The sequence below is a fragment of the Prevotella sp. TF12-30 genome (assembly GCF_003436715.1).
In the GTDB taxonomy this organism is placed as follows: domain Bacteria; phylum Bacteroidota; class Bacteroidia; order Bacteroidales; family Bacteroidaceae; genus Prevotella; species Prevotella copri_A.
On record NZ_QSQJ01000017.1, the window covers coordinates 1 to 57,671 of the forward strand.

At 46.6% G+C, this 57,671-nt stretch carries 48 protein-coding genes and 6 tRNA genes (1 of these 54 running past the window's edge); 17 read left to right on the forward strand and 37 right to left on the reverse strand.

The window, feature by feature from the left end:
- Nucleotides 1-210: 210 nt before the first annotated feature.
- Both DXD25_RS08070 and DXD25_RS08075 read left to right on the forward strand, forming a co-directional pair.
- On the forward strand, nt 211-474 hold the full coding sequence (locus tag DXD25_RS08070; protein WP_222847542.1) for a Bro-N domain-containing protein: 264 nt from the start codon (nt 211-213) through the stop codon (nt 472-474).
- A 119-nt stretch (nt 475-593) separates the two neighbouring features.
- Complete coding sequence (locus tag DXD25_RS08075; RefSeq protein ID WP_089545224.1) at nt 594-1,172, forward strand: GNAT family N-acetyltransferase; 579 nt, start codon at nt 594-596, stop codon at nt 1,170-1,172.
- 20 nt (nt 1,173-1,192) lie between these two features.
- Here DXD25_RS08075 and DXD25_RS08080 read toward each other — a convergent pair whose 3' ends face one another.
- From DXD25_RS08080 to DXD25_RS08100, 5 genes are all read right to left on the reverse strand, one after another.
- Nucleotides 1,193-2,569, reverse strand: a complete 1,377-nt coding sequence (locus DXD25_RS08080; RefSeq protein WP_117662792.1) for a sodium:alanine symporter family protein — start codon at nt 2,567-2,569, stop codon at nt 1,193-1,195.
- 38 nt (nt 2,570-2,607) lie between these two features.
- Nucleotides 2,608-3,189, reverse strand: coding sequence for a DUF4230 domain-containing protein (locus DXD25_RS08085; protein ID WP_117662795.1), 582 nt, complete (start codon nt 3,187-3,189; stop codon nt 2,608-2,610).
- A 41-nt stretch (nt 3,190-3,230) separates the two neighbouring features.
- On the reverse strand, nt 3,231-3,914 hold the full coding sequence (locus DXD25_RS08090; RefSeq protein WP_117662864.1) for a DUF4230 domain-containing protein: 684 nt from the start codon (nt 3,912-3,914) through the stop codon (nt 3,231-3,233).
- A gap of 119 nt (nt 3,915-4,033) precedes the next feature.
- On the reverse strand, nt 4,034-4,510 hold the full coding sequence (gene ribH, locus DXD25_RS08095) for a 6,7-dimethyl-8-ribityllumazine synthase (protein ID WP_089545220.1): 477 nt from the start codon (nt 4,508-4,510) through the stop codon (nt 4,034-4,036).
- Between the two features lie 11 nt (nt 4,511-4,521).
- Entirely contained in the window at nt 4,522-5,217 is a 696-nt protein-coding gene (locus DXD25_RS08100; protein WP_117662797.1) for a tol-pal system YbgF family protein, read from the reverse strand.
- Between the two features lie 169 nt (nt 5,218-5,386).
- Between DXD25_RS08100 and DXD25_RS08105 the strand changes: the two genes are divergently transcribed.
- Together DXD25_RS08105 and DXD25_RS08110 are read left to right on the forward strand one after the other, a co-directional pair.
- Entirely contained in the window at nt 5,387-6,487 is a 1,101-nt protein-coding gene (locus tag DXD25_RS08105) for a DNA replication/repair protein RecF (RefSeq protein ID WP_117662799.1), read from the forward strand.
- A gap of 41 nt (nt 6,488-6,528) precedes the next feature.
- The gene (locus DXD25_RS08110; RefSeq protein WP_089545217.1) at nt 6,529-6,819 is read left to right on the forward strand and encodes a DUF721 domain-containing protein; all 291 of its coding nucleotides are present in this window, start codon (nt 6,529-6,531) and stop codon (nt 6,817-6,819) included.
- 34 nt (nt 6,820-6,853) lie between these two features.
- Here the strand turns inward: DXD25_RS08110 and DXD25_RS08115 are convergent, their stop codons facing one another.
- From DXD25_RS08115 to DXD25_RS08215, 21 genes are all read right to left on the reverse strand, one after another.
- Entirely contained in the window at nt 6,854-7,459 is a 606-nt protein-coding gene (locus DXD25_RS08115; RefSeq protein WP_367379916.1) for a DUF4738 domain-containing protein, read from the reverse strand.
- A 404-nt stretch (nt 7,460-7,863) separates the two neighbouring features.
- The gene (locus tag DXD25_RS08120; RefSeq protein ID WP_117662801.1) at nt 7,864-8,403 is read right to left on the reverse strand and encodes a 5-formyltetrahydrofolate cyclo-ligase; all 540 of its coding nucleotides are present in this window, start codon (nt 8,401-8,403) and stop codon (nt 7,864-7,866) included.
- Between the two features lie 2 nt (nt 8,404-8,405).
- Nucleotides 8,406-10,088: a S41 family peptidase gene (locus DXD25_RS08125; protein ID WP_233522235.1), complete on the reverse strand. Its 1,683-nt coding sequence runs from the start codon at nt 10,086-10,088 to the stop codon at nt 8,406-8,408.
- 54 nt (nt 10,089-10,142) lie between these two features.
- Nucleotides 10,143-10,592, reverse strand: coding sequence for a dCMP deaminase family protein (locus DXD25_RS08130; RefSeq protein ID WP_117662805.1), 450 nt, complete (start codon nt 10,590-10,592; stop codon nt 10,143-10,145).
- Nucleotides 10,593-10,657: 65 nt separating this feature from the next.
- Entirely contained in the window at nt 10,658-12,766 is a 2,109-nt protein-coding gene (locus tag DXD25_RS08135) for a M3 family metallopeptidase (RefSeq protein WP_117662807.1), read from the reverse strand.
- Between the two features lie 41 nt (nt 12,767-12,807).
- On the reverse strand, nt 12,808-13,482 hold the full coding sequence (locus DXD25_RS08140) for a Crp/Fnr family transcriptional regulator (protein ID WP_117662809.1): 675 nt from the start codon (nt 13,480-13,482) through the stop codon (nt 12,808-12,810).
- Nucleotides 13,483-13,514: 32 nt separating this feature from the next.
- Nucleotides 13,515-14,531, reverse strand: coding sequence for an FAD:protein FMN transferase (locus DXD25_RS08145; RefSeq protein ID WP_117662811.1), 1,017 nt, complete (start codon nt 14,529-14,531; stop codon nt 13,515-13,517).
- 63 nt (nt 14,532-14,594) lie between these two features.
- On the reverse strand, nt 14,595-15,308 hold the full coding sequence (locus tag DXD25_RS08150; protein ID WP_233522236.1) for a DUF6048 family protein: 714 nt from the start codon (nt 15,306-15,308) through the stop codon (nt 14,595-14,597).
- 10 nt (nt 15,309-15,318) lie between these two features.
- Nucleotides 15,319-15,801, reverse strand: coding sequence for a DUF6452 family protein (locus DXD25_RS08155; RefSeq protein WP_089545211.1), 483 nt, complete (start codon nt 15,799-15,801; stop codon nt 15,319-15,321).
- Nucleotides 15,789-16,760 carry a glycosyltransferase family 2 protein gene (locus tag DXD25_RS08160; RefSeq protein ID WP_089545210.1) on the reverse strand — a complete coding sequence of 324 codons (972 nt, stop codon included), beginning with the start codon at nt 16,758-16,760 and terminating at the stop codon, nt 15,789-15,791. The genes DXD25_RS08155 and DXD25_RS08160 overlap by 13 nt, the downstream gene beginning before the upstream one ends.
- Before the next feature lie 38 nt (nt 16,761-16,798).
- Nucleotides 16,799-17,431 carry a DUF4199 domain-containing protein gene (locus DXD25_RS08165; protein ID WP_089545209.1) on the reverse strand — a complete coding sequence of 211 codons (633 nt, stop codon included), beginning with the start codon at nt 17,429-17,431 and terminating at the stop codon, nt 16,799-16,801.
- Nucleotides 17,432-17,589: 158 nt separating this feature from the next.
- A tRNA-Thr gene (locus tag DXD25_RS08170) sits at nt 17,590-17,663 on the reverse strand.
- 302 nt (nt 17,664-17,965) lie between these two features.
- On the reverse strand, nt 17,966-20,548 hold the full coding sequence (locus tag DXD25_RS08175; protein WP_117662813.1) for an endonuclease MutS2: 2,583 nt from the start codon (nt 20,546-20,548) through the stop codon (nt 17,966-17,968).
- 29 nt (nt 20,549-20,577) lie between these two features.
- Nucleotides 20,578-21,246 carry a thiamine phosphate synthase gene (locus DXD25_RS08180; RefSeq protein ID WP_117662815.1) on the reverse strand — a complete coding sequence of 223 codons (669 nt, stop codon included), beginning with the start codon at nt 21,244-21,246 and terminating at the stop codon, nt 20,578-20,580.
- A gap of 24 nt (nt 21,247-21,270) precedes the next feature.
- A complete protein-coding gene (locus DXD25_RS08185) occupies nt 21,271-22,233 on the reverse strand; it encodes a radical SAM/SPASM domain-containing protein (RefSeq protein WP_117662816.1) in 963 nt (320 codons plus the stop codon).
- Nucleotides 22,234-22,303: 70 nt separating this feature from the next.
- A complete protein-coding gene (gene thiD / locus DXD25_RS08190; protein WP_117662818.1) occupies nt 22,304-23,128 on the reverse strand; it encodes a bifunctional hydroxymethylpyrimidine kinase/phosphomethylpyrimidine kinase in 825 nt (274 codons plus the stop codon).
- A 281-nt stretch (nt 23,129-23,409) separates the two neighbouring features.
- A tRNA-Ser gene (locus DXD25_RS08195) sits at nt 23,410-23,494 on the reverse strand.
- Between the two features lie 776 nt (nt 23,495-24,270).
- Nucleotides 24,271-24,355 (reverse strand) — tRNA-Ser (locus DXD25_RS08200).
- 777 nt (nt 24,356-25,132) lie between these two features.
- Nucleotides 25,133-25,217: transfer RNA gene (locus tag DXD25_RS08205), tRNA-Ser, on the reverse strand.
- Nucleotides 25,218-25,993: 776 nt separating this feature from the next.
- Nucleotides 25,994-26,078 (reverse strand) — tRNA-Ser (locus DXD25_RS08210).
- Nucleotides 26,079-26,397: 319 nt separating this feature from the next.
- Nucleotides 26,398-27,276 carry an FAD-dependent thymidylate synthase gene (locus DXD25_RS08215; RefSeq protein ID WP_117662820.1) on the reverse strand — a complete coding sequence of 293 codons (879 nt, stop codon included), beginning with the start codon at nt 27,274-27,276 and terminating at the stop codon, nt 26,398-26,400.
- Nucleotides 27,277-27,477: 201 nt separating this feature from the next.
- Here DXD25_RS08215 and tsaA point away from each other — a divergent pair, with 201 nt between their 5' ends.
- Nucleotides 27,478-28,158, forward strand: coding sequence for a tRNA (N6-threonylcarbamoyladenosine(37)-N6)-methyltransferase TrmO (gene tsaA, locus DXD25_RS08220; RefSeq protein WP_117662822.1), 681 nt, complete (start codon nt 27,478-27,480; stop codon nt 28,156-28,158).
- A 42-nt stretch (nt 28,159-28,200) separates the two neighbouring features.
- Here the strand turns inward: tsaA and DXD25_RS08225 are convergent, their stop codons facing one another.
- The 6 genes from DXD25_RS08225 to sppA all read right to left on the reverse strand — a co-directional run bounded on the left by DXD25_RS08225 (nt 28,201) and on the right by sppA (nt 34,809).
- Entirely contained in the window at nt 28,201-29,616 is a 1,416-nt protein-coding gene (locus DXD25_RS08225; protein WP_117662824.1) for a glycoside hydrolase family 28 protein, read from the reverse strand.
- Between the two features lie 146 nt (nt 29,617-29,762).
- A tRNA-Phe gene (locus DXD25_RS08230) sits at nt 29,763-29,835 on the reverse strand.
- 139 nt (nt 29,836-29,974) lie between these two features.
- Entirely contained in the window at nt 29,975-31,084 is a 1,110-nt protein-coding gene (gene thiL / locus DXD25_RS08235; protein ID WP_117662826.1) for a thiamine-phosphate kinase, read from the reverse strand.
- Between the two features lie 42 nt (nt 31,085-31,126).
- A complete protein-coding gene (locus DXD25_RS08240) occupies nt 31,127-31,936 on the reverse strand; it encodes a purine-nucleoside phosphorylase (protein ID WP_089544267.1) in 810 nt (269 codons plus the stop codon).
- Nucleotides 31,821-32,990: a tetraacyldisaccharide 4'-kinase gene (gene lpxK / locus DXD25_RS08245; RefSeq protein ID WP_117662828.1), complete on the reverse strand. Its 1,170-nt coding sequence runs from the start codon at nt 32,988-32,990 to the stop codon at nt 31,821-31,823. The genes DXD25_RS08240 and lpxK overlap by 116 nt, the downstream gene beginning before the upstream one ends.
- A gap of 34 nt (nt 32,991-33,024) precedes the next feature.
- Nucleotides 33,025-34,809 (reverse strand): signal peptide peptidase SppA, encoded by a 1,785-nt coding sequence (sppA, locus tag DXD25_RS08250; protein ID WP_117662830.1) that lies wholly within the window; start codon nt 34,807-34,809, stop codon nt 33,025-33,027.
- A 174-nt stretch (nt 34,810-34,983) separates the two neighbouring features.
- Between sppA and DXD25_RS08255 the strand changes: the two genes are divergently transcribed.
- The 7 genes from DXD25_RS08255 (at nt 34,984) to guaA (ending at nt 42,493) form a co-directional block, all read left to right on the forward strand.
- Entirely contained in the window at nt 34,984-35,796 is an 813-nt protein-coding gene (locus tag DXD25_RS08255; RefSeq protein ID WP_117662870.1) for an alpha/beta hydrolase, read from the forward strand.
- 169 nt (nt 35,797-35,965) lie between these two features.
- Nucleotides 35,966-36,238: a co-chaperone GroES gene (gene groES / locus DXD25_RS08260; RefSeq protein ID WP_117662833.1), complete on the forward strand. Its 273-nt coding sequence runs from the start codon at nt 35,966-35,968 to the stop codon at nt 36,236-36,238.
- A gap of 33 nt (nt 36,239-36,271) precedes the next feature.
- Nucleotides 36,272-37,900, forward strand: coding sequence for a chaperonin GroEL (gene groL / locus DXD25_RS08265; RefSeq protein ID WP_117662835.1), 1,629 nt, complete (start codon nt 36,272-36,274; stop codon nt 37,898-37,900).
- Nucleotides 37,901-38,254: 354 nt separating this feature from the next.
- The gene (locus DXD25_RS08270; protein WP_089544277.1) at nt 38,255-38,470 is read left to right on the forward strand and encodes a transporter; all 216 of its coding nucleotides are present in this window, start codon (nt 38,255-38,257) and stop codon (nt 38,468-38,470) included.
- A complete protein-coding gene (locus tag DXD25_RS08275) occupies nt 38,454-39,998 on the forward strand; it encodes an RNase adapter RapZ (protein ID WP_117662872.1) in 1,545 nt (514 codons plus the stop codon). The genes DXD25_RS08270 and DXD25_RS08275 overlap by 17 nt, the downstream gene beginning before the upstream one ends.
- Before the next feature lie 76 nt (nt 39,999-40,074).
- The gene (locus DXD25_RS08280; protein WP_117662837.1) at nt 40,075-40,851 is read left to right on the forward strand and encodes a nucleotidyltransferase family protein; all 777 of its coding nucleotides are present in this window, start codon (nt 40,075-40,077) and stop codon (nt 40,849-40,851) included.
- A 31-nt stretch (nt 40,852-40,882) separates the two neighbouring features.
- Nucleotides 40,883-42,493 carry a glutamine-hydrolyzing GMP synthase gene (gene guaA, locus DXD25_RS08285; protein WP_089544261.1) on the forward strand — a complete coding sequence of 537 codons (1,611 nt, stop codon included), beginning with the start codon at nt 40,883-40,885 and terminating at the stop codon, nt 42,491-42,493.
- Nucleotides 42,494-42,678: 185 nt separating this feature from the next.
- Here guaA and DXD25_RS08290 read toward each other — a convergent pair whose 3' ends face one another.
- From DXD25_RS08290 to mscL, 4 genes are all read right to left on the reverse strand, one after another.
- On the reverse strand, nt 42,679-43,584 hold the full coding sequence (locus tag DXD25_RS08290) for an Abi family protein (RefSeq protein WP_117662874.1): 906 nt from the start codon (nt 43,582-43,584) through the stop codon (nt 42,679-42,681).
- Between the two features lie 919 nt (nt 43,585-44,503).
- Nucleotides 44,504-46,165: a RagB/SusD family nutrient uptake outer membrane protein gene (locus DXD25_RS08295; protein ID WP_117662839.1), complete on the reverse strand. Its 1,662-nt coding sequence runs from the start codon at nt 46,163-46,165 to the stop codon at nt 44,504-44,506.
- Between the two features lie 21 nt (nt 46,166-46,186).
- The gene (locus DXD25_RS08300) at nt 46,187-49,291 is read right to left on the reverse strand and encodes a TonB-dependent receptor (protein ID WP_233522237.1); all 3,105 of its coding nucleotides are present in this window, start codon (nt 49,289-49,291) and stop codon (nt 46,187-46,189) included.
- Between the two features lie 407 nt (nt 49,292-49,698).
- The gene (mscL, locus tag DXD25_RS08305) at nt 49,699-50,130 is read right to left on the reverse strand and encodes a large-conductance mechanosensitive channel protein MscL (RefSeq protein WP_117662842.1); all 432 of its coding nucleotides are present in this window, start codon (nt 50,128-50,130) and stop codon (nt 49,699-49,701) included.
- Between the two features lie 416 nt (nt 50,131-50,546).
- Here mscL and gap point away from each other — a divergent pair, with 416 nt between their 5' ends.
- The 3 genes from gap (at nt 50,547) to DXD25_RS08320 (ending at nt 53,635) form a co-directional block, all read left to right on the forward strand.
- Complete coding sequence (gene gap, locus DXD25_RS08310; protein ID WP_117662844.1) at nt 50,547-51,578, forward strand: type I glyceraldehyde-3-phosphate dehydrogenase; 1,032 nt, start codon at nt 50,547-50,549, stop codon at nt 51,576-51,578.
- Nucleotides 51,579-51,722: 144 nt separating this feature from the next.
- Nucleotides 51,723-52,697, forward strand: coding sequence for a tRNA (adenosine(37)-N6)-dimethylallyltransferase MiaA (gene miaA / locus DXD25_RS08315; RefSeq protein WP_089544258.1), 975 nt, complete (start codon nt 51,723-51,725; stop codon nt 52,695-52,697).
- A gap of 5 nt (nt 52,698-52,702) precedes the next feature.
- Complete coding sequence (locus DXD25_RS08320; protein ID WP_089544257.1) at nt 52,703-53,635, forward strand: diacylglycerol kinase family protein; 933 nt, start codon at nt 52,703-52,705, stop codon at nt 53,633-53,635.
- A gap of 62 nt (nt 53,636-53,697) precedes the next feature.
- On the opposite strand, the gene DXD25_RS08325 is transcribed toward DXD25_RS08320, so the two are convergent.
- Complete coding sequence (locus DXD25_RS08325; RefSeq protein WP_089544256.1) at nt 53,698-54,402, reverse strand: Crp/Fnr family transcriptional regulator; 705 nt, start codon at nt 54,400-54,402, stop codon at nt 53,698-53,700.
- Between the two features lie 220 nt (nt 54,403-54,622).
- Between DXD25_RS08325 and DXD25_RS08330 the strand changes: the two genes are divergently transcribed.
- On the forward strand, nt 54,623-56,566 hold the full coding sequence (locus DXD25_RS08330; RefSeq protein WP_117662846.1) for a glycogen debranching enzyme N-terminal domain-containing protein: 1,944 nt from the start codon (nt 54,623-54,625) through the stop codon (nt 56,564-56,566).
- Between the two features lie 17 nt (nt 56,567-56,583).
- Nucleotides 56,584-57,671, forward strand: partial view of a glycosyltransferase family 4 protein gene (locus DXD25_RS08335; RefSeq protein WP_117662848.1) — the 5' portion only. It continues 181 nt past the right edge of the window; 1,088 of the gene's 1,269 nt are visible here — the first part of the coding sequence; it begins with the start codon at nt 56,584-56,586; the stop codon falls past the right edge of the window.

Genomic DNA, 57,671 nt, shown 5'->3' on the forward strand with positions numbered 1-57,671 from the left:
CTATCACAATAACAGTTATCACAGTTTCTCGAAACACTTTTCTTTTTCTCATTCCAGAACTAACTATATATATTATATATTTATATATATATATATAGTTAAATTACATTTAACATTTTCCTTCCCTTCAGATACCCCCTCCGTAAAAACTGTGATAACTGTTATTGTGATAGCTGTGATGGAAATTCCCCAATACGTGATTTCATGAAAATGACAGCTCTGTGTAATTTTTTTAATAAGAAGAAAGCCAACAAGAAGGAAGCTGCGCAGGTTGCTGTTTTTGAGAATCTGGCATTCGGAACGGTAAGAACCGCTGCTAATGAGAAGGGCGAGCCTTGGTTCTGTGCGAAGAATTTGTGCGATGTGCTCGAATATAGAAAAATGAATTTGCTTGTAAATCAGCATGTTAACCCTCTTGATGCACTGAAACGGTGCATCAAGGATATGGTCTGTATGAACTGTTGGGCAGGGTGAAAAATATATAAAAATTCTTTTGTCTCGATTGTTTTTGCTATCTTTGCAAGCGGATTCTGACTTGAAGAGGGGAATCGGATGACTAATTAAATAATGTAATGATATAACTCTAAACAAAAATGAAGATAAAAATTGAACCGGCTACGCCTGACAGGGCGTCGCACATTGCATCGCTCATCATGGAGGCGATGAACCCAGGATGCTGCCAGAACCTGGCTGGTGCTCATCATACACTGGCGGAATTCCACCAGGTGATGGAAAGACTCGTAAGAATGGAGGATAGCCAGTATAGTTACCGCAATACGCTCCTGGCTACCAATAGCGAGGGCATTACTGCTGGTATCATCGTGTCTTACGACGGTGCACAGCTCAAGGCGCTGCGCAAGCGATTCATCGAGGAGGCTAAGGAAACCTTCGGCATCGACTATACAGGAATGGATCCGGAAACGCAGGAGGGCGAACTCTATATCGACAGCCTCGCCGTGCCTGCTGCCTTCCGTGGCAAGGGTATCGCCAAGATGCTGCTCAAGGCGGTGATAGAAAAAGGCAGGGAAATGGGCCTTCCTGCCGTGGGACTGCTCGTGGATAAGGGCAATCCGAAGGCAGAAAGACTCTATGCCAATATGGGATTCGAATACGTGAATGATGCCGTGTGGGGTGGCCACAGCATGAAGCATCTCCAGTATCCGCTACGCTAGTTCTCAGATTTCGATATCCGCTACTCCAGTTCCTCAATCTCATCTTCGTTCATCTCCCTGTCAAGCTGGTCGCGCCAGAGATACTTGCGGGTTTCGTGAACGATGATGCCGCTGAGACAGAGCAGGGAGATGAGGTTTGGTATCGCCATCAGGGCATTCATGCAGTCGGCGATATTCCATACCAGTCCGAGGCTGATGACACTGCCCAGGAAGATACTTACAATATACAACATGCGATAGATGAGCATCCAGCGCTTTCCCTTGAGATACTCTACGCAGCGTTCGCCATAATAGCTCCATCCCAGGGTGGTGCTGAAGGCGAAGGTGGCGAGGCCGATGGTGAGCAATGGGGCTCCTATGTATGGTATCTTGCTGAAGGCTGCCTTGGTAAGCGCTGCGCCATTGTGGTAGTCGATATCAGGATAGGCGATGATGCTGGAGGTGATGACCAAGCCCGTGAGGGCACAGATGATGACGGTATCCCAAAAGGTTCCGGTAGAGGATACCAGCGCCTGGCGTACCGGATTGCGGGTCTGGGCGGCGGCAGCTACGATAGGTGCCGAACCGAGTCCCGACTCGTTGGAGAAGAGTCCGCGGGCGATACCGTAGCGGGCTGCTATCATGAGGGTGCTGCCTGCAAAACCGCCTCCGGCTGCACGGGTAGTGAAGGCGGATTCGAAGATAATCTTCAGGGCTGGCAGGAGATAGGCGTGATTGACGATCAGGATGTAGATGCAGCCCACTACATAGAAAATCGCCATGAAAGGCACAAGCATTCCACATACTTTTGAGATGCTCTGCACACCACCGATGATGACTGCGGCACCGAGGAGGGTGACGATAGCGCCGGTGATGTATGGACTGATGCCATACTGGTTTTCTACCAGTGTGGAGATGGCATTCGCCTGTACGGTGCTGCCGATGCCGAAGGAGGCGAGGGCGGCAAAGAGGGCGAAGAGGATACCGAGCCACTTCCATCCCAATCCCTTTTCGAGGGCATACATCGGACCGCCAAGCATCTCTCCACGCTTGGTCTTGACGCGGTATTTCACGGCAAGAAGACCTTCGGCATACTTGGTGGAGATGCCGAAGACACCGGTGAGCCAGCACCAGAATACGGCACCTGGTCCACCCAGGGCGATGGCAGTGGCCACACCTATGATATTACCGGTACCGATGGTAGCGGCAAGGGCTGTGGCGAGGGCTCCGAACTGGGAGACATCGCCAGTAGCATTCTTGTCCTTCTTGAAGGACAGCGATATCGCCTGGAAAATCTTACGCTGCGGAAAGCGAAGGCGAACCGTCAGGAAAATGTGGGTTCCCAGCAGCAGGATGATCATCGGCCACCCCCAAAGGAACGAACTGAAGGATGTGAAAAATTCGTTGATTGCTTCCATGTTAATCTCTCTTTAAATTACAATTATAAAATCTATATCTATTTTTCTTCAAACTCTACCCGGGCATTGGGGAATCCCATAGCCTTGAACATATCGCGGAACTGCTGCCTGGCATTGCGCTGGGCGATACGGATATTGGCTGGGGTGAGGCAGCGTTTCTTCATCTGGGCATAGGCACGGTCGTAGAGTGCCTGGCGGTCGGCTCCCGTCCACTTTCCTTCATCGAAGAAGCTGCGGGTTCGGGCTTCGTCGATGAAGTTGTTATCCAGCAGTCGGATAGGAGGGAGGGTGCAGACGATGGAATCCTTCTCGGCATTTGCCTGGATCCATCCTTCCTTTACATCTTTCATATTGATGCCCAGGCGCAGGGTGCCGTAATAGATGCGCACCAGCTGGTCGTCGCCGAAGAAGCCGCGACGAACGGTATCTACCAGTTCCTCGTTGCTGATGGCGAGAAACTCCCATTCGCCTATCGCCTCGATGCTCTCTACCTGGGTAGGCGACAGGGTGGTCTGTTCTTCTGTGGTTACGCTCACCGTATTATCCTTGTTGAGCCAATAGAGCGTGCCCGCTAGTATGAGGGCAAGGATGGTGAGCAGGATGATGCCATATTTCTTCATATCTCATTCCTCCTTAGTTTGAGGGTTTATCTTTCTTCTCACTAGTTTTTATCTTTCTTCTCCACTCCCGAGTTCTGCAGGAATCTCCTGATATCATCGAGGGTGAACTTCTTGCGGAAGCTGATCTGGATGTTCTCTTCCCGGAAACCCATCTGCTTGAGCATCGGGATGAGGGTATTGGCTGCACTGATGCGAGCCTGCTCCATCAGGTCGAGGTTGGGAATATCGCGGATGATGCTCTCTCTGCCCTGCTGTTCCAGCTGGGTGAGTTCGGCATCGGAGTAGTTGCTGCGGGTGAGTGAAACATACTGTTTCAGTTTCTTGTGATCGATTCGGGTACTGGTGAGCACCATCTTCGGGTCGGGCAGGATGATTTCTATCTTATCGCCTTTACGGGACACATTCCTGTCTGAGAATCCCTGGAAATCTACATACGCCTTGATGGTAGCATCCATGGGGATGGCTACCTTTCGGTTGGAGCCTGGCACGGGGATGTTGAATTCTTGCTTTAGGAAGGAACCCTTAAGCTTGAACTGGTCATCGTGGGTGATGATCTTATGAACGTGCGCCTCGGCGGTATAAAGGCGCGTGCATTTCTGTATCTGCATCACCATCGTGGGGATGGTATCGATGGCGCTCTTCTTCTCTTCTGCCGGCTTCTTGGGAGAGCAGGAGAGGAGGCTGAGGATAACCGCCGGGATGAGGATAAAAAATACTTTCTTCATACGAATAAGGGTATAATTATACAATCTATATATAGAATATATGATTAAATATATAATAAGGATATAATAAAAGCTCTTGAAGTCAGGTTTAGCCCAACGTCAAGAGCTTTCTTATGTGATTAGAATTTTGCCATTTTGATAGCGTCGATAGCGCACTCGTCACCCTTGTTGCCCAACTTGCCGCCGCAGCGATCCTTCGCCTGTTGGAGGTCGTTGGTGGTGAGAAGTCCGTAGATGACAGGGATTTCCTGTGTGGCATTGAGGCGCGCAATACCGTAGGTGACACCCTCGCAGATATAATCGAAGTGCGGAGTCTCGCCACGAATCACACTACCCAGGATGATGACAGCATCGTAGCCGCCATTGAGCACCATCTGATGTGCGCCGTAGATAAGCTCGAAGCTTCCCGGTACGGTCTTCACATGGATGTTCTCAGGGATGGCCCCATGCTTCTCCAGCGTCTTGACAGCTCCATCGAGCAAGGCGCCTGTAATCTCTGGGTTCCATTCTGCTACCACGATACCGAAGCACATGTTGCTGGCATCTGGAATCTTGGAAAAGTCGTATTCCGACAAATTATGAAGTGCTGTTGCCATAATGTTCTGATTTAGTTGGAAGCACGCTCGATGTACTTATCGATCTCAGAGCTCTGAACGAGCATAGAGTTTACATACTTCTTCTTGATGTCCTGATAGATGCTCAAAGCCTCTGCCTTCTTGTTCTGGCTCTCCAGGATTTCGCCAGCCTTGATGAGGAAGGCAGGAGAGAGAGAGTTGTTGGCATCATCCTCTGCCTTGCTGTCTGCCATGGAAGCAGCCTTCTTGAAAGCGGCTACGGCATCATCGAGCTTGTTGAGGTGAGCGTATGCATCGCCGAGGGCTGCCTGAGCGGCTGGGCTGATCATCTCGTCGCCCTTAGATGAGAATGCATCGAGGCTCTTCTCTGCCTCTGCCCACTTGCCGAGATTGGCATAGCAGAGACCTGCATAGAGGTTGGCGAGGTTGCCTGCATCGGTGCTGCCGTATTCGCTGGCAATCTTTGCGAATCCTACGTAGCCAGCGCCATCGCCGTTGAGTGCCTGCTCATACATCTCGTTCTGGAAATAGGTCTGACCCTTGCCGAGCAATGTGCTTGCCTTGTCCTCACGAGGACCTGCAATCTGAGACATGTAAGCGAATACACCTGCGATGATAACGATCAATGCTACCACTGCGATCATAATTGCCTTCTTGTACTTCATGAAGAAGGCCTCTTTCATGTTAAGGCTCTCGATTTCCTGAGCCTGTACGTTGTTGTTTGCCATTTCTTATTTTTTGTTTTTTATTATTCTATGTTTTTATTCTTCTTTGTTTTTTATTCTTTTAGGTTGCAAATTTACTGATTTTTATTCAGATATTGAAATTTCTAGCCTACTTTTTTCGTTTTTTGGGCTTTTTCTGCTAACTTTGCAGTCAATTAGCAGAAAAGTATCTATGATTTTAAAGAATATTTCCATTATTAATTACAAAAACATCAAGGGCGCCAACCTGGAGCTTTCGCCCAAGATCAACTGTCTTATCGGTCATAATGGTATGGGTAAGACCAACTTTCTCGATGCCATCTACTATCTCTCGTTTTGCAGAAGTGCCAACAATCCCATCGATTCGCAGATCATCACGCACGACGAGGCTTTCTTCATGCTGGAAGGCAACTACGAGAGCGATAATGGGGATATGGAGAACATCTACTGCGGCATGAAAAGGGGGACCAAGAAGCACTTCAAACGCAACAAGAAGGAGTATAAAAGGCTCTCGCAGCACATCGGACTCATCCCGCTCATCTATGTTTCACCTTCGGATGTTTCGCTCATAGAAGGCGGAAGCGAGGAGAGAAGAAAGCTGATGGATGTGGTGATTTCGCAATACGACAATACGTATATCGAGGCGCTGAACAACTACAACAAGGCGCTGCAGCAGAGAAATGCGCTGCTGAAGATGGAGGAGGAACCGGATGCCACGCTGATGGAACTCTGGGAACAGCAGATGGCGATGAACGGAGAAATGCTCTATGCCAAGAGACAGGCGTTTGTGAGCGAACTGGTGCCGCTGTTTCAGGAGATTTACCAGCATATTTCGGGCAACCAGGAGAAGGTGGGGCTGCATTATATCTCCCACTGCCAGAGGGGACCGTTGCTGGAGGTGATTCAGCGTGACCGGTTCAAAGATAGAGCCGTAGGATATTCATTGCACGGCATGCACAGGGATGACCTGGAATTTACCATCGGAGATTATCAGATGAAGCGCGAGGGAAGTCAGGGACAGAACAAGAGTTATGTGATAGCCCTGAAGCTGGCGCAGTTCAGTTTCCTGCAGCGTACATGTTCGAATACCACTCCTTTGCTGCTGCTGGATGATATCTTTGATAAGCTTGATGCTCAGAGAGTTGAAGCCATCGTTCAACTGGTATCGAGTGACAGCTTCGGTCAGATTTTCATCACGGATACGAATAGGGATCATCTGGATCAGATTCTCCATCGACTGAATGGCGATTTTCGGATTTTTGAGGTGAATAATGGAGAAATTGCGTATGTTTAGAATAGCGTATATTTAATAACGTATGTTTAGGAGGATAGCTTATGTTTAGACAGAAAGTTAAATCGATAGCAGAACTATTGCCTGAGTTTCTGAGAAACCAGGGATTGGAGACGCCTTTGCAGCAGAGACGTCTGATAGATAGTTGGGAGACTGTGGTAGGAGCACCTATCGCAGCCTATTGCGGTGAGAAATTCATCAAGAACCAGACGCTGTTTGTGAAAGTGATGAATCCGGCACTGAGAGCAGATCTTACCATGAATCGCTCCATCCTGGTTCGCAGATTGAACGAGCAGGTGGGAAGTATGGTGATTGCTGATATCAGATTCTATTAAGCGCAAACTTCTTGCGCTTAATAGAATTTCTTGTTTATACCCCTTCTTCATCATCTTCTGATTCTTCTTTAGAAGTGGAAGAGGTGGATTCGGTATCGGATTCGGTATCGAGAACCTGATCGTTGCTGATGCTGACGGCACCCATTCTTGATATTTTCAGTACCAATGGAAGATATTCATCGCTAGTGATATCCGGGGAACCGACACTGGCTGCAAAACAGAGATTGTTTCCTTCTGCCTTATCGAAAACGATGCCCAGAAGGGCTCCCGTCGATTTCGTCTTCTTATCGAGATTGTTTTCAAAGGCTGCCTTTGTAAAGGTGTGGTTGAAGAACTCGGTACCATCGCTTCTCAGAATGCGGATGGTGATCTTATTATCGTAATACTTGTTGGTCTTGTCCAGTTGGATGATGGGTAATTCGTGGTCGGCTTCTCGCTTCACTACTACCTTGTAATGGTTGCCCAGCCATTCTACATCTCTTGACTGTTCATATCCGCTCATCTCCTGGGTGGGTTTGTTGGTTACCTGTGCCACAGGTTTGGGGGCAATGATTATCTTGCTCTTTTTCTTTTCTGCGCAAGAAGCCATGAGGCCTATTGCCAGAATGGATAATAATATGTAGTTACTTCGTTTCATCATTGTTGTTTATGTTTTGATGGCAATGCCTTTTTGATTTGCATTGTTTTTTTGTTCGAAATACAAAAGTAGTAAAAAAAAACGAGAAATCATATTGTTTGCCGTTAAAAAACGAAAAAAGCATCGACTTTCACAAGCCGGTGCTTCAGATTTACCTAAATACTAACTAATAAATTTCCTATTGAATCTTACACGATATAATAAAAGTTCAGTTTATGAATTCTAATCGTTTAATTTGACCCCGAAAATCCTAAAAGGTTTAATCGGGGAGAATAAAAAATCGTCTTTTTTTCTTTTATTAACGCATTTTCCCGCATTATATTGTATTTTTCTGCGAAAAAATACTTTTTTTATGAGATGCTCTCTTTCTTACGAGACGATTTCTTTTATATGAGATGCTCTCTTTCTTACGAGACGATTTCGTTCATGGCGATATCTGTTTCCTCCGTCGGAATCTGAGACAGGAGCTGGAAGGGGAAGGCGATGCCTATTCTGTAGGCTCCAGGAATCTTCGGGAGGAAGCGGTCGTAATAGGCCTTGCCCCTGCCCAGACGATTACCCTGGATATCGAATGCCATACCCGGGATGATGGCTACATCTATCTCACTGTAGCGGTGGGGAGGAAAAAGGGCGCCTGCAGGCTCCATGATATGATAGGCACCTTCTCTTAAATCCGCTCTTCCGCAGTATTCACGGAGCACCATATTCCGGTCGTCAATTACTTCGGGCAATAATACCTTCTTACCGCAAGCCACCAGATGGTCGATGAAACGATGGGTATTCACCTCGTCGGGGAGGGAATAGTACATCATCACCGTATGGGCAGACTGCAGATGCCCATTCTCTTCGAGATGAGATAAAACGGAAAGCGACAGTTCCTCAAGAGTACTTGAGGAATACTGTCGCTTTCTATCTCTTATTATTTTTCTTAATTCTTTCTTATCCATGCTTACTTCTTCTTTACCACTTTGCCTGCAGCTTTTGTTGCCTTGGCAGCCTTTGCTGGTGCTGTAGGCTTCTTAGGGAAGGCGGCGTGATTGTTGAAGACCTCAAGAGTTTTCCTGATTACAGGATCATCCTGGTTGATGTATTCTGTCCACGCCTGCTCATCCAGCATATTGTAGATGATACGGCTGTCGAGAACACGGTCCAGCAGTTTGTGAGACTTGCGGATGAGGAGGTTACGGCGCTTCAGTCCGCGCTTGTCGGCATAAACGGCAAACTGCTCTACCAGGTTCTGCTTATCAAGATAATCGGCGAGTTCCATCATCTCCTTGAAATTGTTCAACTTAGGACGGTTGTCGTCCGTATAGGTAAACGCAAACTGGAGAATCAGTCCGCTCATACTCGCTTCCTTGAAGTAAGATGTCATACCCAGGGTATCTTCAGGAACGAAGATATCTGGAGTGATGCCACCACCACCATAAACCACTCTGCCAATGCCGGTATGGTAAGCCGGACCGGTATGCTTGATGCTATCCTGCGAGAAGAACTCGCCATGCTCATAACGGGTGAGGAGATCCTGCTCGTAATCACCGCTGTCGCCCAGAGTATATGGCTTCTGGATACATCTGCCTGATGGAGTATAGTAACGGGCGATGGTAAGACGGATGAGACTGTGGTCTGGGAACTCAATCTGCTGCTGTACCAATCCCTTACCGAACGAACGGCGGCCGATAATGGTGGCACGGTCGTTGTCCTGCATGGCTCCTGCAAAGATCTCAGCCGAAGAAGCAGAACCCTCATTGATGAGCACAACCATCGGAATCTTCTTGTAGGAACCCTTGCCATCACTCATGTAATCCTGGCGAGGCGACTTGCGGCCCTGGGTATAGAGTATGAGTTTCTTCTCTGGCAGGAACTCGTTTGCCATATTCACAGCGGCTGTGAGATAACCACCCGAGTTATCGCGCAGGTCGATACAGAGATTCTTGAATCCCTGCTGTGAGAGTTTTGCCAGCGCGATGAGCATCTCAGGATAGGTGTTCTCGCCGAAGTTCTTGATGCGGATATATCCGGTGTTGTCATCGAGCATATAGGCAGCGGTGACACTCTTGGTAGGTATCTCGCCACGGGTGACGCTGAAGGTCTGCACCTTCTTGCTGCCATAGCGGATGACGCCAATCTTCACCTTGGTATCCTTAGGACCCTTGAGGCGGTGCATCGCTTCCTGATTGGTGACAATCTTGCCTACGAAAGGCTTGCCATCTACGGCTACAATCTTATCACCTGCCAACAATCCAGCCTTTTCGGCTGGTCCGTTCTGAATCACATTCTGCACATGGATGGTGTCCTGGCGGATGACAAACTCGATGCCTACGCCCGAGAACGAACCCTTGAGGTCGTCGGTAGCGGCTGCTGCATCCTTCGCACTGATATAGACAGAGTGAGGATCCAGTTCGGCAAGAATCTGAGGAATCGCCTTATCTACCAGCGAATCGATGTTCACGGCATCTACATACTGGTCATCGATGAGGTGGAGCAGGTTGTTCAGACGGTTGCTTCCACTGTTGATGACATTGAGTCGGTTGCCGGCGAAATGATTCGAAAAGAATGTGCCGATGATGATGCCCAGCACAACGCAGATCGCCATGATGAAGGGCATATACCGATTGGTCTTATTCTTATTCATATTCATAACTAACTAATTTAATATACTAACGTTTCTTTCTCTCTTTTTCTCTCTTTAATCCTGTGAGGCTTCTTCTTCATCCGGATTCATGTATTCTACCACAACTCCTGCACGCTTCAGAAGATCCACACCGTCGGTGAGGCGGTATTTCTCGGCATAGACCACACGCTTGATGCCCGACTGGATAATGAGCTTGGAGCATTCGATGCAGGGAGAGGCAGTGACATAGAGTGTACTGCCCTCGCTGTTGTTGCTGCTGCGTGCCAGCTTGGTGATGGCGTTGGCCTCGGCATGCAGAACGTATGGCTTGGTTACATTGTTCTCCTCGCAGATATTCTCGAATCCGCTGGGAGTTCCATTGTATCCATCGCTGATGATCATCTTGTCCTTCACCACCAGCGCACCTACCTGGCGGCGCTTGCAGTAGCTGTTCTCAGCCCAGATGCGAGCCATGCGCAGATAGCGCAGGTCGAGCTTCTTCTGTTTAGAAAGTTGATTTTCCATCCTTCAACATTTTCTATTTAGATTCAACATTTTCTATATAGATTCTACTTTAGATACTACATATCTTATTTAGATACTACATTCTTCTTGATCTCGTTGCGTTCGAGCAGGGCATCGATGGTAGGTTCCTGTCCGCGGAATCGCTTGTATAGCGTCATCGGATGCTCGGTGCCTCCCTTAGAAAGGATATTGTCGCGGAAGCTCTGGGCGGTAGCCTGGTCGAAGATGCCGTTCTTCTTGAATACGCTGAAGGCATCGGCATCGAGCACCTCTGCCCACTTGTAGCTGTAGTAACCTGCTGCATATCCACCTGCCATGATATGAGAGAACTGTACGGTCATGCAGGTATCAGGCAACTGAGGGAAGATCATCGCTTTTTTCCATGCCTCCTTCTCAAATGGGATGATATCTTCGGTGAAGGCATCCTTCTTGGTATAGTATGCCATATCCAGCAATCCGAAACTTACCTGGCGCAGGCAGGCATAAGCTGCCATGAAGTTGCGGCTCTTCACGATGCGCTCGATGAGATTGTCCGGCAATGGTTCGCCTGTCTCGTAATGGAAGGCAAAGGTGCGCAGGAAATCCTTCTCCACCGCATAGTTTTCCATAAACTGGGATGGCAACTCTACGAAGTCCCACCATACATTGGTGCCCGAAAGACTCTCGAAACGGGTGTTGGCAAATATGCCGTGGAGGCTGTGACCAAACTCGTGGAGGAAGGTCTCTACCTCGCCCAGGGTCAGGAGGGCTGGCTTCTCGGCGGTAGGCTTGGTGAAGTTCATTACCACGCTGACATGAGGGCGCACATTGGTGCCCTTGTAATCTATCCACTGTCCCTGGAACTCTGTCATCCAGGCACCTCCCTGCTTGCCCTTGCGAGGGAAGAAGTCGGCATAGAAGACTGCCAGATAGCTGCCATCCTTATCGAATACCTCGTATGCCTTGACATCAGGATGATAGACCGGGATGTCCTTGTTCTCCTGGAAGGTGATGCCGTAGAGCTTGTTGGCAAGACCGAATACGCCATCAATCACCTTATCGAGCTGGAAATAAGGACGAAGCATCTCTGCATCGAGATTGTACTTCTCCATCTGGAGCTTATGAGAATAGAATCCGAAATCCCATGGCTGCATCTCGAAATCATCGCCCTCCAGTTTCTTGGCGAGTGCCTCTACCTCTGCCGTCTCGTGGATGGCGGTAGGCTTGTAGGCATTGATGAGATCGTTCAGAAGCTTATACACATTCTCTGTGGTGCTTGCCATACGATGACGGAGTACGTAATCGGCATAGGTCTCGAAGCCCAGAAGCTGTGCCAGCTCTCTGCGCAGGTTGACGAGTCGCTGACAGATCTGCAGGTTGTTCTGCTCGTTGTCGTGGGTGCAGACGGTATTTCTCGCCATGTACATCTGCTTACGGAGTTCGCGCTGGGTGGAGTAGGTCATGAAAGGAGAGTAGCTAGGGAAGTCGAGGGTGAAGATCCATCCCTCTTCATTCTTCTCCTTTGCATTATGGGCAGCGGCTGCGATGGCGGTCTCTGGGAGTCCGTCGAGCTGAGCCTTATCGGTGATATGCAGGGTGTAAGCCTTGTTTTCCTTCAGCAGATTCTGCGAGAACTGGAGGGTGAGCATGCTTGCCTCCTCGGTGAGCTTGCGCAGCTTCTCCTTGCCTTCCTCATCGAGTAGGGCACCGCTGCGCACGAATCCGTCGTAACTGGTATCGAGGAGCATCTGTTCCTCGGCATTGAGCTCACGGTTTGGATGGTCGTGAACAAACTTGATGCGTTCGAAGAGCTTCTTGTTCAGGGTGATATCGTTGGCATGCTTGGTGAGGATCGGACTCAGTTTCTGTGCCAGTTCTTCCATCTCATCGCAGGTTTCTGCACTCATCATGCAAGAGAATACATTGGAAACACGACTCAGAAGATCGTAATAATGTTCGCCCTTCTCGGTATCTACGCGGGCAATGGTATTCTCGAAGGTAGGCTCTGCCGGGTCATTGATAATCTTATCAGTGGCCTCGTCATCGCGTCGGATACCTTCCATGAAAGCCTCTTCGTAATCACCGAGCTGGATGCGGTGGAAAGGGACTGTATAATGTGGGGTGCCATAGGGCAGGAAGAAAGGATTCTCTCTCTTCTGGGTTTCGTTATTCTTTGTGGAATTATTATCTTGCATAATTTTAATTGTTATCTATTGATTAATTTCTCGAGTGAATGTTATCTATTGATTAATTTCTCGAGTGCAGGGATGCTGATTCTGCCGCGATGGAGTTCGATCAGTCCCTTGGTCTCCAGTTCGTTGAGCGCCACTGATACCTTGAGCCGCTTGACATTCAGCTCCTGTGCCAGGCGATCCATCTTGATGTGGAAGTTTTTTTCGCCTGCCGGGCGTAGGCAATGATTCTCGAAGAATCGGATGATGCTGTCGCTGAGCGTCTTCGGGGGTACCCTGAAGAGGCGGCGATTGCTTCTCTGTGCCTGGGTGGAGATGAGGTTGAGCAGATTGATGTGGAAGATTTCGTATTGTTTGGCGAGTCGCAGCACTTCTTTCTTGCTGATGCTCATCAGGCTGCAGTCATTTCTCGCCACATAGTGATGGGGCGAGTGCTGGTCGTATCCGAAGAGGCGTTCTATCATGAATACCTCCGGTGCCTTGATGGTCTCTACGATTCTATACCCACGGTCATCTGCCATAGTCTCTACAGCCACTTCTCCGGAAAGGAGAAAGAGCAACCGGTGATAGGGTTCACCTATCTCGGTTAAAGTCTCACCTCCTTCTATCTTCTGGAAATCGAACTTGGTATGTCCGGCAATCTGAAGAAGGTCGGCGCGGCTCATTCCGAGAAACAGAGGCAGATTCAAGAGCGTATCGTATAACTTATCTTCCTGCATCGTTCTATATTTTTCTTACTTTTTCAGTATCTTTATTTTCCTAACTTCTTCTGAAGGGAAGGAGAATACCAGATTTGGTTGCTGCCCTTCTGGTCTGAATAAATCAGATAGGCGCAAAGCTCGGGATGTTTCTCCAGGATCTTCTTGGCTCCATCCAATCCCAGTACCATGAACGAGGTGGCATAGGCATCGGCAGTGGCACAGTCATCTGCAAATACGGTGGCAGAGAGGATGTTGTGCTGTACCGGATAGCCTGTCTTCGGGTCGATGGTGTGGGCATACTTCTTTCCGTTCTTGTAGTAGAAGTTGCGGTAGTTGCCGCTGGTGGCCATTGCGATATTGCTTACGCTGACTACATCCTGGATAGCCTGATTGGTGTTGAGCGAATCATCCGTTGGCTTGTTGATTCCGATGCGCCAAGGCTGCAGTTTCTCGCTGTTGCCGTTTACCACGATCTCTCCACCGATCTCTACCATGAAGTTCTGTACGCCCTTCTTCTTGAGGAATCTCGCTACCACATCGGTGCCATATCCCTTGGCAATGGCAGAGCAGTCGAGCATCGTCTTCGGATTCTTCTTGATGACGTAACCGTCCTTCAGGGAAACGGTGTGGAATCCCACGATGGCACGCAGGCTGTCGATGGTCTGTCGGGTAGGAGGGTTACCGGTCTTGAAACCGAATCCCCAGGCATTCACCATAGGCGCCACGGTGATATCGAAGGCTCCGTCTGTATCTCCGGAAATCTTCTCGGCGAGTTGGAATACCTCGCTGAACATCTCATCTACCTTCACCTTTTCATTGCGGTTGATGCGGGAGATGATGGAGGTCTTGTTGAAAGGGGAGAGTGAATTATCCACCTTCTGCAACTCAGCCTCTATCTCTTTCTGATAGTTGATATCACTCTGGTAAGTGATGTGATAGATGGTGCCGAACACCATACCCTCATCTTTCTGGAATGGGGTGTTGCGCTGCTGGCGTATCACGAAGATACTGCCTATGATCAGAATGAGCAGAAAAGGTATCTGCCAAATCAGTTTCTTTTTTTTCATTGTCTTGCTTACTGAACTTCCGCTTTTGCGAAATTTGAATGAACAATCTATCTATCTCTCGGATTATATCTCAAGTGTAACGTTAAAGGTGCCGCCTAATCGGGAACCGCCTTGCTTACCGAAGCCCGGCACATAGTAGCAGTTGCCTATTTCGCCATCCTTCTTAGCCAACCGGCGCTTGTATCGGAAACTCCATCCCATGCGGACGGGACCCCAGATCTTGGCATCTACTCCGAAGACTCCTTCCAGCCAGTGGTAGTTGCTCTTCACGCCTTCGGCTCCGTAAGGTACATCGCCACCCCATACCGGATCCTGGATAGGAGGAGAGGTGACATCGTATTTGAAGAAGGTGAAACCATAGCGGAAGCCACCGAACAGACGGTAATCGTCGTGCTTGTTCTTCAGCAGATTCCAGTCTATACCGATGCGGGCATAGGGAGCGCTGGTCTTGTAATTGATCTTCGTACTCTCGTCGCTGGCATCAGCCTTGCCATATCCCAGCTCGAAGACCGGATAGTACTTGTCCTTGAGATTGATACGGAGGGATGCCTCATACTGACCGTAATCGCTGACCATCAGCTGAACCGGTCCGATGACATCTACTCCCACAGCCATTCCGCGGAAGAACGGGATGGTGTCCTTCTCCACAGTAGCCATCTTCTTCTGGTTCTGTGCATTCGCAGAAGCACCTCCCAGCATCAGAAGACAAGCCAGAAGGAAAGCTCCTTTCTCTACAGCTTTTGTCATCTCCAAAGAAACAGCTTTGGTTATCCCCATGAAAGCTGTCTTAGTGGCGATTGCCGAAATAGATATAGAAATGTGCTTTAGATGCATCATAATTTACCTCTTTATTGTTGATGACTATCGAGTCGATGTAGTTGTGAGTGGTCTTCACCTCCGTAATGGTATGGAAGAATGACGGACCGCAATCCACAGACTCGAAATGCGAATAATTCTCCTTCTTCACGGTCACCGTGTCTTTCCACACCTGATGATCGCGGTTGCGAATCTCGAAGTAGAAAACATCCTCCGGCTGATGATAACTCATCGGAAGAATGAAACTATCTACTTTCACATCCTTGTTGATGAGCACGCTGTCGGTGCCCGCTGTCTTGGTGGTCGAGATGGTCATGGTGTCCTGCAGGGTCTTGATGTTGCCCATCAACTTGTACTTGGTGTAAGTCGTGTTGTTGAGCGGGCAGTCGAGGGTGGAACACCCCACCATCGTGAGCACCATCATCAGGATGACCATTGGTATTATTTTCCGCATCTTATTTCCTTTTCTATTTGATAATCGTTACGGTTTGGATTCTGACGGCTGATCAGGTCGCCCAGGAATCCGGCAAGGAAGAACTGGCTACCCAGTACCATAGCGATGAGCGCAATGTAGAAGTATGGGGAGTCGGTAATGAGATGACCATATACGCCATGGTAGAGGTCGATGCTCTTGTCGATGCCCAAGCCGATGAGCGAGAGGAAGCCGATGAAGAATACGAGACTGCCCAGGAATCCGAATACATGCATTGGCTTCTTGCCGAAGTTGCTGAGGAACCAGAGGGTCATCAGGTCGAGATAGCCGTTTACGAAACGGTTCCAGCCCATGAACTTGGAGGTTCCGAACTTGCGTGCCTGATGGTGAACTGGTTTTTCGCCAATCTTGGCAAAGCCGGCGTTCTTGGCAAGATATGGGATGTAGCGATGCATCTCGCCATATACCTCGATGTTCTTGACTACTTCGCGGCGATAAGCCTTCAGTCCGCAGTTGAAGTCATGGAGATTATGGATTCCGCTTACCTTTCGGGCTGTAGCATTGAACAGCTTGGTAGGGATGGTCTTGCTGAGAGGGTCGCCCTGCTTGCGGTTCTGCTTGTAACCGGAAACGAGGTCGTAGCCTTCCTTGGTAATCATCTGGTAGAGTCCCGGAATCTCGTCAGGAGAATCCTGCAGGTCTGCATCCATGGTGATGACAACATCTCCCTGTGCCTCCTTGAATCCACAATAGAGTGCCGGACTCTTTCCGTAGTTGCGGCGGAACTTGATGCCCTTTACCTGCTCGAACTTCTCGGCAAGCTCTTCTATGACATTCCATGAACGGTCGGTAGAACCGTCGTTCACGAAGATAACTTCGTATGTGAAATCGTTGGTGTCCATCACTCGCTTGATCCAAGCAAAGAGTTCTGGCAATGATTCTTCCTCGTTGAAAAGAGGAACTATAACTGAAATATCCATTTTCTTATGTTATGTTTTAAGATTTTCTAATTTGCCGGTTACTGCTGGCTGATTCGTTTCTTTGAATAGATGGCTGCGAGAATCGGACTGAGTACTGCGCCTGCTACCAGGTCGGTGATCATAAACATGGATGCCCATGCGATAGGTTTCATCATCGTGATGGCATCGAAGAGGGCTTTGGTTTCCTCTGCAGTCAACTGATAAGCCTGGGCTATCATCTGGTAGTTGGTCTGGAGCTGGGTCATAAACATGCCGGTATTCATGAATCGGAACCAGAGATACTGTATGATGGTGAGCAGCAAGGTGGCATAGAAGAATGTCTGGACACAGTAATACAATCCGTGCTTGAAGGAGATATGACCTTCTCTTACCACATCACGGAAATATTTCAAACGCTTTGCCACCACAAATGGAGTGGAGAGGATGAGGAGATTGGAAAACAATCCCAAAATATGGTGTTCCGGATCGGCTGCCAGCATGGTACAAACGAAACTGGCTACCCATACGATACCAAGCAGGGTACCGTCTTGACGGGCAAAAGCCTTGGTCTGTTTGATCTTACCTGTATCAATCACAAAGATCTTGATCTTCTGATCAGAGTTGTCGAACTTTGTCTGGCTCTGTTCATCGTTCTTCTTTTCTTCTTGCTTCTCGTTATTTTCTGTATTCATTGTCTTAATGTATTTCTACGAATGTAACATATCAATTTGCAAAAATACAACTTTTTTATTATATAAGGTGTAAAGGGGGAGAATATTTATAGATAATTAAAGATAGAATGGTTTTAAAAACAAAAAAAGGAACCTTCTGAAAGAAGATTCCTTTTTTGAGCCTCTTGTCGGATTCGAACCAACGACCCCGAGATTACAAATCACGTGCTCTGGCCAACTGAGCTAAAGAGGCGGGTGGACAAGCGATTCATATCGCACCGCTACAACCAAGTACCCTTGCTATGTTCCCATCCTGGGGGATTCCGAGGGAGCTGGTCGTATGAGACTTGTCCGTCTCATATACTTGAAAGCGGTTATTGCTTTTAAGCGAGTGCAAAAGTACTGCAATTTTCTGAACCTGCCAAATTTTTCAATGAAAAAGTTGATAATGTTAACGTTTATTTAGAAAAAGGAGGCAGATAATTGCCCCCTTTTTTCTATTACACCTTATTATATTTAGAAGATGATAACTCCTTTTTCTGGCGCTTTTTTCTTCTAAAAATCAACTACCGTGATGCCGGCACCGCCGAACTGAACATGCTCATCGGCATAATGCGTCACATTTGGAACGCTGCTCAGGTACTGACGGATGAGCTGGCGGAGAATTCCATTGCCCTTGCCATGAAGAATTCTAACTCTTGGCATTCCTACCAGGATGGCATCATCAATGAAATACTGAACGGCATTCAGTGCCTCATCGCCACGCATACCTCGTACATCCAGATCCTGGTGGAAGTTGGTTTTGTGGGCATCTATCGTCTTGCGGGTCTCCTTGCTGATACCATAAGAAGCTAGGTTTTCCTTGCGCTCCTCGGTCTTATCTACGTTTTCGGCTGTGGCTGTGGCGTGCTCCAGTCTGTTGAGGCGCATCTTGGTACGCATGCCGCCAAAAACAGCAGTGGCAGTATCGCCATTGATGTTCTCTACCTTTCCTATCGTAGTCAGGCCCTTGATTCGTACGGTATCGCCCACCTGGATTTCCCGCTTGCTGTCGCTCTGTATCTTGCTCTGTGCATTTCGCAGAGCCGCAGCCGCCTTCTCCTGGTTCTCTTTCTTCTCAGCCTGGCGCTTGGCATGGCGCTCCTTGCGCTGCTGAATCTGGGCAATCTTGCGGGCAATCTTGTCGTCCGATTCCTTGGTGTCAATCTCCTGGACCTCCTGCTTGAAGGCATCGAGTTCCTGACGGATGCGACGGGTTTCCTCCTTCTCCGCCTGACTCTCTCGAATCTCTCGGATGGCATTCTCAATCTTCTTGTTGCTCTCCTTCAGAAGTTCTGCAGCTTCCTCTTTCGCTTTCTTGAGAATCGCCTTTCTGCTGCGCTCGATATCCTCGATGTCGCTTTCATATTTCGAGATGGTCTTCTCTATATCCTTCTCGCGCTGATGGATGTTCTGGCGCTTGTTCTCCCAGTATCGCTTGTCGCGGACGATATCCTGCAGGTACTTGTCGCTCTGGATGTATTCGGAACCTACGATGTCGGATGCCTCCTTGATCACTTCTTCCGGCAATCCGATCTTTCTTGCGATTTCGATGGCGAAAGATGAACCTGGACGACCGATGGCGAGCTGGAAGAGGGCCTTCATCTCGTGACGGTCGTAAAGCATGGCACCGTTTACCACTCCCTCGTGACTGTCGGCAAAATGCTTCAGGTTCTGGTAGTGGGTGGTGATGACGCCATACGCCTGCTGCTTGCAGAACTTGTCGAGCACGGCTTCGGCGATGGCACCGCCAATGCCCGGCTCGGTACCTGTACCAAACTCATCTATCAGTATGATGGTGTCGCCATTGGCTGCCTTCATCATATTCTTCATGTTCAAAAGGTGAGAAGAGTAGGTACTCAGGTCGTTCTCCAGACTCTGTTCGTCACCGATGTCTATCATGATGTTCTGGAAAATACCTGTCTTGGAACGCTCGCTCACCGGGATGCTCAATCCGCATTGCAGCATATACTGAAGTAGACCTACGGTCTTGAGACATACGGATTTACCTCCGGCGTTAGGTCCCGAGATGATGAGGATGCGCTTATCCTGTGTCAGGGTGATGTCGAGTGGTACCACCTTCTCGTTCTTCTTCTGCAGGGATTGCTGGAGGAGTGGATGGATGGCACGGATCCAATCCACGTGTGGATGGTCTTCTACCTCTGGCTCTATCGCCTTGAATACATCGGCGAGTTTCTGTTTAGCCTGAATCAGGTCGATGATGGCGAGGAAGCGGTAGCTGTCTAATATTTCCTTGGAGAATGGGCGCACCTTGTTGGTGAAATCGGTAAGGATTCGGATGATTTCCTTTCGCTCTTCTCCTTCCAGTTCGCGCACGCGGTTGTTGGCTTCCACCACTTCGGTTGGCTCGATGAAGACGGTCTTGCCGGTGGCACTTTCGTCGTGAACGATACCCTTGATTCGGCGCTTGAGGGTAGGGATGACAGGGATAACCAGTCGGCCGTCGCGCAGGGTTGGGGTAACATCTTTCTCTACGATTCCTTCGCTCTGTGCCGAGCGCAGAATACTATATAAGGTACGCGAGATGCTTCCCTCTGTCTTAGCCAGTTCTCTGCGAATCTGGAGAAGTTCAGGGGTTGCGTTGTCGCGAATCTTACCAAACTTGTCGAGAATCTGGTCGATGCGCTGAATCAACTGTGGGAAGGTCATCACATCTTGTGAAAGGCGATGGAGGGCAGGATAAGGATACTGCTTTTCTCTGCGCCAGCCATCTTCCGGTTCGCCGTGACCATCATCCTCGTCGCTGTGATTCAGAATCTTTACCATTCCTGCGATGGTGGCAAGCGAACGTCTTAGATCGAACAGTTCATCCTCTTCCAAGTGTGTGTTTTCCACACGGATACGGAGGATGCTTTCTCTTACGTCATAGAAATATTGAAGGGGGAAGTCTTCTACTTCCTCCATCAATCTACGGAACTCACGCACCTGCATGAGCCACTCGTTAACGAGTTCTGCGTCGCTGCTGAAAGACATCTTGTCCACCTGTTCCTTGCCAAGTGGAGAGAGACATCTTTCTCGCAACATTTTACGGATTTCATTGAATCCTATCTTGTTTTCAAAATTATCTGGATAAATCATGGGTGCAAAAGTACAACTATTTTGGCTAACTACCAAACATTTGAGCCATTAAGTGTGTTCTTGGCTCCTCGTGGTGTTAATCTTTGTCTGATATCTATCAGGTATTCCTTCCAGTTGTATTCGTGTCGTCGGTTCCAGATGTCACCCAGAAAAGCTGCTCCGCCAAAGTTCCAGGCGCGCAGCTGGGGAATGAATTGAGGAATGATGCCGCCAAGGGCTATTACCTTTTCGTTGATGATGCCGCTGTTGCCCGCATCTTCCAGATCTCTGTTGGAGAAGGAATGCTTGTAGCCTTTCTTCGAAATGCTGTCGAAGATCGGACTGAGGAATACGTAATCGAATGTTGTCTTCGATCCCTTTGGAAAATCGGGATTAGCGTTATCTAACGATTCGGTGACTTCCTCGAAACTGTGGCAGGAGCGGGAAATGCTTCCCTGGAAGTTCTCTGGAATCTGGTTGTTTCTCCGGTTGAGGTGAATGCCATGGAGATGGTATTTCTCGCAGAGTTCGAAGTGGTCGTGAATCACGATCTGAGGATACCATTTCGGGTCAATCTTCTGGAGCAGTTGCTCGCATTCTTCTGGTGTTGAATCGGGTTTGCGCAGATGGAGCAGATCGATTCCTGCTTCAAAAAGCTGGTCGATGTACTTTGCTTCATGCGAAATAAAGGTTGGTGTTGTGATTATAATCCATTTCATTTCTTCTTGCTTTTGGATGTTTTCTTAGTTTCTTGCTTTTCCTCGGAAGCTGTTTCTTACGAGTGCTGATTCGCAGTTCTGGCAGAGTGCTTCTGTGGCAGTATGGTGCTTGAAGCCTTCTGTCATTGCCTGGGCACGGGGGGAAGAGAGGATGTCTTCGAGTGACTGATGGAGCAGGTTGCCCAAAATGACATCGCCGTTATGGTCGAGACAGCAAGGTACGAGACTTCCGTCGGCAAGAACGCCTATCTGTTTCAGCAATGCTTTGCAGAAGACTTCCCGATTTTCGCCGTTGCCTTCGTTCTTGTCTTTTCCCTCGCTTATTTCGTCTTTGTCTTTTCCCTTGCTTATTTCGTCTTTGTTTCTGTTTTCATCTTTGTTCTTGTTATCATCCCCTTTCTTGATGTCGTTTTCGAAGTTAGGCCATTCGAATTTCCTGTCAAACTCCAGATATAGATGATCGCAAAGTCGGAACCCGTCAGGGCGTTCCTTCCATGGCTTGGGTACGTATTTCTCGATGAGTCGCATCACTTCCTCGTTCTCCTTGTCTCTTCCGCCTTGGTTCCAGAGGCGCAATACCATACAGGTGCCTTTGGCGGCGGCTTGGGTGGAGAAGGTCATCACCTCATCCATATAGCTGGAGAGCTCTCCCTTGGCATTGCTTTCGTGGGAATGGAGGGAGAGTTGTATCTTGTGGGGTAGGGTGTCGAGGAGTTCCATGGCACGGTGCAGGAGGGTTCCATTAGAGGTAAGCACCGTCTTGAATCCTTTCTCGCGTGCCGTTGTGATAAACTGTGGCAGCAGGGGATGGAGCAGGGGCTCACCCATCAGATGGAAGTAGAGGAAACAAACCTTCCCGCGGATCTTGTCGGTGAGCAGGTTGAATTCCGCTGCACTCAACTGTCGCTTTTCCCGGGTGTGCTTGGGACAGAAGTGACAGTTGAGATTACAGGTGTTTGTGATTTCTATGTAACAACGATCAATCATTCTTTCTTTGTCTTTTCTCTTCTCTGTTTTATCAGCTTTTTCATGAGCGGCTTATTGTTTTCGCTCTTTTTCAGCTTTTGGTAAATAATGATTTTGGTTCGTAGAAGTGGTTCACTGGACCGTGACCTTCTCCAATCTTAATGTCCTTACCTGCCAGAATGGCACCTGAAAGATAGGTTTTAGCCATGGCGATGGCTGTGTTCATATCCATTTCTCTTGCCAGATAAGACGTGATCGCAGAAGATAGGGTGCAACCGGTACCGTGGGTATTGCGCGTGTTGACGCTGATGCCACGATAGCTGGTTTTCTGTTTGCCGTCCTCGAAGAGGTAGTCTATCTTCTCCTCTCCATCAAAATGACCGCCCTTGATCAATACATATCTGCATCCCAGTTTGCTGATGGCAGCTGCGGCAGCTTTGATATCTTCTGCATTCTCTATTTTTCTATTGGCAAGAATTTCTGCCTCTGGGATATTTGGAGTGAGCAGGGTGGCTAAAGGCAGCAGTTCGGTGATGAATACATCGAGTGCATCCTCCTGCATCAGTCGGCAGCCACTGGTAGATACCATGACAGGGTCGATAACGAGATGCTGGAAGCTTTCCTGGTATTTCTTGAGGGTTTCTGCGATGGCACGAATGGTATCGCAGTCATTAACCATACCTATCTTTATGGCATCAGGGTGGATATCTTCCATCACGGCCTCTATCTGTCCTTTCACGATTTCCGGTTCCACATTCTGAATGCCATACACTCCCTTGGTGTTCTGTACGGTGATGGCTGTGATTGCGGAAGCGGCATATACGCCCAATGCCGACATCGTCTTGATGTCTGCCTGAATGCCAGCTCCTCCGCAACTGTCAGAACCGGCTATAGTTAATGCTGTGTAGTATCTCATATCTCCTTTTTTTTGTATGTTACTTTTGCAGAAGTATAGTCGTTTTTATATCTATATTGCAAAAGTACAATTATTTATTGAATTATCACCCTCTTTTATGGATAAATTTGATGGTTGGGCTTACTTTTTATTCATTATTGAACTTTTGTATGTGGTTCGAATATGAGCTGAAAGCTTAAAAACTCTGGAAACTGTACGCCCTGAAAGTTTAGTAATATCAAAGATCTAGGAAGGTGATATAAAAGAAAAAGCCTTCTGAAATTTCTTTCAGAAGGCTCTTGCGGAGAGAGAGGGATTCGAACCCCCGGTACCTCTCGGTACGACGGTTTTCAAGACCGTTGTAATCGACCACTCTACCATCTCTCCAAATTCGGTCGGATGACTATAGCTTGGTTTTCTTAAGCGGGTGCAAAGGTACTACTTTTTTTTGAATCCACCAAATTTTAAGGGGATAAATTTGCAGAAAATATTTAAGGTGAATCGTAAATCTCCTTTCACGGAATGTGGATTGTATTGAAAATAAGAGAGTTAAGTGTGAAAGGAGAAATCTCTTTATTTTGAGTTGGTAATTGATGGCTAAGCTTAAATATGGCGATGTTCCTTGCTCCGATAGGGAATAGTGGGCGTCTTGATAGGGAATAGTGGGTGTCTTTGTTATGAATGTAGGGATGAAGCATAGTAACCAGAAGGATGAGGGATAGATATTGGCAGGCGAAAAGGAACGATTTATAGACTGGATGACTAAGCTCGTCTATATGGTTGACTCGGGTCATCTATATGGCTCACTCCCGTCATCTATATGGATGACCCGGGTCATCCGATACAAAGAAGCCTTTTCTATTCCTTTTGTGATAGTTGCTTTCTCCTTTATACTAAGTTGCCTTCTCCTTGTATCTATAGTCTTTTCTGTTGATTATTATAGTTGTTTCAGCTCCAGGTATATGGTGCGGTGATAAGCGCAATAGGTTCTTTTACCGTTTTCCTATGATTATGTGGTTCTATTGGGTTGTAGAAATCTCCTTTCACACTTAAGTAATTGATTTTGAGCGGATTTTTGTGATTGTGAAAGGATAATGAGTTTTTTTATTGTAAAAGTGTGAAAATGAAAAAAGCCTTCTGAAATTTCTTTCAGAAGGCTCTTGCGGAGAGAGAGGGATTCGAACCCCCGGTACCTCTCGGTACGACGGTTTTCAAGACCGTTGTAATCGACCACTCTACCATCTCTCCAAATTCGGTCTGGATGACTATAGCTTGGTTTTCTTAAGCGGGTGCAAAGGTACTACTTTTTTTTGAATCCACCAAATTTTAAGGGGATAAATTTGCAGAAAATATTTAAGGTGAATCGTAAATCTCCTTTCACGGAATGTGGATTGTATTGAAAATAAGAGAGTTAAGTGTGAAAGGAGAAATCTCTTTATTTTGAGTTGGTAATTGATGGCTAAGCTTAAATATGGCGATGTTCCTTGCTCCGATAGGGAATAGTGGGCGTCTTGATAGGGAATAGTGGGTGTCTTTGTTATGAATGTAGGGATGAAGCATAGTAACCAGAAGGATGAGGGATAGATATTGGCAGGCGAAAAGGAACGATTTATAGACTGGATGACTAAGCTCGTCTATATGGTTGACTCGGGTCATCTATATGGCTCACTCCCGTCATCTATATGGATGACCCGGGTCATCCGATACAAAGAAGCCTTTTCTATTCCTTTTGTGATAGTTGCTTTCTCCTTTATACTAAGTTGCCTTCTCCTTGTATCTATAGTCTTTTCTGTTGATTATTATAGTTGTTTCAGCTCCAGGTATATGGTGCGGTGATAAGCGCAATAGGTTCTTTTACCGTTTTCCTATGATTATGTGGTTCTATTGGGTTGTAGAAATCTCCTTTCACACTTAAGTAATTGATTTTGAGCGGATTTTTGTGATTGTGAAAGGATAATGAGTTTTTTTATTGTAAAAGTGTGAAAATGAAAAAAGCCTTCTGAAATTTCTTTCAGAAGGCTCTTGCGGAGAGAGAGGGATTCGAACCCCCGGTACCTCTCGGTACGACGGTTTTCAAGACCGTTGTAATCGACCACTCTACCATCTCTCCAAATTCGGTCGGATGACTATAGCTTGGTTTTCTTAAGCGGGTGCAAAGGTACTACTTTTTTTTGAATCCACCAAATTTTAAGGGGATAAATTTGCAGAAAATATTTAAGGTGAATCGTAAATCTCCTTTCACGGAATGTGGATTGTATTGAAAATAAGAGAGTTAAGTGTGAAAGGAGAAATCTCTTTATTTTGAGTTGGTAATTGATGGCTAAGCTTAAATATGGCGATGTTCCTTGCTCCGATAGGGAATAGTGGGCGTCTTGATAGGGAATAGTGGGTGTCTTTGTTATGAATGTAGGGATGAAGCATAGTAACCAGAAGGATGAGGGATAGATATTGGCAGGCGAAAAGGAACGATTTATAGACTGGATGACTAAGCTCGTCTATATGGTTGACTCGGGTCATCTATATGGCTCACTCCCGTCATCTATATGGATGACCCGGGTCATCCGATACAAAGAAGCCTTTTCTATTCCTTTTGTGATAGTTGCTTTCTCCTTTATACTAAGTTGCCTTCTCCTTGTATCTATAGTCTTTTCTGTTGATTATTATAGTTGTTTCAGCTCCAGGTATATGGTGCGGTGATAAGCGCAATAGGTTCTTTTACCGTTTTCCTATGATTATGTGGTTCTATTGGGTTGTAGAAATCTCCTTTCACACTTAAGTAATTGATTTTGAGCGGATTTTTGTGATTGTGAAAGGATAATGAGTTTTTTTATTGTAAAAGTGTGAAAATGAAAAAAGCCTTCTGAAATTTCTTTCAGAAGGCTCTTGCGGAGAGAGAGGGATTCGAACCCCCGGTACCTCTCGGTACGACGGTTTTCAAGACCGTTGTAATCGACCACTCTACCATCTCTCCAAATTCGGTCTGGATGACTATAGCTTGGTTTTCTTAAGCGGGTGCAAAGGTACAACCTTTTTTTGATTTCACCAAATTTTTGAGGAACTTTTTGAGAAAAATATCGAAAAATATGGGAAATAGCTCTGAAAATGCCTCAGAACTGGCGAAAAAGGCATAAAAAAAGGGCTACCGCCGTAGCCCCAACCTTGATAACCTTAAATCTAATACTATGAAAAACACAGTGCAAAAATACGAAATATATCTGTTCCTTGTGTATAGAAAACAGAAAATCTATATTTTAACTGTGATTTTTTAGCTTTTTTAAGCGTTCTCCTTTCTATTTTAAATAACCTTTAGCCTTGAACTCTTCCATCAATGGCAAGGCGAGAACCTTGGCATCTGGGTGAGGAGCTCCTGTGGTACCTAAAGCGCGGAGATCGAAGAAATGCTTCCAGTCGCTGATAAATGCGGTATGTACCAACTCAGTGTTGCAATCCAATGGCAGGATGGCACGAGCCTCCTGTGGTTTGCAGCCAGCTTCTATCAATTTCATGTAGGCATATTCTGCAGCCTGATTGGCGAAGATCCAGGTGTCGAGCTTGCTCCATTCCTGTGCTCTGCCTTCAGCAATGACGGCGCACATATCTTCCAATCGGTAATCCTCTTTCTCCTGTGAACCATTATAACCTTCTTCTTCTACCCAGGTAGGAAGGTTGATCGTAATCTCATTGTCGAACTTGTTCTTGGAGTAGTTGCAGTAGCGTGTGCTCTGCTCTGCCATAGAGTTGGCACGATGGCGGTTGTACTCACGGGTGATGGCAATCTGTGTGGTAAAATGTACGGTGATGCGGAGCTCGTGCTTTCCTTCCTCATAGTCGCTGAGGTATTTCAAATCATCCATCGCCTTGTTTTCTGCCAGAACACGGAGATTGGTAGTGATGTAATCCTTGCCGTCGATGGTATGGCAGCGAGAGAACTTATTGCTTGTATAGAGTGGTAACTCCCCATGATTGCATACGAGATAGACTGTGCCGTGTTCCAACATTGCATAGTGCTCACTCTGTATCATTCTATCTACGAATGGCTTAGCCGAGTCGTTGGTGGTGTTGTTCTCACTTTTGTAGCACACTCTTCCGGCACGTTCTATCTGCTGATAGATGCCGAGTTCTCCTGGCTTTTGTAGCCAAATCTCATGTTGAGGCCTTTCTATTTTCATTGTTTTCTATTTTTATATCATTGATTGCTTATTATTATTACGGTGCAAAGGTACATTATTTTGTGGAGACAACAAAATAATCGGGCGCTTTTTTCGTACTATATATATAATGTACTATATATAATAAGGTGTAATCATTGGAATATATGGAAATATACCCCAGTATATGAAAATAGGAACTAAAATCAATAATATAAAGATATGGAAATAAAACCAATAGCAAGATTCCGTTCTCCGTTCAGCAGCAAGTTTGGTATTCCCAAGCAGGCTGGATTGGTGGCTGAACTGGAAGGACAGATTGTTTTTGAACCCGAATATCGCAATCCGGATTTCCTCAGAGGAATGGAAGGTTTCGATTTTCTCTGGCTTATCTGGGAATTCTCGGCAAATAAGCATAAGGCGAACAGTCCGGTTGTAAGGCCTCCTGTCTTGGGAGGTAACGAGAAGGTCGGGGTATTCGCTACCCGTAGTCCTTTCCGTCCGAACAACATCGGGTTGTCATCCGTGAAAATCTCCCGTATTGAATGGGAAACAAGCAAGGGACCTGTCATTCATGTAAAGGGTGGTGACCTGATGGATGGTACTCCCATCTATGATATCAAGCCTTACGTGGTGTATGCCGATTGTCATCCTGATGCACGAAGTGGATTCGTGGATGATCGGAAATGGGCGAAGCTGGATGTTGAGATTTCCGGGGAAGTAAGGGAATACCTGATTTGCCAGGGATTGAATGATGAGAAGATTGAAATCTTGAAAGAGGTTCTGGCGCAGGATCCTCGTCCGCATTACCAGAAAGACCCTCATAAGGTTTATGGAATGCCTTATGAGGGTCTGGATATTCATTTCTCTGTCAGCGAAAAGACGCTTACTGTTGTAAGGTAAGTGTTTGACGCATTTAGAGAGAATGGTTTGTGATATGTTTTCTTACTTTGCAAAAGTAGCGAAGTTCACATTCTCGAGCTTGATTTTGCAAGTCTCATCGATATCCTGTGCCTTCTGATTGTAGAAGATGTAGGTATCCTTGACGGTAATGTCGTGAACCATTCCCTCTGCGCCATGAGCTACGATGCCGTTCTTGCATCCGCGAACATATACATTGCTGATGTGGATATCCTGGAAGTTTGGAAGATATTCCTGCTTCACAGGGGCATTGCTCTTCTTGGCTCCCACATGGTTGTCGAAGTAGGTGGTCTCAAAGGTGATGGCATCTCCTGTGATATCTGTCATATAGATATGGTCGATGAAGATGTTCTCCGAGGTGCCGCCTCGTTTCACGGCGCTCTTGAATCTCAGACCGGCATCTGTGCCCTGGAAGGTGTTGTTGCGAACCACGATGTTCTTCATGCCTCCTGAGAATTCGCTGCCGATAACAAAACCGCCATGGGCATGATATACGGTATTGTCCTGGATATTGATATTCTCGCAAGGACCGGCTTTTACTCCTGTAGCTCCTGCGCCACCCTTCATGCAGATTCCGTCATCGCCGGCATCCACGATGTTGTTTACGATGAGTACATCCTTGCAGCTCGAGATGTCGATGGCATCTCCGTTCTGTGCATTCCAAGGACACTTCACGGTAATGCCGTCGATGATGACATTCTTGCATCGGGTAGGGATGAGGTGGAAGCGTGGACTGTTTAGTAGGGTAACACCCTGTACCAGTACGTTTTCACACTCGGTGAATCGGATCATGTGATTGCGTACTTTCTCCTGTGCATCGATGTTATCTACTACGTTTGGGGTATGTTTCAGATTGAGCGGATACCAGATATCACCCTTTTCGTTCAAGGTTCCACCCATCTGCTTGAAGCGGTTCCATTCTACGTCGCTCACCTTACTGCGCTTCACCGGGCGCCACCATTCTCCATTTCCGTCGATGGTTCCTTCTCCGGTGATGGAAATGTTCTTTCTCTTGCTGGCATTGATGGCTGGGGTAGCACGGTCTTCTTTCTGACCGGTTTCATCGTCTATCTTGATGAGGTCGTTCTTATCCTCTGAGAAGATGATGATGGCATTCTTTTCCAGATGCAGGTCGATGTTGTCCTTCAGGGAAATCAAACCGGTGAGATAGATGCCTGCAGGTACATTGAGGTGCCCGCCGCCCATCTTGCTCAGCTTACTGATAGCCTTGCTGAATGCCTGGGTATTCATCGCCTGACCATTGCCGTTGCCGCCAAAGTCCAGAATGCTAACCTGGTTGTCGGGGATGGTAGGCAGGGTAGGCTGCTGCATCTGCACTGGCAAGTTCTGGTAGTACTTGCTGTAGTCTTTGGCACCTGAAGCAAATGAGGCTGCCGCCCATCCGCAGATTGCCAATAATGAAATCAGAATCTTTTTCATAAGTCTTTAAGTATTGTTTTGTTAATCTTTAAATTAATAAATCAGTAATTTCTCTTTCTATGTTGTAACATTTGATATCTCCTTTTCAGAATACGTAAAAAGGCGGCTCTAACCGAAGTCAGAAACCGCCTAAATGAAAGGAGGAGTGGTACCACCAGGAATCGAACCGGGGACACAAGGATTTTCAGTCCTTTGCTCTACCAACTGAGCTATGGCACCATCTTGCTTTTTGCGGTTGCAAAGGTACAACAAAAATTTTAATTGAGCAAGAGAAAACCAAATATTTTCTCTTGCTTAATGTTTATTAACTAAAATCGCCTCTTTTGGGTTTCTTCCTTAGAGAAGGCGATTCGTAAAACTAGTCTTTTAGAGGATTCCATCCCTGCGCCTTGAGCTCGAACTCCTGACCATCGCGGGTAATGAGGAACTTGCCGAGGCTCTCCTTGGTGATGTAACCAATCTGCTTCACGCCTTCCATTTCCTCGATCTTGGCATGGTCGCCGATAGGAACGGTAAAGAGAAGCTCATAGTCTTCGCCACCATTCATGGCACAGGTAGTGAGATTCATGTTGAATTCCTCTGCCTGAACTGCTGTCTGGTAGTCGATAGGGATGTTCTTCTCATAGACACGACAGCCGCAGTTGCTCTGTTCGCAGATGTGCATCAACTCGCTGCTCAAGCCGTCGCTGATATCCATCATAGCGGTAGGTTGGATGCCTGCCTCACGGAGCTGGGCTATGATGTCGCCGCGAGCTTCTGGCTGGAGCTGGCGCTGCAGCAGGTATTCCTTGCCGGCGAAGTCTGGCTGGAAGTTACGCATTTCCTGCAAGTCTTTGTTGAGGGCTGCCAACTTCTGGTCGTCACCCTGCGCTTTTGCCTCTGCCATCTTCTTGCGGATGTCTTCTACCTGTCCGTAATATACAGCCTTTTCGCGTTCCAGGAGCTGCAGACCCATATAGGCAGCACCCAGGTCGCCGGTTACGCAGATGAGGTCTGTTTCCTTGGCACCGCTGCGATATACGATATCTTCCTTTGCAGCCTCGCCAATGCAGGTGATGCTGATGGCAAGACCGGTGAGTGAGGAAGTGGTGTCGCCACCTACGATGTCAACGCCAAACTTATCGCAAGCCATACGCAGGCCTCTGTAGAATTCATCAAGGTCTTCTACCTTGAAGCGCTTGCTCAGTGCAATGCTTACCACCATCTGGCGTGGCGTTCCGTTCATGGCGAAGATGTCGCTGATATTGACCATGGCACTCTTGTAACCCAGGTGCTGCATATCAATATAGGTCAGGTCGAAATGTACACCTTCCATCAGCATGTCGGTAGTCATCAGCACCTCCTTGTCGGGATAGTGCATCACCGCACAGTCATCGCCTACGCCATAAACAGTAGAGGCATTCTTGTTTTCATATCCTTTGGTGAGATGGTCTATCAATCCAAACTCACCCAACTTAGCTATATCCAATTTTTACTTTGAACTTTGAATGTTGAACTTTGAACTTTATGATTAGCTTCTGCGAATCATTTCTCGCATAATCTCAGTCATCTTAGGCTGAGCAGCATTGGCAGCAATCTGTACCTCCTCATGGCTAACCTCTACAGGAACGTCGAAGCCGCCGAGGTCGGTGATGATGCTGATGCCGAATACCTTGATGCCGCAATGGCGGGCCACGATCACCTCAGGAACGGTGCTCATACCTACAGCATCACCACCCAGGGTTCGGTACATACGGTACTCTGCCGGAGTCTCGAAGGTAGGACCCTGGACGCCCACATATACACCATGCTGAACAGGAATGTTCTTCTCCTTGGCAATCTCGTCGGCAAGATCACGGAGCTGCTTGTCGTATGCCTCGTGCATGTCTGGGAAGCGAGGACCGGTAGGGAAGTTCTTGCCACGCAATGGATGCTCTGGGAAGAAGTTGATGTGGTCGTCGATAACCATCAGGTCGCCGATCTGGAACTTAGGGTTCATACCTCCCGATGCATTGCTTACGAAGAGAGTCTCGATGCCCAATTCGAACATCACGCGCTCTGGGAAAGTTACTTCCTTCATATTATATCCCTCATAGAAGTGGAATCTGCCTTCCATCGCCATGATGTCCTTGCCGCCCAGCTTTCCGAAGATGAGCTTGCCTGCATGTCCTTCTACGGTAGATACCGGGAAGTTAGGAATTTCACTATATGGGAATTCGTAACTATCAGTTATTTCTGAAGCTAATTGTCCGAGACCTGTTCCCAGAATGATTGCAGTCTTCGGACTTGTGCTCATCCTTTCTCTTAGCCAGGATGCTGTTTCTTGAATTTTTTCGTACATAGCTTATTATCTTTTCGTTAAAATTATCTTCTTGGTCAAGCATGAAGCTTACCTTGATAGGCAATTCGTACATGCTTTCTTTCACACTCTCGTAGAGCCCTTCTGCCTCTCTCAGTCTCACGGCATCCTTTTCTGTTGTGATGATGATGCGTGGTTCCGGCAAGGCTTCGAATGCCTCATTGATGCGGTCAATGTCTTTGTTCTTGAAGCGGTGATGGTCGCCGAAAGAGAGAGACTTCATCTCCTTGACCATCGGTTTCAAGTCGTGCTCCATCTGTTTTGGAGACGCAATGCCGGTGAGCAGAAGCACGTGATAGTCTTTTGGATCTTTCAGTTCTTTTCCTGTGAAAACCCCCTTCAGTGTATCGTAGTCGATGCAGGTGAAGTAGAGTTTCTGGAATGGATAGAGATCCATAGCCTTGGTGAGTACACGAAACTCCATTGGTTTCAGATCCTTTGGACATTTGGTGATAATCACGATGTCGGCACGGCTCTTTCCGCTCAATGGTTCGCGCAGTCTTCCTGCAGGTAGCATCTTGTCGTAGATGATGAGACGATGGTAATCTACCAGGAGGATATTGATGCCTGGCTTGACATAGCGATGCTGGAAGGCATCATCAAGCAATACCACATCTACATCCTTGGTCTCTTCGTTGCTTTGCAGGTTGTTGATGCCTCTTACTCGTTTGGCATCTACCGCTACGTAGATATCAGAAAACTTCTGGTGCATCTGGAATGGCTCATCACCGATATCCGACATTTCTGTATTTTCATCTGCAAGTACATATCCGTGGCTCTTGCGTTTGTATCCACGTGACAGCACGGCAATTTTCACCTTGTCGTGCAAGAGGCGAATCAAGTATTCCACATGCGGGGTCTTTCCCGAACCGCCCACGGTGATATTGCCCACCGAGATGACGGGAATCGAGAAGTCGCGGCTCTTCTTCAATCCGATGTCGAAGAGCCAGTTGCGGAATCTTACGATGCTGCCGTATATCCAACTGAGCGGTAGCAGCCAATCGTTGATCTTTATCAGATCTCCTTCTGTTCTCATTTCCTCACTCCTTTTTTATACCTTATTATATATATTAATGTATATTCAGTACGAATGGCATTGCTGCCTGCACTGGTTCTTTCTCCTTGATGTTGCGAATCATCATAAATGGTTGGTAGAGGTCACCCAGTGTGAGTCGTAACTGCTCATCGAGATAGTTGCCACCGCTGCCTGACAGTCCGTCTAAAAGCTGGTCTATCCAGTCTGCAGGCATAGGATACTCTGTGGTTCCGTAATCGGAAACCTTGGCAAGTTGAGCTGCCTTGGCAACAGCGTCGTCGAGACTGCCAAAACCGTCAATCAGTTTGATGCTCTTGGCGTCGGTTCCGAGCCATACTCTTCCTTGTGCAATCTTCTCCACTTCTTCGGTCTTCATCTTTCTGCCATCAGCCACACGCTGGCGGAAGAGGCCATAGCCACGGTTAACATAAGCCTGGAGATGGCCGATTTCTTCTGCACTCCAAGGACGGGCACTGCCGGCACTGCCGTAGGCACTGTTGCGGTTGGTCTTTACCTCGTCATATTTGAATCCCAGCTTCTTGGTCATCAGGTCACTGATGTCTGGCAAGGCACCGAAGATACCGATGCTGCCCGTCAGTGTTGTTGGCTGAGCCATGATATAGCTGGCACCCATACTCATATAATATGCACCCGAAGCAGCCATGCCACCCATGGATACCACTACTGGTTTCTTCTTGTTGAGCTGACTGACAGCACGCCAAATTTGTTCTGAGGCATAGGCATCGCCACCACCTGAGTTGATGCGGAGTACCACAGCCTTGATGTTCTTGTCGTTGCCCAGATCCTGCAGATCCTGTATCACGTCGTTGCTCACAATCTGCTGCTCGCTGCCGAATGCGCCTGGAGTTGCTACTCTTACGATTTCTCCCTGGCAATAATATACGGCAATCTGGTCGCCAAGAAGGTTACTGTCATCTACGGCTGCATTTACATCACTCATAGATACCTGACAAATCTTCTCATCGGTTTTCAGACCGAGCTGTTTCTTTATTACGTCTCTGATCTCATCGTAATAGCAGAATCCGTCCACCATTTTTCTGGATTTCAGAAGCTTGGTGTCATCGAATACCATCAGTCCGTCGGCATTGCGGTTCAGGGAATCCTTGGCGATGTTTCGGCTCTTGCTTACATCTGCCAGAATCTGGTTCCAGAGTCCTCCGATATATCGGGTTACCTGCTCGCGGTTGGCATCAGTCATCTTGTCCTCGGTGTACATTTCTGTGAAGCTCTTGTATTTGCCCACCTTTACAATGGTGAAGTGAACGCCGAATTTGGCAGCCACATCTTTTATATATTGTGTCTGTGAGGCAATACCGTGCCAATCTACCGAACCTTCCGGGTTGACATAGATTTTGTTGGCAACCGAAGCCAGGTAATATCCACCTTGCGTCATGGCATCACCATAGGCAATGATCCACTTGCCGCTCTTCCTGAAGTCGGCAAGAGCGTTGCGGATTTCCTGCAATGTAGCGTAATCTGTACTCAGGATACCCGTTTCCAAATAGATACCTTTCACCTTGTCCTCCTGTTTTGCCTTCTTGATGGCTGAGAGGATATTGTTCATGCCAAGGTTGTTATATTGGTTACCGGTGAGCTGTCCCAACCAGTCGTCGTTTGCCTGATCACTGATCTGACCTTGCAGCTTCATCACCATCACAGAGTTGTCTTTCAGTGAAGGAGTCTTGCTGCTGTTGCATATCATACCAATGAGTGTGATGACGGCGAGAATCACCATGATGATTCCGAATCCGAAGATACCTACGATGGTAGCGGCTACATTCTTGAAAAATTGCTTCATAATTCTGTCTATATTACGTTGATACCGATTTATTTTTCTGCAAATATAGTAAAAAAGTAACAAATGACAAAGAGAATTGTACAAAAACACCGAAAAATGATGAAAATATAACGTTGTGTTAACGAAAAAATGCTTATCTTTGCATATGAAATACAAACTAGCACTAAGATGAAAATGAAAAAAACGATTATTTCTTTCGCATTGATGCTCTTTGCCATATCTGCATCAGCGCAATTCACAGCAAGGAAGTTCGTATTGAAGAACAGTACGGATGGACAGAGTGAACTCACTTGTTATCTACCCAAGAAACCAACGGGGCGTGCCGTGGTGGATTGTCCTGGTGGCGGCTATTCGCATTTGGCGATGGATCATGAGGGACATCAGTGGGCGGAATATTTCAATAAGCAGGGTATCGCTTACTTTGTCTTGAAGTATCGTATGCCGAAGGGCGACCGCAACATTCCATTGAGTGATGCTTACCAGGCGATGCGTACCGTGAGGGATAGTGCGGAAGTATGGCATATCAACAAGAATGATGTCGGTATTATGGGCTTCTCGGCTGGCGGCCATCTGGCTTCTTCGGTAAGTACTCATGCAGAGGAGGCTGTACGTCCGAATTTCTCAATCCTCTTCTATCCGGTGATTTCTATGGATGAGCGAATCACCCACAAGGGTTCTTGTGTGAATTTCCTCGGTGAGGAGCGCAAGACGAATGCCAAACTGGTGGAGGAATGGAGTAATGACAAGGCTGTCCGACCTCAGGTAACTCCTCGTGTCATCCTCCTGATGTCGAGTGATGACAAGGTGGTGCCTCCTGTGACCAATGGAGTGGCTTACTATACCGCAATGAATAAGGCTGGTAACGAATGCACCCTGCATATCTATCCTTCCGGTGGACATGGATGGGGATTCCGCAATACGGCTCAGGGTTTCCGTTATCATGTCCAGATGCTGGATGACCTTACAACCTGGCTTCAGCATTTTTAGGTAAAGGCTGACAGAAATGTCAGTAGATGTGTAGTTGTGAGCGTGCCAAAGTGTCAGTTTTGATGCTTTGGCACGCTTTTCGTATAGGGTGAGGGTGTCTGGCGTATGCCCGAATAGGCTGAAGTAAAGACGAAAAATAGAAGTAATAACAAATTAAAATATAAGAATCATGAATATTAAACCATTAGCAGATAGAGTGCTGGTACTTCCTGCACCAGCTGAAGAAAAAGTAGGTGGAATCATTATCCCTGATACAGCAAAGGAGAAACCACAGCGTGGTAAGGTCGTTGCTACAGGTAAGGGTACCAAGGATGAAGAGATGATTCTCAAGGAGGGCGATACTGTTCTCTATGGAAAGTATGCTGGTACTGAACTTGAGTTTGATGGTACTAAGTATATGATGATGCGCCAGAGCGACGTTCTCGCTGTGGTAGAAGAGTAATTGATAATTAACATTTTAATTAAGAATAAAGAAATGGCTAAAGATATTAAATATAATATGGATGCCCGCGACCTCTTGAAGAAGGGTGTTGATCAGTTGGCAAATGCAGTGAAGGTAACTCTCGGTCCTAAGGGACGCAACGTGGTAATCGAAAAAAAGTTTGGCGCTCCTCAGATTACTAAGGATGGTGTTACCGTAGCTAAGGAAGTAGAGTTGGAGAACAAGTTTGAGAATACCGGTGCACAGCTCGTAAAGAGCGTTGCCAGCAAGACTGGTGATGATGCCGGTGACGGTACTACAACAGCTACTATCCTGACTCAGGCTATCGTAACTGAGGGCTTGAAGAACGTAACTGCAGGTGCTAACCCAATGGATTTGAAGCGTGGTATCGACAAGGCTGTTGCTGCTGTCGTTGCCTTCATCAAGGATCATGCTGAGCAGGTAGATGACAACTATGATAAGATTGAGCAGGTGGCTACTGTTTCTGCCAACAACGATGCAGAGATTGGTAAGCTCTTGGCAGATGCTATGCGTAAGGTTTCTAAGGATGGTGTCATCACTATCGAGGAGAGCAAGAGCCGTGATACCAATATCGGTGTTGTTGAGGGTATGCAGTTCGACCGTGGCTACTTGAGCGGTTACTTCATGACTGACGCAGACAAGATGGAATGTGTAATGGATAATCCATACATCCTTCTTTACGATAAGAAGATTTCTAACCTGAAGGAGTTCTTGCCAATTCTCCAGCCAGCTGCTGAGAGCGGTCGTCCTTTGTTGGTAATCGCTGAGGATGTTGATTCTGAGGCTTTGACAACATTGGTTGTTAACCGTTTGCGTGGCGGTTTGAAGATTTGTGCTGTAAAGGCTCCAGGCTTCGGCGACCGTCGCAAGGCTATGTTGGAGGATATCGCTGTATTGACTGGCGGTGTTGTCATTTCTGAGGAGAAGGGCTTGAAGTTGGAGCAGGCAACATTGGAAATGCTGGGTTCTGCTGACAAGGTTACTGTTACCAAGGATAATACAACTATCGTAAACGGTCATGGCGAGAAGGCTAATATCCAGGATCGTGTAGCTCAGATCAAGAACGAGATTGAGAACACCAAGTCTTCTTACGATAAGGAGAAGCTTCAGGAGCGTTTGGCTAAGCTCGCTGGTGGTGTTGCTGTTCTCTACGTAGGTGCTAACTCTGAGGTAGAGATGAAGGAGAAGAAGGATCGTGTTGACGATGCTCTCTGCGCTACCCGTGCAGCTATCGAGGAAGGTATCGTTGCTGGTGGTGGTACTACTTATATCCGTGCCCTCGAGGCTTTGAAGGATATGAAGGGTGACAACGCTGATGAGACAACTGGTATCCGCATCGTAGAGCGTGCTATCGAGGAGCCTCTCCGTCAGATTGTAGCCAATGCTGGTGGCGAGGGTTCTGTAGTCGTCAACAAGGTTCGCGAGGGCGAGGGTGACTTCGGTTACAATGCCCGCAAGGATGTTTACGAGGATATGCGTCAGGCTGGTATCGTAGATCCTGCTAAGGTTGAGCGTGTTGCTTTGGAGAACGCAGCTTCTATTGCTGGTCTGTTCCTGACAACAGAATGTGTCCTGGTAGATAAACCTGAGCCAGCTCCAGCTGCACCTGCTGCAGCTCCAGGTATGGGCGGCATGATGTAATAGAGTGCGTTTTTGCAACCTAAATATAACAAATAGGGGTGATTCTCAGAGAATTATCCCTATTTTTTTGTTTTTTTAGCAATTGATATGCAAAAAATCGCAAAATTGTTTGGTGCTAATACGCTTTTTTTGTAACTTTGCAAGCGAAAAGAAAAGGTAATACCGACCGTGAGGTCGATGAAGATATTTTTTTGATTTGTTTTAGTAGATTAGTTTTTAAGTAGTTTGTTTTTGAAAATCGGTTGTCGTGAGACATCCGATTTTTTTTTGTGCTCATCTCAAAAATATGCTTAATCTTATGGCTAGCTCAGAAAAATGTTGTATCTTTGCAGAACAAATAGTTTTTTGAGTATCATGCATAATATTGATTGGAAAAAGGCATTGGTCTTCCTGGTCGTTATCGGAGGACTGATTTATATAACAAAGGCGGAGTTAGGAATGACTACTACGAATTCTTTCCTCACTACGCTAGGTATCTTATTGCTTCTCTTCATCGGTGATAACTTCGCACAGAAGATAGATGATGACAGAAAACGCAGAAAATTGAATGATGATGGAAAAGCTAATTAATCTCTACAAGCAATGGGCTGGCGAAGAACCTGCTGATGTCATCAAGCTGGCTGGGCAGGGAAGTAACCGCCAATATTTCCGTATCATCAAGCAGGATGGGGATACGGTGATAGGTGTTATCGGTACGAGCCGTGATGAGGATCACGCCTTCGTGTATCTGGCTAATCATTTCAATCTCCGTCAGTTGCCGGTGCCTAAGATTCTGGCTGTGAGTGATGATGAACTCTGCTATATCCAGACAGATCTGGGCGGAACTTCGCTCTTCGATGCCATCAAAGGCGGAAGAGAGGCTGGCGGTAGATACAATCAGAAGGAGAAAGAACTCCTGAAGAAGACAATCCGTGAGTTGCCTAACATCCAGTTGCGTGGTGCACGTGGGCTGGATTGGTCCAACTGCTATCCTCAGCCGGAGTTTGATGTGGACAGTGTGCTCTTCGATCTCAACTATTTCAAGTATTGTTTCCTGAAACCGACAGATTTGGATTTCCATGAATTGAAGTTGGAAGCCAACTTCCGTCTTTTTGCGAAGGATTTGACGTCAGAAAAGATGGATTGTTTCCTCTATCGCGATTTCCAGGCTCGCAACATAATGTTAGACGAAAATGGCAATCCGTACTTTATTGATTTCCAAGGTGGCAGAAAGGGACCTTTCTATTATGATCTGGCTTCCTTCCTTTGGCAGGCTTCAGCCAAGTATTCCTTCAAGCTCCGCCGCGAGTTGGTATGGGAGTACTATCAGTCGCTGAAAAACTATACCGAGGTACCATCTGTGCGTCATTTCGTGCATCGCCTGAGTCTCTTTGTGCTCTTCCGTACCTTGCAGGTGTTGGGTGCCTATGGATTCCGTGGCTATTTCGAGCGCAAGAAGCACTTCATCGAGAGTATTCCGCCTGCTATCCAAAATCTGCGTGATCTGCTGAAGATGGGCGAGAAGGTTTTCCCATATCCTTATATGATGGATATGCTGCGCCGACTTATGGAGTTGCCGCAGTTTAAGCGCATCGAGAGTGCGGCTATAACCCGTGCTGATGGTTATAAGATTACAGATAACAATATCTACAGTGCGCATCCGCAGGATGGACCTGCCACTTATTCCAAGTATGATGGCAAGGGACCGTTGGTAGTGCGGGTATTCAGCTTCTCCTTTAAGAAGGGAATCCCTGAAGATCCGTCTGGAAATGGCGGCGGTTATGTTTTCGACTGCAGAAGTACTCACAACCCAGGTAGATATGAACCTTACAAGAAACTTACGGGATTGGATGAGCCAGTGATCCGATTCCTGGAGGATGATGGTGAGATTCTGACGTTCCTGGAGAGTGTCTATAAGTTGGCAGACCATCACGTGAATCGCTATATCCAGCGCGGTTTTACCTCCCTGATGTTCTGTTTCGGTTGTACGGGCGGTCAGCATCGCAGTGTGTATTCAGCCCAGCATCTTGCCGAACATATCCACGAGAAGTTTGGCGTAGAAGTGCAAATATGTCATAGAGAACAGCATATTGAGCAGGTTTTGCCTGCAAAACAATAATATTTAGCGTGCAAATTTGGCTATCTCGCAAAAAGTTAGTAAATTTGCACGCACATTAATATATAGCTATTTAGCAATGATGCAAGCAATGATATTCGCAGCAGGTTTGGGCACTCGCCTGAAGCCACTTACTGATCGCATTCCGAAGGCATTGGTAAGTGTCGGAGGAGAACCTTTGCTCAAACGTGTCATCTTTCAGTTGAAGGATGCCGGTTTCACTCGTATTGTGGTGAACGTGCATCATTTCTCTAAACAAATCATCGATTATCTTCGTGATAATAAGAATTTCGGTATGGACATCCGTATCAGCGATGAGAGCGAAAAGCTCCTAGAAACGGGTGGTGGTATCAAGAAGGCATGGCCATTCTTCGATCAGACTGAGCCTATCCTGATTCATAATGTGGACATCCTGAGCAATGTGGATCTGAAGAAATTCTATCAGATGGAGTCGAAGGAACTTTCAGATGATTCTTCGGATTCCGTGAAGGAGAAGGCTCCCTTGGCTGCCCGCCTTCTGGTGAGCGAACGCAAGACCAAACGTTATCTCCTCTTCGATGATACCATGCGATTGGTTGGCTGGACGAATATAGAGACGGGCGAGGTGAAAAGTCCTTATCCTGATCTCAATCCAGGAGATTATAAGATGTATGCCTTCTCTGGCATCCACATGGTAGCCCCATCGCTTTTCCCGCTGATGGAGAATGAACCGGATAAGTTCCCCATTATGGACTTCTATCTGAAGCATTGCGACAAGGTTCGTATTGAGGGATACGTGAAGAACGACCTCAAGCTGATGGATGTGGGAAAGCAGGAGACGCTGAAAGAAGCGGAAGCATTCCTGAAAGAATTATGAATTGTAAATTATAAATTATAAATTAGACAATATGCAACAGAAGATTATTATTTTGGATTTCGGTTCACAGACCACACAGCTGATTGGCCGTCGTGTTCGTGAGCTTGATACCTTCTGCGAGATTATGCCTTACAACAAGTTTCCAAAGGATGACCCATCTGTGATTGGTGTCATCTTGAGCGGTAGCCCTTATTCCGTTCATGATCCGGAAGCTTTCAAGGTAGATCTGAGCCAGTTTATTGGTCGCATTCCTGTGCTTGGCATCTGCTACGGTGCTCAGTTCCTCTCTTACGCCCAGGGTGGTAAGGTGGAAGCTGCTGACAGCCGTGAGTATGGTCGTGCTAACTTGGAGCAGTTCGACAAGGAGAATCCTTTGTTCAAGGGATTCATCGAGAACTCTCAGGTTTGGATGAGTCATGGTGATACCATCACTGCGATTCCTGAGGACTATAAGTGCATCGCTTCTACTGCCAATGTGAAGTATGCTGCTTATGCTTCTACCAAGCAGCCTGTTTGGGCTGTACAGTTCCACCCAGAGGTGTTCCACTCTTTGCAGGGTACACAGCTCCTCAAGAACTTCGTGGTAGATATCTGCGGTAGCAAGCAGGACTGGAGTGCTGACTCTTTCGTTGAGACTACTGTAGCTGAGTTGAAGGCACAGTTGGGCGACGACAAGGTTATCTTGGGTCTTTCTGGTGGTGTTGATTCCAGCGTAGCTGCTGTTCTCCTGAACAAGGCTATCGGCAAGAACCTTACCTGTATCTTCGTAGATCACGGTATGCTCAGAAAGAATGAGTTCCGTGATGTAATGGAGGATTACAAGTGCTTGGGTCTGAACGTGATTGGTGTTGATGCTTCAGAGAAGTTCTTTGCTGACTTGGCTGGCGTTACAGATCCAGAGGAGAAGCGTAAGATTATCGGTCGCGACTTCGTGGAGGTTTTCAATGCTGAGGCTAAGAAGCAGACTGGCGCCAAGTGGTTGGCTCAGGGTACTATCTATCCTGACCGTATCGAGAGTTTGAACATCACTGGTAAGGTAATCAAGAGTCATCACAATGTAGGTGGTCTTCCTAAGGAGATGAACCTTCAGTTGTGCGAGCCTTTGAAGTGGTTGTTCAAGGATGAGGTTCGTCGAGTAGGTCGCTCTATGGGTATGCCTGAGCACCTGATTACCCGTCATCCATTCCCAGGTCCTGGTTTGGCTGTTCGTATCTTGGGTGATATCACTCCAGAGAAGGTACGCATTCTTCAGGATGCAGATGATATCTATATCCGTGGCTTGCGTGAGTACAAGGTGAAGTTGAGTGGTGAGGAAGCTCGCCGCGTCCTGGCTGCCGGTGTTCCTGCTGACATGCAGAATGGTGAGATTGAGGTATCTCTCTACGATCAGATCTGGCAGGCTGGTACCGTATTGCTTTCTACCGTCCGTTCAGTAGGTGTAATGGGTGATGAGCGTACATACGAGCACCCAGTTGCATTGCGTGCCGTAACAAGTACTGATGCGATGACTGCCGACTGGGCTCATCTTCCATACGACTTCATGGCTAAGGTAAGTAACGAGATTATCAATAAGGTAAAGGGTGTTAACCGCGTTTGCTATGACATCTCTTCAAAACCACCTTCGACAATTGAGTGGGAATAGTCGGAATACCGATAAACAGCCACTCAAATAAAGATGAATTAATTTAAACTCAATAAGTTAGGGGATTCGTTGACGTAACAGCTTGATAGTCAACAAATCCCCTTTCTAGTATAAATTCCTCAAACCCATCATCAACTTTGGAGTCTATAGCAAAAAATAGGTGTAAAGCTATATTTTTTATAAAGTTACCTCCATAGAGGTTCGGAAATCCAATTATCAGGGAATCCCATTGCAGTCGGATCGACCTGCGGATAAGAAACGAGTAAGGATTTGAATTCATTCTTGAAGTCCAATCCATATCCCATAGAATCAAGCCAATATGCAATACAACAGGCTATAGCATAAACTTTGTTTGCATCAACACCTTCGATGTTCACCCATGCGCCACGCAAAGAGGCATTCATTTGTGGAGCGTTGGAAAGGTAACGATTCCAAAGCCGGGAGTGGTGAGCACAACAGTTTCTCAGGACAGTTACACTACGCATCCAACTTTCCAACACCTCATGCTGTGGAAGATTAAACTGACGAGCTACACGCTTCTTCAACTTCTTGTCACAGAAATTGTAATAGAGCTTTGAAAGCGTACCAAAAGATGCCAGTTCAAGCGTTTTCCATGCAGGTGGAAAAATTGGCTTGTCATAGTTACGCCTATGCTCCTTGATAAAGTCCTCCTTGCTACGTTGAAGCTCTCTGTCTATTGAGTTCATATTCTCAATAAACTTGTGTTCGTCGTCAGCAAGGCTTGTATCAAAGAACCAAAGCGGCCCATGTGCCAAAGAGAACTCTTGTATAATCTTTGTGCGCAAAGCGATCTCTAATCGTTGGACTGCCTTGAACATCAAATCTCTCAATTCTATATCAAAGTTATAGAGAGCTACGGCATCTTCAAATTTACTGTTGGGCTTAAATTGATGCGTAGTTTTGTCTGCCTCCATTGGACGAAGGTATTGAACAAAACGAAAATAACTGACCTCTCCAAGAAATTTTGCAGCCTTGGATGAATCTGTAATATTCAAGCCTCTACTTTTTAGTAGTTCTATTTGTTCTAAAATAGAAAGAGCCTGTTTAGTGTATAATCTTAATGTACCCATAAAAAGCAAAAGACCCGCCCTGGTTCGCTGTTCAAATGGGAAGCGTGGCGGATTCTGTTGCTGCAAAGATACGAATAATCATTGATAATACAAACTTTTTAGCAAGAAAAATCACGCACAACTGGATTTCTTTGATATATTTATATTTAAGAATGTTAAATTGAGCCTTAAAGTCATACCCTGAGCACTTGATTACCCGTCATCCATTCCCAGGTCCTGGTTTGGCTGTTTCGTATCTTGGGTGATATCATTCCAGAGAAGGTAAGCGGCTCCGCATTTATATACGGTCTTGCGTCGACCTGTGCAGTCAGCGAACTCACTGTAGCATTAGCTTGCAGAAGCTGCTCGCTGGTGTCCCGGCTGATTTGCAATCCGCCGGAATAGTAAGCTACTTTCAAAAACACTCTTCACTCTTCACCAGAAGATCATAAATGTCTGTAGATTAAAAACTTGCACGGGTGAAGAGTTTACGCCACTCTTCACCTCTCGCAACCCCAGTGTTTATCGGGGTTTCAGCCGATTTGGTGAAGAGTGAAGAGTAAAAAGAAGAGTGGTGCTTTTTTATAAAAAACTCCCGACGTATCGTTTTGTGCCTGGCAATGGCAGATTATTGCCCTGGTAAGGGGCAATGTTGTGCCATAGTGAGGCAATAAACGCTACAAGCCGCTTTACGCATCGGCAGTACTATCATGGCGATCTCTCAGTAACGTCTTTGCGCCTTGTAAGTACTATCGCTGTTGCTTGTAAGCACTATCGCTGTTGCTTTGTTTTTACGAAAAAAGTCTTCGGAGTAACCTTTACTTGTTGAGTGATAGAAAAAAAGACCACCATTTGAGTTTGATATTCAACTCAGATGGTGGTCTTTATTTTTATTGATGAGTACTGAGTTCCTAGATGATGTACTCAGTACTTTTTGTTTTTAATAACCGTCGTTCTGCTTCAACTGCAAGTTAGCATCAAGTGCACCCTGTGGGATAGGGAGATAACGGTTGGTGGTCTTGAATACACGATCCTCAATCTTCTTGTCAGCTGCAGTAGCATTTACATTGATAGTGGCACGCATACCAGGAGCCACAGACTTATCCATGTTCACTGTACCTACCTGACGCTCCAATGTGCAGTTCAGCAAGGTCTCTGCCAACATCTTTCCACTGGCATCCTTCCAGCGTAAGATATCTGCACGGCGGATACCCTCACCTGCGAACTCAACACCACGCTCACGACGAATCAACTCGCGGAGCTTTTCCTTGGTATTGTACTTGGCTTCATCCACATTAGGCATACCTACACGGTTACGAACCATATTCAGATAGGTGTAAACCTGTGCAGAAGGACCGTTCAATTCATTCTCTGCCTCGCAGTAAGTAAGCAATACTTCTGCATAGCGGAAGACGATAGGCTGGCAAGTGGTGTTCCAGATGTCAGAATACTGGTTCATAGGTGCCAAGTACTTACCCCAGGTCAAACCTGTCTTTGAACTGTTGTCGGCTGCGGTGTAAAAATTGGCATTAGAAGCTCCATTTACAGTCTTGTCAAGCGAATTGTAGATAGCCTCTTTACCATTACCATTGATGTAGTCACAACCTGGATAGATGACAGTCATTGCCATACGTGGGTCACGGTTGTTGAATGGATGGGTAGGATCATAGCCAGAACCCGGCTCGTCCTTGGTCAAACCGTTTGCCATTTCATAGGTGTCGATCAAGCCGTAGCTAGGAACGATAGAAGACCAACCACCATCAGCATTGTTGTACATACGGCCGATCACATTGTTCTCGTAGTCGTTTTCTACAGCCTGAACGGCAAGGATGATTTCCTTGGAATCCTGACCTGCTACATTGAACAAGTTAGCATAGTCTGGATCCAACTCATACTGATTCAATGCAATGATCTTCTCTGCACGATCCTTAGCAGTAGCATAGTCTCCATAATAGAGAGCCTCTCGCATACGGAGAGCCAGAGCTGCACCCTTGGCGATGCGACCACGGGCTGCAGGAGTTACATTGATATCGTTTACCAACTCGTCGAGTTCCTTCTCGATATATTCCTTCACCTCCTGTTCGCTTTTACGTGGAACCATAGCTTCCTCTGCAGTAGCATAGCTTTCGATGATAGGTACGCCACCATAGTTCCAGTTCATCAGGAAATAGCGGTAAGCGCGAATCCAACGAGCCTGAGCCATAATGTCTTTCTTGGCAGTTTCTGGCATAGAACACTTGTCTATGTTAGCCAACAGCTCGTTGACGCGACGGATGCGTGAGAAGTCGTACCAGTCTCTACCGCTTGATGCGGTCACGGTTCCATTACCGATAGGAGTATAACCCTCCCAGGAGAACTGGTCGTAACCAAAGTCACTTGTACCATCCCAGTACAGGAGGAAACCATCCCAACCCCAACCGGAGTTGTACTGGTCTTGCCAATTGTTGTAACAGCCAACGAGGAACTTGTCTGCATCGTCCTGGGTTTGCCAGGTGCTGACAGGTGAAAGGGCATCCTTTGGGGCTGTATCGAGGAAATCGGAGCATGAGGTAGCCAAGAGGGCGGTCATGCCGATGAATATATATTTCTTAAGATTTCTCATGATAATATCCTTTTTAAGTTATTAGAATGTTACGCTCAAACCGAATGAGTGAGTGCGGAGCAATGGATAAGAGCTGAGTCGCTGGCTCGTTGCCTCTGGATCCACGTTGATGTCGAGGTCGTCGATTGTGAACAAATTCTCGCAAGAGTAGTAAACACGTACCTTGTTGACATGAAGGAATTCGAGTGCCGACTTAGGAAGTGAGTAACCCAGCTGCAAGTTCTTCAAACGGCAATAAGATACATTCTTGAGCCAGAATGTAGAAATCACCTGACGGGAAGAGCTAGGAGAGTTTGTATTGGTGAACAATCTTGGCATCTTAGGATTTGACTTGTTGTAAGTCCAGGAGTCTCTCCAGATGGTTGCTGGGTGAGAGCTGTCGCCCACAAAAGCACCTTCTACCTCGTATGCATCGAAGTAGCGGTAAGCCTTAAACTGTCCGTTGAAGAACAGAGAGAGGTCGAAGCCCTTCCAAGCTGCGTTCAGGTTCAGACCGAAGGTCCAGCGAGGAACAGAACTGCCTGCATAGAAACGGTCGTTCTCTGCATCAATCTTGCCATCACCGTTGATATCCGCATATCTCAAGTCACCAGCCTTGAAGCTGCCACCGCCGAAAGGACAAGCACCCTTTGAGCCGTCTGCTGGCCAGTATTTGTTCATATACTCCTGTGCCTCAGCATCAGTCTGGAAGAATCCGTCAGCCTTATATACATAGTAGCTGTTGAACTCCTGACCCATAGCGTTGCGCTGGTTGTAGCCAGTACCTACGTATCCCTTACCAGGCATGCTCTCAATCTTATTCTTGTTGTATGCAACATTCAAGCCTGCGCCTACTGTCACCTCACCAAACTTATCGTTGTAGTTGAGGCTCATCTCTACACCCTGGTTGCGCATCTTACCCACATTGTCAAGATAGCTACCCAAAGCGAACTCGTAAGGTGCATCTACAGAGATCAGGATACCATCTGTAAGACGGTTGTAGTAATCAACAGATGCAGTAATCTTGTTGTCGAGGAATCCCAGGTCAACACCTACGCCCCATGTGGTCGCCTTTTCCCATGTGATGGTGTTGATCTTGTATGAACTCTGGTAGTATCCAGATGTTACCTTGCCATCGAATGCATACTTGGCGTTGATATTGTATGTATTGATAGCTGGATAGTAATCGCTCAAAGCCTCCTGGTTACCCAACTGACCCCATGATCCGCGAATCTTGAAGTTAGAGAGCCAAGACTTGGTACCCTCCATGAAAGCTTCCTCGCTTACACGCCAACCTGCAGAGAATGATGGGAAGTAACCCCAACGATGACCATCTGCGAAACGGCTGGATGCATCAGCACGGAGGTTAGCCTCGAAGAGGTAACGACCTGCAAAGTCGTAGTTTACACGACCAAACCATGAAAGCATATTCAGCTCACGGGTATTTCCCTGTGCCTGCTGGGTAGATACATCACCGGCATTGATATCGGTAACACTATTGTTAGGGAAGTTTTTGCGATAAGTGTACCAGTACTTAGAGTCGAATGCCTCTGCATGCCATCCTGCCAAAGCACCAACGGTATGCTGTCCGAAGGTCTTGTTGTAGTTCAGCAATGCCTCGAAGGTCTTGCGCTCCCACTTGGAAACCTGCTCCTGGTGGAAGTTAGGGTCTGTCTTCTTATTCTCATTGTAAACAAAGAACTTCTGGAAGTAGTCGTAGTTCTGGTTGTTGTTAACATAAGATGCACTCAACTTAGCTGTCAAGCCGTCAAGAATCTTGTAATCAACACCGAAGAGACCTGTGAAGTTGGTGTTGCGGCGATATACCTTCAGATCGTTGTCGAGCCATGCAATAGGGCTACCGTCAGAAATGGTTCCCCATGTACCATCGTCATAACGAGCGGTAATCCATGGTGCAATCAAGTTGAGCTGACGGATGATCTGGTCAGAACCACCACCTGCGTATGCAGAAGAAGGGTCGGTATAATCGTTCTTGATGTAAGCGAGATTCAGGCGGGCTGTAAGGCGGCTGTTGATCTTCATCTCCAGGTTGGTACGGCCGTTTACCTGCTCACGACCAGCGTGAGGCAAGATACCCGACTGCTTCAGGTAACCAACAGATGCCAGATAGTTTACGCTCTCAGTAGCACCGTTCACGCTTACGTTGTGGTGCTGCAAAGAACCTGTTTTGTAAGCCAGGTCGTACCAGTCGGTATTAGGGAGAGCATTGATTTCCTCTTCAGTGGCGAATTTCTTAGCCTTGCCCTCGCTTTCGAGCGCATCATTCAGCATGTGGGCATACTCGTATGAATCCAGACGGTCGATCAGGCTGGTTGGATTCTGCACACTCACATAACCATTATAAGAAACTTGAGGCTTGCCGCTCTTACCACGCTTGGTAGTGATAAGGATAACGCCGTTGGCAGCCTTGGAACCATAGATGGCAGCAGAAGCAGCATCCTTCAATACAGAGATGCTCTCGATATCGTTAGGGTCGAGGCTACTCATGGTACCTGACTCTACGCCATCAATCAAAATATAAGGAGAGGAAGAGTTGAGGGTTCCCACACCACGTACGTTGATGCTACCTGAATCCATACCAGGAGCACCATTGGTACCGCTGATGGTAACACCAGGCATCATACCCTGGAGTCCACTCTGTACGTTCTGGATAGGACGGCTTTCCAAAGCTTTGCTATCTACTGATGATACAGAACCGGTGAGGTTCACCTTCTTCTGTGTACCGTAACCTACAACTACAACTTCATTGAGCTCCTTGTCTTCAGACTTCATGGTAATCTGCATGTTGCTTGCAGCTGTAAGAGTCTGTGGATTGAAGCCGATGTAGGTAATTGTAATCTTGCCATTAGGATTTTTCAGACTGAGGGAGAAATTTCCGTCTAGGTCGGTTACTGTTCCATTGGACGTGCCAACTTCCATCACGGTAACACCGATAAGAGGTTCGCCTTGATTGTCGACAACACGTCCTGTTGCTACTTTCTTCTGCTGTTGGATGCTGGTGGTAGGGCGGTTCAAGTTGTCAGCTTTTACCATAGTACCATTTGCAAACGCAGGAGACATGGAAGTCAGCGCACAAATCAGCAGCGCTGTCTTCATTTGGTCTTTAGGTTTCATGTTCTTACTCATATTGTTTATGTTAAGAGTTGATGTTTAATAAAGATTTAGTGTATCTACTTATAGTGTATCTACTTAGATCTTAATTCGAGGGCAAAGCTACAAAAAATATATGTAATAAGCAAGGAAAAATGAAAGTTTTTTCAAATAAACGTGAAAAAATGTGTGTTTTTTTCAAAAGTAGGGGAGTTATTGTGGCTCTTTTTCTTTTATACCTTATTTATATATAGTATTTTCCCCCCTTAAAGAAAAATATATTTTCCCTTAAGGAAAAAAATAAAAACCCTTAAGGAAAAAAATATTTTTCTTTAATGATGGGCAGGAAGGGCTTGGATAGAAATCTTCTCAAGTCTTGATAATGGTATTCATATCCTCTTACTCCTGTCTTCTTTTTTTATTCTAACATAAAAAAACAGTGGTTATCTCTTCTGTTCTTTCAGTAAATCGCGAATCTCTGCCAGAAGCTTCTCTTCCTGAGTAGGCTCTGGAGCCTTAGGAGTTTCAGCAGGCTTCTCTTCCTTCTTGGCGGTAACCTTGTTCACTACCTTGATGAGCATGAATACACAGAAGGCAACGATGAGGAAGTCGAGAGTGGTCTGGAGAAAATTACCGTAGTTGATGGTTGCTGCCTGAAGCTTCTCGCCACCGATCATCTCTACTGATGGAAGAGTGACTTTGAGGTCGGAGAAGTTGACGCCACCAATGAGCCATCCGATAGGAGGCATGATGATGTCATCTACTACAGAACTTACAATCTTGCCGAAAGCACCACCGATGATCACACCGACTGCCATGTCGAGCACGTTGCCACGCATGGCGAATTGCTTGAATTCATTCAAAAATTTACCCATAGTCTTTGATGTTTATAATGATTAATACTTCCCTTGGAATGATCCCTTTTTAGCTTTTCTGTGTGCGATGAAGCTTTTCTCCCTTAATATAATAAGGTGTAAGTTTCAGTCGCAACTTTCACTTTATTTTCTGGTGTCATATTCTGCTTCCTTTTAATAATTGCATTTTGCTATATGGAGTTGTCAGTATGGCATCTTAAAGTGCTAAAAATAGGTAATATTCGAGTTCTATCGCCCTTTTTTAACTTATTTAATACTCTATTCGTATGCAAAGTTAGAAAATTTTTTGTAACTTTGCGCTCGAAAAGAAGAAAAAATGCTTGATAGGGATGAAAAAAGGTGTTATCAGCTCCTTCGGATTCGCTTGATAGCTTAAAAGATATAATTTTTAAACTTTTAATTTAAATATTAGAACAATGATTAAGATTGGTATTAACGGATTTGGCCGTATCGGTCGTTTCGTATTCCGTTCTACAGTTGAGGCTGAGAACGCAAAGGAAGTACAGGTAGTAGCTATCAATGACTTGTGCCCAGTTGATTACATGGCTTACATGTTGAAGTATGATACAATGCACGGTCAGTTCGACGGTACTATCGAGGCTGACGTTGAGAAGAACGAGTTGATCGTAAACGGTAACCACATCCGTGTTACTGCTGAGCGTGATCCTGAGAACTTGAAGTGGGATGAGGTTGGTGCAGAGTACGTAGTTGAGTCTACAGGTCTCTTCCTCGCTTACGACAAGGCTGAGAAGCACTTGAAGGCTGGTGCTAAGTATGTAGTACTTTCTGCTCCTTCTAAGGCTGACGCTAACGGTAACCAGGCTGATATGTTCGTTTGCGGTGTTAACACTGACAAGTACAATGGTCAGAAGATCGTTTCTAACGCTTCTTGTACAACAAACTGCTTGGCTCCTATCGCTAAGGTATTGAACGATAACTTCGGTATCGAGACAGGTTTGATGACAACTGTTCACTCTACAACTGCTACACAGAAGACTGTTGACGGTCCATCTATGAAGGACTGGCGTGGTGGCCGTGCAGCTGCTGGCAACATCATCCCTTCTTCTACAGGTGCTGCTAAGGCTGTAGGTAAGGTTATCCCTGAGTTGAACGGTAAGTTGACAGGTATCTCTATGCGTGTTCCTACTTTGGACGTATCTGTTGTTGACTTGACAGTTAACTTGAAGAAGGCTGCTTCTAAGGAGGCTATCTGCGCTGCAATGAAGGCTGCTTCTGAGGGTGAGTTGAAGGGTGTACTCGGTTACACAGAGGATGCTGTTGTTTCTTCTGACTTCTTGGGTTGCGCTTTGACATCTATCTTCGACGCTAACGCAGGTGTTTACTTGACAGACAACTTCGTTAAGGTTGTTTCTTGGTATGACAACGAGATTGGTTACTCACACAAGGTTGTTGAGTTGATCAAGATCATGAAGAAGCACAACGGTTAATTCGTTGCCTCTTAACGATTAAGAAATATAGCCGCCCAGCATTTCTGATGCTGGGCGGCTTTTTTTCTATCTCAGATTGTCTTGATGTGAGAATTTCTTTTCGTTTTATTTTGTATTATCAATTATTTCCTTTATCTTTGCGGCATGAAACAGACGATGATTACCATATTAGGTCCTACTGCGAGCGGAAAGACGAGCCTTGCCGCAGCGCTTGCTTCCAAGATCAACAGCTTGGATGCTGCGTCGTGGGGTGGAACTACCCAGGGGGCGGAGATTATCAGCGCCGATAGTCGCCAGGTGTATCGTGGCATGGACATCGGTACGGGAAAAGACCTGGAAGATTATACCGTGGACGGCAAGTTGATACCTTATCACTTGATAGATATCTGCGAACCGGGAACCAAGTATAACCTCTTTGAATATCAGCAAGATTTCTATGATGCCTATCTCGATATCCGGAAACGGGGCGTGCTGCCTATCTTGTGCGGTGGAACAGGACTGTATATTGAGTCTGTGCTCAAGGGATATCATCTTTCGCCTGTACCACAGAATCAGGAGTTGAGAGACCGGCTGGCTGATAAGAGCCTGGATGAGCTAACGGTGATGCTGAAAGAGTTGAAGGCTAAAACGGGTTCCAATATGCACAATCGCACAGATGTGGATACAGCACAGAGAGCTATCCGAGCTATCGAAATAGAAACCTATAATCTGGAGCATCCTATGCCGGAACGGGAATTGCCTGCGGTAGATTCGCTTATTATAGGTGTCAGTATTGATCGTGATGCCCGTAGAGAAAAGATTACCCGAAGGCTGAAGCAGAGACTCCAGGAAGGAATGGTAGATGAAATCAAAGGTTTGCTAGACAGGGGAATTCCTGCAGAAAACCTCATCTATTATGGTTTGGAATATAAGTTTATCACCGAATATGTGATTGGCAAAACCACCTATGATGAAATGTTCAGAGGTCTGGAGATAGCCATCCATCAGTTTGCCAAGCGCCAGATGACCTGGTTCCGCGGTATGGAGCGAAGAGGGTTTACCATCAATTGGATAGATGCCCTGCAGCCGATGGAACAGAAAGTGGAGCAGGTGCTGGAGATAGTTAAAAGTTCTAAGTAAGAATCATGGCAGTGAATGAAAATAAGTGGGGACTCCTGTATTGTCCCCGTGGCGGTTGGCGCAGTGCCAAGCGCTGGGAAAAGATAGAAAAGGTGCTCAGGCAGCAGGGCGTGGATTACGACTTCGTGCAGAGCGAAAACCAGAAGAGCGTTGAGCGACTGGTGAAGATGTTTGTCAACAATGGCTATAAGACGATAGTGATTGTTGGCGGAGATTCTGCGCTCAATGATGCCGTCAATTGCCTGATGCAGATGGACGCTTCCGAGCGCAATGAAGTGGCGTTGGGAGTGATTCCTAATGGCTTGATGAATGATTTCGCCCGTTTCTGGGGATTCGATGACAGTAACGTGGAGCAGACGGTGGCCTGGCTTAAGAAACGCAGGGTGAGAAAGATAGACCTGGGATGTATCCGATACACCAACAAGAAAGGGGAGAAGTGCTTGCGCTACTTCCTCAACTGTGTGAACATCGGACTCATTGCTGCGATTATGAATCTGCGTCGCCAGACCCATCATGTCTTCGGTTCCAGAACGCTGTCGTTCATCTTCTCGTTTATTCTGATGATCTTCCAGCGTCTCGACTACAAGATGCATATCAAGATCAACTCTGACGTCATCAGACGCAGAGTGATGACGATGTGTGTAGGCAATGCGGCTGGTTATGGTCAGACGCCGAATGCCGTGCCGTATAATGGGTTACTGGATGTCTCGGTGGTGTATCATCCACAGATGACCCAGCTTTTCGAGGGTATTTATCTTTTTGTGAAGGGAAAGTTCCTGAATCATAAGAGTGTGCATCCTTACCGTACCCGCGAGGTGGAGGTAGAGGAGGCTTCTCATGCCTTGATAGGTATCGATGGCAGGTTGATGAATACGCCAGTGGGTCCTTATAAAATAACAGTAATTCAGGAAGTCATCAACTTTCTGATTCCTGCATAAACGCCAATGAGGGTGAGTTCTATTCGTAGAACTCACCCTCATTGGCGTTTATGCTGCGGCTTTTATCCTTTTGCAATTTTCTTGATTTCCTCTTCGTTGAGAATCTTGATCTTTCTGACATTCGTTTCTATCAGACCTTCTGATACAAAGGCCGAGAGTGTGCGGATGCAGTTGCTCGTTGTCATATTGGAAATGTTAGCGAGGTCTTCACGACTCAGGCTGCAGTCCAGTGTGACTCCGTCTTTAGCCAGTCCGTATGAATCATGCAGAAACAGGAGTGCTTCGGCGAGGCGGGCACGGATGTGCTTTTGGGTGAGGTTGACTGTGCGGTCGTCTGATTTTCCAATTTCCACGCTCAGGTACTTGATGAAGTAGTATCCGATCTTGTAGCTTTTCTGCAGCAGCTTCATCAGTACGGGCAGTGGAAAATGTACTACGGTGCAAGTATCCAGAGCCTGTGCTGCAGTCTTGTAGATTTCGTTTGCGAAATAAGCACGGAATCCGAAGAATTCGTTCGGTTTGATGACGCGGATAATCTGGCTCTTTCCGTTGATGCCATCCTTGAATATCTTCACTTTGCCTGTGAGAAGACACATTGCATCAGTGGGAGTTTCATCGCACTGGTAAATCATTTCTCCTTTCTTGTATTTGGTGATTTCAACATGTTCTTTCAATGTTGCAATCTGGTCGCTCTCGAGTCCGCCCCATATTTTCGAAATCTCCCGAGCTACCTTAGCTTTATTCGCATCTTTCTTCTTTTCAACCATTATCGTTCTTCTATTTATGCACTAGTTCGTTAAATCGGCTGCAAAATTACACATTTTTTTTGATATAACTCAATAAAAAACGCTAAAAATATGTTTTAAAACATACAAAAGCAAGATTTTCTAAAAATGTGTCACTTTTTCCTTTGTCTTCCCGCAAAAAAGCCGTACCTTTGAATGCAATAAATATAGTCAACAAATATTAAAACCTTAATATAGATCTATGAGTTATCTAAAATTCGAAAAGGCCCTGATGACCAACTTACAAGAGTCATTGCCGAAAGAGTTGTTAAGGACTAATCGTTCGGGCGCATATTCGTGCTCAACGATAGTGGACTGTAATATCCGTAAGTACCACGGACTTCTGGTTGTACCGGTTCCTGAACTGGACGACGACAATCATGTTCTCCTGAGTTCTCTGGATGTTACGGTGATTCAGCATGGTGCTGAATTCAATCTTGGTCTGCATAAGTACCAGGGCAACAACTTCAGTCCATTGGGCCACAAGTACATTCGTGAGTTTGATTGCGATAAGGTGCCTACTACACTTTACCGCGTGGGTGGTGTGATCCTCAAGAAAGAGGTAGTCTTCCAGCATTATGAAGATCGAATTCTGATCCGCTATACGCTGGTTGACGGTCATTCTGCCACAACGCTTCGTTTCCGTCCTTTCTTGGCGTTCCGCAGCGTGCGTCAGTTTACCCATGAGAATGCAACCGCATCTCGTGACTACTCTGGTGTTGACAACGGAATTAAGACATGTATGTATGCTGGTTATCCAGACCTCTACATGCAGTTCTCAAAGAAGAACGAGTTTAAATTCTGTCCAGATTGGTATCGTGGTGTGGAATATCCTAAGGAGCAGGAGAGAGGTTATGCTTCTAATGAAGACCTCTATGTGCCAGGATATTTCGAGATGGATATCAAGAAAGGCGAGTCTATTGTCTTTGCTGCAGCTACATCTGAAATCAAGACTACCGGCTTGAAGAAACTCTTTGATAAAGAGGTAGATGAACGTGCTCCTCGCGATAATTTCTTCCATTGCCTGGTGAATGCTGCACATCAGTTCCATCGCCGTGAAAAGAACGACGACCGCTACATTCAGGCTGGTTATCCATGGTTCAAGTGCCGTGCTCGTGATACATTCATTTCGCTCCCAGGTCTTACTCTCTCAATCGAGGAGAACGACTACTTTGAGCTGGTGATGCAGACAGCTATGCGCGGATACTATGAGTTTATGGAGGATAAGCCTCTTACCACTCATATTACAGAAATCGAGATGCCTGACGTGCCTCTTTGGGCTATCTGGGCTCTTCAGCAGTATGCCAAGGAGACCTCTAAGGAGGAGTGCTACAAGAAGTATGGCCAGTTTATCAAGGATGTCATCAATTTCATCAGAGACAACAAGCACCCTAACCTGGAGTTGATGGAGAACGGCTTGCTCTATACCAATGGTAAGGACAAGGCTGTGACCTGGATGAACTCTACGGCTAATGGCCGCCCTGTAGTGCCTCGTACCGGATATATCGTAGAGTTCAATGCTCTGTGGTATAACGCTTTGTGCTTCTGTGCTGCTTTGGCTGGAACAGCTGGCGAAGAGGATGCACAGCAGGAATTGCTGGCTCAGGCTGAGGTTACCAAGAAGTCGTTCGTTGATACATTCCTCAATGAGTATGGCTATCTCTACGACTATGTAGATGGCAATATGATGGATTGGAGCGTTAGACCAAATATGATCTTCCCAGTGGCATTCGATTATTCTCCATTGTCGCAAGACCAGAAGAAGAAGGTACTTGATATCTGTACCCGCGAACTCCTTACACCTAAGGGATTGCGCTCACTCTCACCTAAGAGTGGCGGTTACAACCCTATCTATGTAGGTCCTCAGACACAGCGCGACTATGCTTACCATCAGGGAACAGCATGGCCATGGCTGGGTGGTTTCTATATGGAGGCAAGCTTGAAACTCTACAAGCGTACCCGCTTGAGTTTCGTAGAGCGCCAGATGGTAGGTTATGACGATGAAATGTCTTATCACTGCCTTGGTACTATCAGTGAGCTCTTCGATGGCAACCCACCATTCTCAGGTCGAGGCGCCATATCTTTCGCCATGAACGTGGCAGAGATTCTCCGTGCGCTCGAATTACTAGAAAAGTATCAATATTAATATAAGGAGGACGCTATATGAAAGTATTAATGTTTGGATGGGAGTATCCTCCTCACGTATTTGGTGGCTTGGCTACTGCCAACTTTGGTATCACCCAGGGCTTGCATGCCCAGGGAGATGTTGATATAACATTGTGCCTGCCTCATCCTTTCGGTGATGAGGACCGCAGTGCTTGTAAATTTGTGGCTATGAACAGTGTGCCTATCGCCTGGCGCGACGTCAATCATGACTATGTGCAGCAGCGTGTGGGCAACATCATGAATCCTGATGACTATTTCCGCTACCGTGATCACATCTATGCCGACTTTAACTATATGAACGTGAATGACCTCGGCTGTATGGATTTTGCCGGCGGTTATCCATCTAATCTCCACGACGAGATCAACAACTACAGCATCATCGCTGGTGTTGTAGCCCGTAGCGAAGAATTTGATATTATCCACGCCCACGACTGGTTGACATTCCCTGCTGGTATCCATGCCAAGCGAGTGAGTGGCAAGCCATTGTGCATCCATGTACATGCTACCGATTTCGACCGTAGCCGTGGTAAGGTGAACCCTACCGTATATTCTATCGAGAAGGATGGTATGGATAATGCCGACTGCATCATGTGTGTATCTGAGTTGACCCGTCAGACCGTGATCAACCAGTATCACCAGGATCCACGCAAGTGCTTTGCCATGCACAATGCGGTGTATCCACTGAAGCAGGAGTGGCAGGACATCCCACGCCCAGACCATAAGGGCAAGGAGAAGGTGGTAACCTTCCTGGGTCGTCTCACCATGCAGAAGGGTCCTGAGTATTTCGTAGAGGCAGCCAACATGGTATTGCATCGTACCCGCAACGTGCGTTTCTGCATGGCAGGTTCGGGCGATATGATGGATCAGATGATTTATCTGGCAGCCGAAAGAGGTATTGCCGACCGTTTCCACTTCCCTGGTTTCATGCGAGGCAAGCAGGTATATGAGTGCCTGAAGGATAGTGATGTATATGTAATGCCATCCGTGAGTGAGCCATTCGGTATCTCTCCTCTTGAGGCTATGCAGTGTGGTACACCTACTATCATCTCCAAGCAGAGTGGTTGCGGTGAAATCCTCACCAACTG

Excerpts from the sequence above, each read along its gene's own strand:
- DXD25_RS08070 (WP_222847542.1), top strand. The coding sequence starts at position 211 with ATGACAGCTCTGTGTAATTTTTTTAATAAGAAGAAAGCCAACAAGAAG.
- DXD25_RS08075 (WP_089545224.1), top strand. The coding sequence starts at position 594 with ATGAAGATAAAAATTGAACCGGCTACGCCTGACAGGGCGTCGCACATT.
- DXD25_RS08080 (WP_117662792.1), bottom strand. The coding sequence starts at position 2,569 with ATGGAAGCAATCAACGAATTTTTCACATCCTTCAGTTCGTTCCTTTGG.
- DXD25_RS08085 (WP_117662795.1), bottom strand. The coding sequence starts at position 3,189 with ATGAAGAAATATGGCATCATCCTGCTCACCATCCTTGCCCTCATACTA.
- DXD25_RS08090 (WP_117662864.1), bottom strand. The coding sequence starts at position 3,914 with ATGAAGAAAGTATTTTTTATCCTCATCCCGGCGGTTATCCTCAGCCTC.
- ribH (WP_089545220.1), bottom strand. The coding sequence starts at position 4,510 with ATGGCAACAGCACTTCATAATTTGTCGGAATACGACTTTTCCAAGATT.
- DXD25_RS08100 (WP_117662797.1), bottom strand. The coding sequence starts at position 5,217 with ATGGCAAACAACAACGTACAGGCTCAGGAAATCGAGAGCCTTAACATG.
- DXD25_RS08105 (WP_117662799.1), top strand. The coding sequence starts at position 5,387 with ATGATTTTAAAGAATATTTCCATTATTAATTACAAAAACATCAAGGGC.
- DXD25_RS08110 (WP_089545217.1), top strand. The coding sequence starts at position 6,529 with ATGTTTAGACAGAAAGTTAAATCGATAGCAGAACTATTGCCTGAGTTT.
- DXD25_RS08115 (WP_367379916.1), bottom strand. The coding sequence starts at position 7,459 with ATGATGAAACGAAGTAACTACATATTATTATCCATTCTGGCAATAGGC.
- DXD25_RS08120 (WP_117662801.1), bottom strand. The coding sequence starts at position 8,403 with ATGGATAAGAAAGAATTAAGAAAAATAATAAGAGATAGAAAGCGACAG.
- DXD25_RS08125 (WP_233522235.1), bottom strand. The coding sequence starts at position 10,088 with ATGAATAAGAATAAGACCAATCGGTATATGCCCTTCATCATGGCGATC.
- DXD25_RS08130 (WP_117662805.1), bottom strand. The coding sequence starts at position 10,592 with ATGGAAAATCAACTTTCTAAACAGAAGAAGCTCGACCTGCGCTATCTG.
- DXD25_RS08135 (WP_117662807.1), bottom strand. The coding sequence starts at position 12,766 with ATGCAAGATAATAATTCCACAAAGAATAACGAAACCCAGAAGAGAGAG.
- DXD25_RS08140 (WP_117662809.1), bottom strand. The coding sequence starts at position 13,482 with ATGCAGGAAGATAAGTTATACGATACGCTCTTGAATCTGCCTCTGTTT.
- DXD25_RS08145 (WP_117662811.1), bottom strand. The coding sequence starts at position 14,531 with ATGAAAAAAAAGAAACTGATTTGGCAGATACCTTTTCTGCTCATTCTG.
- DXD25_RS08150 (WP_233522236.1), bottom strand. The coding sequence starts at position 15,308 with ATGGGGATAACCAAAGCTGTTTCTTTGGAGATGACAAAAGCTGTAGAG.
- DXD25_RS08155 (WP_089545211.1), bottom strand. The coding sequence starts at position 15,801 with ATGCGGAAAATAATACCAATGGTCATCCTGATGATGGTGCTCACGATG.
- DXD25_RS08160 (WP_089545210.1), bottom strand. The coding sequence starts at position 16,760 with ATGGATATTTCAGTTATAGTTCCTCTTTTCAACGAGGAAGAATCATTG.
- DXD25_RS08165 (WP_089545209.1), bottom strand. The coding sequence starts at position 17,431 with ATGAATACAGAAAATAACGAGAAGCAAGAAGAAAAGAAGAACGATGAA.
- DXD25_RS08175 (WP_117662813.1), bottom strand. The coding sequence starts at position 20,548 with ATGATTTATCCAGATAATTTTGAAAACAAGATAGGATTCAATGAAATC.
- DXD25_RS08180 (WP_117662815.1), bottom strand. The coding sequence starts at position 21,246 with ATGAAATGGATTATAATCACAACACCAACCTTTATTTCGCATGAAGCA.
- DXD25_RS08185 (WP_117662816.1), bottom strand. The coding sequence starts at position 22,233 with ATGATTGATCGTTGTTACATAGAAATCACAAACACCTGTAATCTCAAC.
- thiD (WP_117662818.1), bottom strand. The coding sequence starts at position 23,128 with ATGAGATACTACACAGCATTAACTATAGCCGGTTCTGACAGTTGCGGA.
- DXD25_RS08215 (WP_117662820.1), bottom strand. The coding sequence starts at position 27,276 with ATGAAAATAGAAAGGCCTCAACATGAGATTTGGCTACAAAAGCCAGGA.
- tsaA (WP_117662822.1), top strand. The coding sequence starts at position 27,478 with ATGGAAATAAAACCAATAGCAAGATTCCGTTCTCCGTTCAGCAGCAAG.
- DXD25_RS08225 (WP_117662824.1), bottom strand. The coding sequence starts at position 29,616 with ATGAAAAAGATTCTGATTTCATTATTGGCAATCTGCGGATGGGCGGCA.
- DXD25_RS08240 (WP_089544267.1), bottom strand. The coding sequence starts at position 31,936 with ATGTACGAAAAAATTCAAGAAACAGCATCCTGGCTAAGAGAAAGGATG.
- lpxK (WP_117662828.1), bottom strand. The coding sequence starts at position 32,990 with ATGAGAACAGAAGGAGATCTGATAAAGATCAACGATTGGCTGCTACCG.
- sppA (WP_117662830.1), bottom strand. The coding sequence starts at position 34,809 with ATGAAGCAATTTTTCAAGAATGTAGCCGCTACCATCGTAGGTATCTTC.
- DXD25_RS08255 (WP_117662870.1), top strand. The coding sequence starts at position 34,984 with ATGAAAAAAACGATTATTTCTTTCGCATTGATGCTCTTTGCCATATCT.
- groES (WP_117662833.1), top strand. The coding sequence starts at position 35,966 with ATGAATATTAAACCATTAGCAGATAGAGTGCTGGTACTTCCTGCACCA.
- groL (WP_117662835.1), top strand. The coding sequence starts at position 36,272 with ATGGCTAAAGATATTAAATATAATATGGATGCCCGCGACCTCTTGAAG.
- DXD25_RS08270 (WP_089544277.1), top strand. The coding sequence starts at position 38,255 with ATGCATAATATTGATTGGAAAAAGGCATTGGTCTTCCTGGTCGTTATC.
- DXD25_RS08275 (WP_117662872.1), top strand. The coding sequence starts at position 38,454 with ATGGAAAAGCTAATTAATCTCTACAAGCAATGGGCTGGCGAAGAACCT.
- DXD25_RS08280 (WP_117662837.1), top strand. The coding sequence starts at position 40,075 with ATGATGCAAGCAATGATATTCGCAGCAGGTTTGGGCACTCGCCTGAAG.
- guaA (WP_089544261.1), top strand. The coding sequence starts at position 40,883 with ATGCAACAGAAGATTATTATTTTGGATTTCGGTTCACAGACCACACAG.
- DXD25_RS08290 (WP_117662874.1), bottom strand. The coding sequence starts at position 43,584 with ATGGGTACATTAAGATTATACACTAAACAGGCTCTTTCTATTTTAGAA.
- DXD25_RS08295 (WP_117662839.1), bottom strand. The coding sequence starts at position 46,165 with ATGAGAAATCTTAAGAAATATATATTCATCGGCATGACCGCCCTCTTG.
- DXD25_RS08300 (WP_233522237.1), bottom strand. The coding sequence starts at position 49,291 with ATGAGTAAGAACATGAAACCTAAAGACCAAATGAAGACAGCGCTGCTG.
- mscL (WP_117662842.1), bottom strand. The coding sequence starts at position 50,130 with ATGGGTAAATTTTTGAATGAATTCAAGCAATTCGCCATGCGTGGCAAC.
- gap (WP_117662844.1), top strand. The coding sequence starts at position 50,547 with ATGATTAAGATTGGTATTAACGGATTTGGCCGTATCGGTCGTTTCGTA.
- miaA (WP_089544258.1), top strand. The coding sequence starts at position 51,723 with ATGAAACAGACGATGATTACCATATTAGGTCCTACTGCGAGCGGAAAG.
- DXD25_RS08320 (WP_089544257.1), top strand. The coding sequence starts at position 52,703 with ATGGCAGTGAATGAAAATAAGTGGGGACTCCTGTATTGTCCCCGTGGC.
- DXD25_RS08325 (WP_089544256.1), bottom strand. The coding sequence starts at position 54,402 with ATGGTTGAAAAGAAGAAAGATGCGAATAAAGCTAAGGTAGCTCGGGAG.
- DXD25_RS08330 (WP_117662846.1), top strand. The coding sequence starts at position 54,623 with ATGAGTTATCTAAAATTCGAAAAGGCCCTGATGACCAACTTACAAGAG.